We start from the raw sequence: 54,766 nt of genomic DNA on the forward strand, positions 1-54,766 counted from the left end.
ATGGTTCTCTGCGCCTGGACATTCCAGCCGCTGCGACCATCACCGACCTGGCCGGTAATGCCGTCGGCGGGCTGCCGTTCACCGGCGGCGAGAGCTATACGGTGGATCGTAACCTTCTGACCGTTACCATTAACCAGGCTCCTGCGCAAACCGATCCGGCCATCGGCAGCCCAATCCGCTTCATCGTGATCTTCAGTAAACCGATCAACCAAACCACCTTCACCACCAGCGATATTACGCTCAGTGGTAGTGTACCCGGCACACTAACCGTCACTATCACTGAGATTGCGCCAAACAACGGTACCACCTTTGAGGTGGTGGTAAGTGGGATGACCGGCAATGGTACGGTCATCGCCAGTATCCCCGCAAATGCCGTGCAAGACCTGGATGGAAACGGGAATACAGCCAGTACCAGTACTGACAATGAGGTGACCTACCAGCCCGAAATTCGTATCTACGTGCCGGTGATTATGCGGTAGGACTGTTGCATCATTGCTCCCTGACCCCTCCCTTCTCCAGTCTTGCCGGAGAGGCGAGGGGTCAGGCCATTGCGCAGCAGGGTATTCGTTACAATAACCCAGGTTGCCACCTACCCTGTGGGCAGGCCACGTGAGACTGGCTGCAATGATAAACAGCACGAGGCTGCGCACAACACCGCGAAGCGTAACCGTATGAACCATGTGGGTAGCAACCCGTTCACATAGCTGCGCTACTTCGTGCCCTGAGATAGCAACTCAGATTATGCCCATCCTCTATGTCCTCTGTGCCTCTGTGGTGATGAAGGTAGCAACTTGGGTTACAATAAAACCATAACCCGTACTTGGGCACACATTTGTCACCTGCAAGCTACCTGCTTAATAGCCACTTCTTACTAGCGCGATCCTGTGATCCGCACTCCCAGAGCAATTACATGACCCTGATCTGTGAGACTTGAAAACCTGCCAGTTGTGATACCTGTGATACCATGGAATAGTAGAAAATCGTAGAGAACAGACAGGTAGTGATATGCATGACGGGTATCTGTTTACACTGGGGATTTGTGGTAGCGCCGAAGAGGATGATCCGGCGCCGGCAATGTTGAACAGTTTGCTGGCCGCACTACCGCCAGTCAAACGAGCTGCGTTTCTAGGGACAATCCCATCAGATCACCCTGATCAGCTTATTGCAGAGATAATCACCGACATGCGTGACGCCGAGTTGATCGTGATCGTAACTCCGGCTACCACACCACAACTCCCAGACCGCCTCAACAACCTCTTGCGTGCAGCTTATGCTGCCGAGGTTGGTGGTCGCTTTGCCGCGCTGATCGCCGTCGGCCCGTATGCGGCTGCTGTGTTACCTGCATTGCAAGCTGCGGCAGCCACGTGTGGCTTGCGGATAGCCAGCACCTGCGCTGCCAACATTGACGATGAACTACCCCTGGCCGATATACAGGCGGCTTACACCACTGCTCGCGCCGTTCTCGCCCCTCGCGCACTACCACACTGAAAAAGCATATGCAGGCTATGGTAACCCCGCGCATTCCGGCAAACAAAATCTGGATCGCCGATGAGGCTATCTACTACCTGCTCGCACGCCCGGCGCTCAAACGGAGCTTCGATCACGTCTGGTTTGCCCAATACGGCCCGCGACCCGATCCACGTCACGGCCCGTACATCTTCTACCTCAACCATTCGGCCTGGTGGGATGGGTACATGATGATGTTGCTCCATCGCGCCATCATGCACCGTGCGTTTGACAGTTATGTCATGATGGAAGAGCGACAACTACGTGCTTACCGCTTCTTCACCTGGTGCGGTGCATTTTCTATTGAACGACGAGATCCGGATGATGCGCAACGAGCACAGCGCTACGCGGCGAATCTGTTGCGCGAACGACGTGACCGGGCACTCTATATCTTTCCGCAGGGTCGGATTCAGGCAAACGACTATCGGCCACTTACCGTTTATCCCGGTATTGCCCGCATTGCCGCTCTGGTCGGCGATGTAACCCTCTGCCCGATTGCCCTACGCTACGAATTTCTGGGTCAGCAATGGCCACACGCTTTCGTCCAGATTGGCCCTGCCCATCCACCAGCCAGTCGCGATGATATTGAAGCAATCCGGCATGATGTGGCAATGCGCCTGACGGATGCGGTTGACCGATTACGTACTGATGTGATCGAGCAGCGGCTCGGTCGCTTTCAGCCGCTGCTCAGTGGACGCTGGGGCATTGACCGTACATGGGACGCAGTCAGGGGTTGGTTTCGGCGACGCGGCGGAGACGACGGGCCAGCCGCGGCAGCAGCCAATCGCCTGCGAGCACGATCATGATCAAACCACCAATCAGAGCGGGCAAGACCTGACCACGGGCAAGATTGACTACGACAAACATCGTCAGATTAGTCAGGTAGAGTATCGGTGGTAGCCAGATCATAAACGGCTGTGGTGTATGGCCACGACGAGCGGCTGATCGGCGCTGATGGAGCAACACCCACGACAGGATCAGACTCGTCACCCACCACGCGATAAAGTTGGAAGCCGGAATGCCGTAGTAGAATCCACCCTCTGCGCTTGACCAGACCCAGTAACGGTTGATATAAACGGCAAACGGCTCAATAGTTACGTCAAGTAACAACGCAAATGATGCCGCTGTCAGCACGCGAGTCGGATGAAGCTGATGATCATTGACCGGCTTACCATCGCGATGGCCGATGCGCTCGGCGACACCCACTGCTGCAACCACGATCAAGAGCCAGGCAAACGGGATTGCCAGCGGCACAACGCCAAAAATTTGTGGTTGCAGTACATCGGTATACGAATAGCTACCGAAAGGAAAACCTGTGGTTGCCCCCACATGCTCAACCGCCCAGGACACGAACAGAATCAGAGCGGCAGCAATTGCCCCCCACCACCGATAACGAACCGTCAACCAAAACCCCATGAGCGTGCCTTGCAAGATAAGCAGCGCTCCTCCCATCCACGTGCCCCACACCGGCACCTTATCAAGCGCCACCAACACGATTGCGAAAGGATAAATGAAGAGGTAGACAACCAAGAGCGTGACAACAGCACGACGCAAATTCTGTAGTATAGATTGATCGGAAAACATAAAGTAGTATATCCCTGACAAATGGGTCATACCATTCGGTAGCCCCTATAGTTGATTATAGATTCGCTTTCATGGCCTGTCAAAGCCATGGCGTTATATTGAAATCTGACGGTGAAGACAGCGACTAATCAGTAGACCAGAGCATGAGATTGGTAGAGTCGCGGTCATATCGCTGGATCACAGCGCTAACGTTAGCAGGCTATTGAAAATGAGAATTTGCTTAATACCTTTTCCGCGTAATTGACGGGCAGATACCCGGTACAACGCGTAGCCCCAAGCACACTAACGCATGACCCCTCACCTGCTGCACATACTACGTAATATCAAACCCTCATTGATACTACTGATAATCGCTGTTCATCAGTCCAATGATGACGGTTGCCTCTTTTCGATGGATTAACTTCCAGCCCACACTCGTCCATCACCTGTACCACCGTCACGGGATGAGAGCGAAAGGAAGCTGATGGACAGGCTGGACGTTTGCGCTACGAGTGGTACACATTTATATGACACAACGAAGTATTACCATGACACAGGTTTACGAGATACGTTCGACAAACCCACAAACCAGAACCTATTTCAAAAAACATCTGGTAGAAGTTAGCACATTCACTCCTGACCAGCTCTATGAACGTAACGAGTACATCCAGCCTCCCCGTAACCAGTAGGGTCAACGGCGTGCCACGCACCGGATCATGAGCACGGCTGCGGCGGCAGCGTGGCTGCCGTACTCCAAACGCTGCGACACGCGCATGACGAGCGGGCAAGGCAACCCATCCAGCGCGTGATGGCACGACTGGAGCTGCTTTCTGCCAACAGGCCAGGAGCAGGATAAACAGTCTATAGTGATTGGACGACAATCTGGTAGCACGATAACATAACTTTTGTGAAATAAGTTCTACTTGTGAATTTTCTGCTTCATTCCTCATCCTGAACAGCTATTTCTTGACAAAACTGTTATTGTGTTTGGGTACCATTTGTGCTAAACTGAATTTAGGAGAAAAGTACTATTGTCACCGGCGCCACCTCTCAACTCAACTGACAACCTTTGCAACGGCGCAGGGTAGGGGTCAGGGGGTGTCTCATGGTTAACACAAATGGTCATCCGGTGCGGATTCTCCTCGTTGAGGATGATAATAATATCGGGCGGATTATTGAACTGGCAATGCGCAGCATTAATACGCCCTACGAGTTTGAGTCGGTTCTCAGTGCAGAAGAAGCGCTCGAACGCTGGGAAGCGCAGCCATTCGACTTGCTAATCAGCGATTACAATCTGCGGGGTATGAATGGTGTGCGATTGGTCAAGACGTTGCGTGAACGGGGCTATTATCCGGCAACTCTCATGGTTACCGCCTACGATTCAGCAGAAGTTCGCCAGGCGGTGAAAGAAGCAGCTATTGATAGCTATATGACCAAGCCCTTCTTTATCGACGAACTGATCGAAAATATTAAGCAACTTCTGCCGGCCAATCAACAAATGCGAGAACGGATCATTAACGGTTAGTCTCAGTCACCGACTATCTGCAACCCTGCACAAGGCTCAACAGCTCTCATTGGGGCAACCCTGGAGGTTGCCCCGTAGCATCTTAATCCAGCAGAGCAGGTGTCCGATGGAGTGGCAGCAGTCCGGCTGCCTGTTGTTCAGGAGAGGGTAACGCAGACTCAGCCGGTTTATCCGAAGCGGCCATCAAGAGAGTACCCTGCGCCTGTAGCCGTCGTCCCAGCGTAAACAGCTCATTACTCAACGTCAACCGTCCATCTGCCATACGCGCCGCGGTCGAGACCAGTTCAGCCCGTCGAAACTGGGTAAACGGTGTAGGATTACCGGCACCAATCTGCTCGATCAATTGCTGGCGTAATGCCTGCAACTCAACAGGCACCTGCTGGGCTGCGATCAGCAATTCGAGCAGCGTTGGTGACAGACCGGCCGCTAATTGCACTTCAATTGCTGGTAGATCGAACACATCAACTGTTGCGAAGAGGGCCATCGCCACAGTGTAATCTTGATTGTCAAGCGTGATCGCGTGCCAATCGCGGCGACACAAAGTGATGTAGTATTGACGAAATATCGTGCGATCAAACCGATCCCCTAACAGATCCGTTGCTACGATCAGGGCCGCTTCAGCTCGCGCATCATCAATCGCCCCGTCAGAACGTCCGCGCGGCCCCAGTAAGGTCTTATCAATATCGATTAACACCGCTGTCTGCGCCCACGACACGCCACGAGACGTCAACGTAGCTGCCCACTCATGCACAAGCGCCCAACGGGTCGCCGTTGCCACCACGCCCTCCCAATCGAGCGTTGCCGGAGCCACCGGGCGATCAACACCAATGAAGCCATACACATCAACCTCAGCAAGCGCCTGGAGGTGTAGAGTCAAAAGTCGATCATTCTCGGTATCCCCGATCACGACAACGTGGGTAAGCGGCGGCCCATTCCGCAACGCCTGGGCAGCACGTGCCAGGGCCAGAATGACCCGTGCATACGCCGTATCACGCTTCCGCGGCGTTGCACTGGCCGGTAAGCCGAGGATCGTGCGCAGTGCTGGCAAACCAGGTAAGCTGGCATCGCAAGGTTGTAAATCGCGATAAATGACGCGATCATCGGTCAGATCAGCAATCGTTGCCCAGGCACTCATGCCAGCCACCCCTGTGCGTGCATCAACTCGGCATTGAGAATGGAGGCACCGGCAGCGCCACGAATTGTATTGTGACTCAGTGCAATCAGCTTGATATCAAACAATGAGCATGGACGGATGCGACCCACAACCGTTGCCATACCACGTCCGGCATCGCGATCACGACGTGGCTGGGGACGATCTGGCTCGTGACGCACAATAATCGGTTGCTCTGGTGCGGTGGGCAGACGCAATTCCTGGGGTAGACCACGGAAATTACTCAGCACCGTCGCAATCTCTGCCGGATCAGCTTTGCGCTCCAGCTCAATCGAGAGACAGACCAGATGTCCCTCTAACACCGGTACCCGATTGCAATGGGCTGAGGTCGTGAACCCAGCCGGCACAACTGTCTCCCCCTCTAACCGACCGAGCATCTTTTGAGGTTCAATTTCCAGTTTTGGCTCTTCCCCACCGATATAGGGGATGACATTGTCAACCACATCGTAGCTGGGCACACCCGGATAGCCCGCACCAGAGAGAGCCTGCATACTTACCAACAGCATCCGCCGCACTCCAAATGTATCAAGCAGTGGGCGTAAGACCATCGTTGCCGGCGTGGACGTACAGTTAGGATTGGTTACAATCGCCCCTGACCAGCCACGGCGCCGGCGCTGGACCGGGATCAGGGCCAGATGATCGGGATTCACTTCAGGAATAATCAGAGGTACATCAGGCTCCATGCGATGATTCGAAGCATTGGAGCAGACAATATGCCCGGCTGCTGCCAGACGCTGTTCAATCGGGCCGGCGACTGTGCTGGGGAGCGCAGAAAAGACGAGCTGAGCCGGTAGATCGGCATCGGCATCGAGCACGGTGAGATTGGCGACGGCTGGAGGCATGGGGGTGTCGAGGACCCATCGGCACACTTCGTGATATTTCTTCCCTGCACTGCGCTCGCTACCGGTCAATGCAACAACCTGAAACAATGGATGTCCTTCGAGTAATTGAATAAAGCGCTGGCCCACTGCACCGGTGGCACCAAGCACTGCAACCGGAATTGTTGCCATCTGTAACCTCCTGGCGATAGCACTTTGTCAACCCACATTATACCCGCTTCTGAACAGTTGCATACACAACAAAATCTGTTGTAATTTGCTCACCAAAGTTATGAAAAAAAGTCGGCAAAGGTATGGCATTTTACTAAACGATGATGTATAATTTCCGTGATACCTGAAACATTTTTCATTTTTGCCCCGTTTCATGCTCCTCCCACGACGCAGGAGTCGTTCGTCAGGTAGTGTAGTACGTGATCATTGTCGATCACAAAGGAGGGAGCAGCACTATGATCGACCCACTCGTCCAACGCTTGCTCGAACAGGTGCTCGACACACCAGCCAAGTTGCACATGCTCCTGATGTTCCACGAGCATCCACGCTGTGAATTGACCGCAGCCGCAATTGCCGAGCGGCTCTTCCGTGATATTTGGAGCGTAGAGCAGGCTCTTGAAGACCTGACCGCTGCCGGATTCCTCTCAGTAGCACAGGTCACAGGTGGTCCACCCGTGTATCGCTACACACCGCCGCCGGAATGGCATGAAGCGATTCGGCGTCTTGTCCGTAGTTACAATGATCCTATCGAGCGTGATATGATTCAGCGTACCATTCGTGATCTGTCTGTATATGCTTCATTCCGGCGTAGCGAGCTAGAACGGTTTGAGTTTGTCTGAAAGCCTGACAGGGGCGGTTCATGCGTCCCCCGCCCCTCTGCCTGAATGGGAATGCAGGGCCAGGTACATTCCGGTTTGACCAGAGCTTTGCCCAGATACACGTTGGACCGTGACACTATTCACATCCGACAAATGATGAAAATAGAACAACACCTTTTACCAATCAGGTAAAGGTGTTGTTCTTATCTGCATTCCCATACGGCATATTGTGTCTCCATCTGTCAGCATTAAGATGGATGCTCAAGCTTAGTCAGTAACCTACGGCCCGTAGGGAAACTGACCCGTCCCGCTTACCAGTTCACCTGGCGAATTACTGCTGTTTGATAGCGTCGTAAACTGTACCGTCTCGACCAGTACGTTACCGTAGATGTCAGTTATACGCAGGGTAAAGGGGCCGAGTTCACCATTTGCACACTGACACTGCCTGATGAAATAGTTGTATGTAGTTCGGTTCAATTGTACCCATTGCCCCTGGGGTGTACGATATTCCATGCGGGCAATCGGATTACGATGATGACGAACCTGAAATGCCAGCCACCACGGATTACTGCCATCCTTAAGCTGAAATTGCACCGGCCCGCTAAGTGGCGGGCTGATCACTCGCCAGGTAATCGGAACTCTCCCCCAGGCGCGTGGGGCAATGCGATCAAAGGCTTCGGGGCTGAGATCGAGATGGTTTTGCCCACAACCGGGATTGTCCGGGCACATATCAACAATCCGTACCACGACACTGCCTTGCGGCCCGAAGACCTCAACATACGCACCGCAATAATCGGCATTTCCGTAATTGAGATAGCTGATCGCAGCAACCATCTGATCGCCAGGAATGGGGTCAAAGAGACAACTGCCACTACCGTCGGCTTCGAGATAGAAGGTAGCTTCACCGCTCAGTAGTGGATTTTGGGCCGGACGTACCACTAATGGCAGATGAACACGATACGGCGGTTGGGTGAAGACTGGTTTGGCAGTAAACCAGAAGATACCTGACAGGCAGATCACAAGAGCGAGTCGCACAGACGTTCCGGCCAACCAATGCATGCAGAACCTCTTTCAACCCCTCCCATTACAAGCGTGCTGACGAGCATCGGATAGAAGTCACCATCTACCGCAGAGACAAAGCCATGCTTCGCCTCTGCGGGTTGGCTACCTCTTCACGTGTCAGTTTAGTCAGCACTCGCCACCAGTTGCTCTAACCGATCAACATACGAAGCCATTACGGCAAAGGTGCGTTCAACCGGTTCGGGGGAAGCCAGATCAACACCAGCCCGCCGTAAAATATCGAGCGGGAAGCGCGAGCCACCGGCTTTCAAAAACTCGTTGATGTAACGCTCGGCAGCTCCAGCCTCGCCAGCAATAATCGGCTCAGCCAGTGCGTGAGCACCGGCGATGCCGGTTGCATACTGGTAAACGTAGAAATTCGCGTACAAATGGGTTGAGAATTGGGCCCAGGTATTCCCAACCCGCGCCCGGTCAACGACTACCCCGGTACCATAGCCCTCGGCAAAGAGATCGGCCATCAGGTCGTTAAAGATGGTAGCTGTCAAGGGTTGACCACGTTCGGCACGCTGATGGATTGCCAGCTCGAAGCGTGCCAGCGTTGGCATGATGAAGAAGTAGCGATGAAAATTGGACATGGCCTCTTCGATAATGGCAATTTGCGCATTACGGTCAGTTAAAGTCTTGAAGAGATAATCACGCACCAGTGCCTGATTGAAGTTTGAAGCAACTTCAGCCAGAAAGAGGCCATAATTTGTGTAGATCACGGGCTGGGTACGTCGGGTATAGTACGAATGCATCGAATGGCCTAATTCGTGGGCCAGGGTACTGAGACCAAAGATGTCATCGTTGTACGACATCATGATAAACGGGTGAGTGCCGGGCGCACCCGTCGAGAAGGCGCCGGCCCGCTTGCCACGATTTGGGTAGACATCGACCCAACGCTGTTCACGCAGACCACGCCGCATAATCTGGACGTATTCCTGCCCCAGTGGTGCCATACCCTCGCAGATCCAATCGACGGCCTGCTCGTAGGGCACAACCAGCGGTGTTGCCAGGGGAGCTTTGGTATCGTAGACGTGCAACTCATCAACCCCCAGCGCTGCCCGTCGGACTCGCCAGTAGCGGTGCCAGATCGGCAGATGGCGCTCGAAGGTCGCGATCAGGTTATGGAAGACTTCGAGTGGAATAAAATTCGGTTTCAAAGCAGCTTCCAGGGCTGAAGTGTAACGACGAGCGCGGGCGATGAAGACATTCTGCTTCACCCCGGCAGCCAGACACTGCGCCATCGTATTTTCAACCGCAATGTGGGCATCAGCATAGCCCTCCCAGGCATTCTTGCGGAGTGTACGATCTGGATGCGTAATCAATGCGTTGATCGTGCCCTGAGTGATTTCGTGGGCTTCCCCATTGCTATCGTATGCCGGTGGAAAACGCAACTCGGCATTGGCTAATACGCCGTGTACGGCACTGGCGGCAGCGAAGGGATCACGCACCTGTCCCAGCAACTCTTCAACCTCGGCTGAACGAATGTGCGCTGCCCGCGCAATCAGACGCTCGAAATAGTGGTAGTAGGTGGTCAGATGCTCATCACGCTCGGCCCACGCCAGCAATTGATCACCGCCGATGGCCAGTAACTCCGGTTCACCAAAAGCCAGTGCTGCACTGGCACGTGCCTGCAAACCAATTGCCCGATCACGCATCGCACTCGCTTCACGGTCGTTGGTGTCAACGGTATAGAACATGGTAGCGAATACCGTAATCTGACCAACATTACGCAGGATGTCCTCACTCAGCGCCAGGAACTCACCAATCACCTGCGGCCCTTCCTGAAGGCGACCGCGAAACTGAGCAGCACTGGCGATCATGGCATCGGTCTCGGCGATGGCCGCTTCCCACGCCGCCTGTGACGGAAAAATGCTGTACGGATCCCACTTGTACTGATCGGGGATTGCACTACGTTCTTTCACTGTCTGCATAGTCATTGTCCCTTCGATACGATAGCGGTTCGCAGGTATTATACTCTCCCAACGACAAACCGTATCTGTAGTATGGCCGATGGTGCCCGCAGCAACATATCAGCACGGGAAACACACCTTCAGATCACAACTATTTCAAATATCCTCTACGGCGTTCGATGCAAGAGACAGCATGACAAAGCCATCTGCACGTTGTTCATCCAGACAGGAGAACTCGTTTCAAAACCGGGCATCGGCGGACAAACGAGCGCCTGGAAATGAGCAGACTACATCCTTGCCTGAAAGCCAAAAGTTGTTTATCGTTACAGTGTCTCCATCATTATCATTATCATTATCATTATTACCAAGGAGGTGACAATGTCATCGGAACAACGTGCCAACCTCTTGCATCGATTCGAGCAGATCAGCGAACTGCCGATGCTCTTGCTGTCATTCGGCTTCCTGATCATCTTCCTCCTGATTGAGAGCAACGCATTTGAAGCAACGATTACCCTGGTTCTTGATGGGCTGCTCTGGCTGATATGGGGAATATTCCTGGCTGAACTGGTGACAAAACTCTATCTGGCACCTGATCGTCTGCACTATCTACGTTCACATTGGTTTGAAGTCATCATCATCTCCTTACCGTTTCTTCGCCCCCTGCGTCTGCTGTGGCTACCCATCGTGCTCGCTCGTCTCTGGAAACAATCGCAGCGTGCTCTGCGGCGCAAGATGCCAGCATTCATCGGGGTAAGTAGCCTGGTTATGGTGTTGTTTACCGCGACTCTGATGTTCATCGCCGAGCGAGGTTCCAATGGCCCGATCACATCGTTCGCCGATGCCATCTGGTGGGCACTGGCCACCATCACAACAGTCGGCTATGGGGATACCTATCCGGTGACCGCATTGGGACGGGGAATTGCCACATTTCTGATGATCGCGGGGATTGCACTCTTCGGGCTACTAACAGCTAACGTAGCGGCCTTCTTTGTTGAAGAAGATAAGGTTGATCGCAGTCAGGCCGATATAGCAATGATTAACGAGCGTCTTGCCCGGATTGAGCAATTGTTGGCGGAGATAGTTCAGCGAGAGGCACGTGAGCGATAACAGTATGGCGGGGCTGGCGCGACTCGAACGCGCAACCATCGACTTAGAAGGTCGGTGCTCTATCCATTGAGCTACAGCCCCGTATGCCCATACTATACTGCAAACCGGGCAATTCTGGCAAGATCGATCCGGCAGTAGAATGCTTAGTTCGCCGCAATCTGCTCAAAACTCAATTGATAATTTCGGGTTGCCACATCACCTAACCGTGACGGCCAGCGCCCGGTTAGGGCCTGAGTGATCTTGCCGGCGTGCTCGTGGGAGTTCTCAATGAATAGCGTGTAGCGCTGCTGAATCCCGGCGGCAACGGTACCGGCCAGATACAAACCCGGCACGTTCGTCTCCATCGTTGACGGATTGTAGAGCGGAACTCGATTCGGCCCTTGCAAGACCACGCCAGCCTGTTCGAGCAAACGCTGATCACCACGAAAGCCGGTTGCCAGCAACACAAAATCGGTCAGGTGGTAAAAATGATCGGTTGTTGGTTGACCCTCTTCGTCAGTATGTGCCAGCAGCACACCGCCGTTATCGATAGCAACAGGTGTTGTGCGTGCGAAAAACCGTATTGTCCCTGCCTCAACCTGCGCCAGAAAATCGGGCAATAACCAGTGCTTCACGCGCTGCGCATCAAGCTGTGATCGGCGATACGCCAACGTCACCTGAACACCGGCACGCCAGCAACGCAGTGCCGCCTCGACCGCCGAATTCTTGCCTCCAACGATCAGCAACCGACGCCGAAAGTAGTCGTGTGGATCGCGAAAATAGTGACTGACGTGCGGTAAATCCTCACCGGGAATATTGAGCCGGTGTGGGTAATGCATATCCCCGATAGCCAGTACCACACGCCGGGCACGGTAACGACGCTCACCGCTGTGCGGTCGGGTAATCAGCGTAAAACCCGCGTGGTCGGGGATCAGATCGCTTACCGGTTCGTAACTCTGGATATGCAGATCGAACAGCTCGACGACCGACCGCAAATACGCGAGGTACTCTTCGCCGGTAATCCGTTGTTGATGATTGTTCGGAATCGGTACCCCGGCAATTGCCAGTCGTTCGGTCGTACTGAAGAAACTGGTATTGCGCGGCCACCACGTCATCGTATAACCAATCTGATGCGCATCGAACTGAATATAATCAACCCCAGCCTGTTTGAGACAGACCGCTACTTCGAGACCAATCGGGCCGGCACCAATGATTGCCACGTCGTGCTCAGCCGTAAGCGGTAATTCTTCGTATCGCATGAACTCTTTCCTCCGTTGACGATCTGAATTGTTCCATGTGTATCATACCCGGAAACAGGTACAACCATCTCAACTTCAATGAGCGTACAGGACGGACGGTAGAACATCCTGGATGATTGACCGACAGGCAATGACCAGGATGTTCGCCGTAACGAATACCCCTCCTTCGCTACCACTACTGAACGGAGCCACTTACCCCGCCATGACAATCCGCACAGGCTGCCAGGATTCCAGCTCATACGAACATGTGTTAAAAATCCCTATTGACACAAACGTTCGAGTGTGATATGGTAGAAGCGTAGTACGAGTTAGTACGTGCAAGGAAGAGGAGGGACCTCGATGCTGACCACAGCAGATATTCCACAGGCCGATGTACTTTGGGATGTAGCGCGTGTCGCCGAAGCAATCGCTCGCGGGCGGATGACGGCTGAGGAGATTGGAGCCTATCTCGGCGCAAAAGGTCAGCGTCAAGGTCTTTACTACATGCAAGCCGCTCGCATCATCGGGTTGATTGAAATCAGCGAGCAAACCGAAACAGCCCAACTCACCAAGTTCGGACTTGCTTTCACCCGTTATAACCGTGCCGATCAGCGCTCCGCACTACGTCGCCAGCTCCTGCGCTACGAGCCAACCCGTTCCGTCATTGCCGCCCTCCGTAACGCCCCCGAAGGTCTGAGCCGCAACGATGTTGCCCGTATCCTGCAACAACTGGCTCCCCTGGCCGAGTCAACTGCCCAACGACGCGCTTCCACCGTCACCGCATGGCTTACCGAGATCGGGCTTGCCGATTGGCGTGATGACCGGCTGTACTACTGTGGGCCATCGTTACCATTACCCTTACCGGCAACCCCACACAATTCAGCATCATTTGCGCCGGGTGTGGGATGAACCGGCATGGAAGACGGACAATACCTCATCTGCTAGCACAGGAAGCAGAGTACGATCCCAACATTGCACCCTGGCGGTATGACTGAGCATGAAATAAGGGGTATTAGCGCTCTGGTGCCTGCGTGGTATCACTACGGGGCTTGAGCAACAGGGGCCGTCGCGGTACAGATGCGAGAATCAGTGCTCGTGCACCTGCGTGGTATCACTGCGGGGGAAGGTACGTCTCTCAAGCTAATGTAGAACTTATTTCATACAAACTGTACTATCGTGATCCCAGTCTGTTGCTCAGGCGCATGAACGATTGCCAATCGCCAATGCAGCATAGCCTGCTCCCACAGCCGGTATGCAGGAGGCGGGCTAACGCCCATCTCCGGTGCCATCACGCCCTGGATGGGGTGCCTTGCCCGCTCGTCATGCGCGTATTGCGCGGTATGGAGTGTGGCAGCCATGCTGCCGCAGCAGCCGTGCTCCCGATCCGGGGCATGGCACGCCATTGACTCTGCTTACAGGGGTGCTGGATGTGCAATCACGTTCATAGAGACTGTCAGGAGTGAATGAGCTAGCTTCTCGTAAATATTTCAGGAGTTACGCAGTTCTTGACTGATGATGTATACGTGAGCCAATGAACCATATCCTTGGTTGTCGTGCTCGGAGATACATCTGCTGTATTCCTGACTGATGATGGAGACATGAACCGATGAACACACCAACGTGAGACGAACTGGATTACAGCTACGTTCTCGTCACAGCGCAGCATGTGGTCAGCACTACCGCAGCAGTACGCTGCCATCCGGGTGCCACCACGAATGGTTCGGCGCACGATGCCTCCACGAGGCTGCGGCACAGGTGTCGTGCGGATGGCAACGCCGTGGAGGAAGCAGTGCAACCTTGTGTTTCGTTGACCACGTGCGTCCTGATTATCGGCGACACGACGCTGGACACGCCGTATCGCCGGGCCAGCGAGCTGGTCACGCACCAGTAGTCGGGGAACTATCAGCGGGTCGTCGTGGGCATCAATCTGATCAGCCTGCGGTAGGCCGATGGGAATCCTCACCTGCCCTGCGACGTCCGTATCGACGACAAAGCACACAACGGGGTGACCACCAATGACCACGTCCGGGCGATGGTAGAGGCGGCAGCGGCACGGGGCTGAGATCCTCGTGCCGCTGGGCGTCGACGGCTGGTATGCAGCCTGGAGCACCTGACGCTGGCACGCGCACTGCACTGGCAGTGGCTGACCCGCCTGAAAGCCACTCGCTTTGGGGATACCGATGGGTCGGGCAATCAGCCGATCAGAGACGTATCGTTTCCGGCTGCGGACGCGTTCGTGCATCCCAGTGGGTAGAAGCCGCCCGATACCGGTGGCGCAACGAAGCATACCATCGCGGTAGTACGCAGTTCTGCGGCATCGAGCACACCCGGCACCGCGCCGCATGCGTCCAGCGGAATCCTATTGGTCTGGCACTCCGTGACTTCCTCCGTCTGGAATATCACCGGTTGCGGAAAGACACGTCGTGGTTTGAGGCCAACGCCGCCATTGTCCTACGGACCTACCCGATCCAACCACGCTCTACTTAAATCGCAACTGCATAACTTCTGTATTTTTTGAAATAGGTTCTACAGTGCTGCTGTTCATCCATACAGCCCTCACGTATCGGATGGGACACCCGTTCAACCCAGGGCTGCCCATGCTGCATCGTTTGGCATGCGAAAGCTATGCTTCCGCACCGGCAGGCACTGGGCGCAGCGCGTACCCGTGCTGGTACGAGATCATGGCACAGGGGATGCATAAGCACGGGCGGGAAGCCCACCCCACGGGAGATTGCTGGTACAACGCCGACAACGCTGCACACCCCGTCGTACAGGGATTGGGCTGACCGCCAACGATTGAACGCCTCGGCGATGATACACCGTAGTGGTCAAGATGTGGTATCACGGATAGTCAAACAAGACGGACATGCTCTGCGTGCATATCGTCCTGTGATCCGCAGAGAAACCGCTGCAACCCGCACCTGATCGTGAGCAAGGCCGAATGCGGCAGCATGGCTGCCGCACTCTATACCACACGACACGGATACTTCTGGCGGGCGACTGTATCGTCGCCGAAACTGATCTCCCTGCGTGCGAAGCGGTAAAGCTGATTCGGCCTTCTGTGCTCAGGGATGGTGGCAGGATGATCGTCGGATCACGGGCCATAAACGCCAGCACACCAGATGTTCTGTCACGCCACCTGGCAACGTCGAAGAGATGGATCGCCATGCCCAGATCACTCTGGCACAACCTGGTGGGCTGATGCTCCGGGCCGAGCGACGAGCGAACCGTACATTGGGCGCGACAGTAACTACTCACCAGACCGTATCAGAAGAGATGCACCGGTGTGATCCGGAGACGCGTGTTCTCAGGCACGTATCTGAACTAATCACGCCACCTGCTCGGCCCGCACCGGCGCCGCCACCTGCCAGTGCAACATTGCCATGCCGATCAAGCCGACGATTGCCAGTAAGACAAAGATCATCCCGTAGCCGGTAAAGGTTGCCAGCACCCCGACCAGAACCGGCCCTGCCGCCGCTACCGGCGCTAATGCCAGATTCGCCACCCCAATGTAGGTCGTGCGTTCCGCAGGTGGGCTGAATGCAAAAACCAGTGTGAAGCCGGAGAGTTGATAACCGGCCTGAGCTGCACCGACCAGCGCAAAGATGATAAAGAACCACGTACTGACAGGGGCCAGCAATGCCAGCACTAATGCAGCCATACCCATGCCGGCTGACAGCACCAGCACCTGTTTGTGCCCCCAGCGATCTGCCAGCGCTCCCAGCCCGATATTGCCGACAGCCTGAGCGGCCAGCATCACGCCGGTGAACAAACCAATATCAGCCGCCGGCACGTGAAACCGCTCTAACGCAGCCGCCGTGAGAAAGCTATGGCCGGTCAAGCCGAAGGCAATCGCAGCCCGACAAACGAGGTAGCGGCGAAAGGCAACATCGCGGCGCAGTAATGGCCCCAGGCCACGCAAAAAGACGTGAAAGGGACGGGCCGGTATCGGCGCCTGGGCCGGCTCTACCGTTAGCGCCAGGAAGATGTATGAAACCACCATCGCAGCAAAGCAGATCAGGGCCAGTATTCCTGCACTCTGGGGAAAAGGCTGTTGCGCCAGAATTGCTGCGGCTAATGCACCACCACCAATCCCGAACAGACCACCCAGACCGGCCTGCAACCCAAAGAAGACTCCCCAGCGCTGCGCCGGAATGATACGGGCAATCAAATCTTGCCACGCGATTGAGGTTAGACCAGCACTCGTTGCGAAGATCGCGTATAAACTCAGCACAATCACCAACAAGACACTTGCCGGTAGATCGGGCATTGTCAGCAGAATAATGCCCAACGCCAGAAACGGTAGCCGTTCACCAATGGTCGCCATCAACACCCACGGTTTGCGGCGTGGCTGTGCGGCAACGAGCGGTGCGGTAAATAATCCCGGTAGCAACCAGCCGGCAAAAAAGATGGCCGGAATCAGTCCCTGCACCCAACGGGCATCGGTCAGGCGCTCGACAATTAACGGCAATACCGTAAAACGCGAGACCAGGCTAATCCCAAACGTAAAGGCACTCCCATCGAGAACATTTAACCAAAAGTTGCGCCGGGCATAGCGGGCTAATACCGCCTCTGACGACGAGGTCATAGTAGCGTTCCTTACCTTATCTCACCGCTGATCATTCAATTATGACAGCTTCTATCGTAGCGCTGTCGTACCGATCACGGATCGTCCACCCGACGGATCGTGTTGATTGCGTAGCAATCAGGGCAAAACCCTGTGAGGTCATCTATACAAAGTGGCGCTCCCTGACATGCTTTGTTGCTGATGTATCAATACCATCATCTGCCAGTACCCGACCATCATCGTATCAACCACCCCAACATCTACCCCCAATCCTTACCAAACCCTAACAAAACCCTCGTAAGACTCTAACGCTGGCGCGGTATGCTACAACTGAACAAAAAAGTATGTCGGTTCACGAAATTGACGAAAGGGTAAGTAAGCAATGACATTCACACCAGAACAATCGACGGTTACTGAAATTTCTCCCCGCGATCTGTATGCCCGCTTGCTGAGTGCGCAACCACTCTTTATCCTCGATGTGCGCAACGAAGAGGAGTTTAAGCGAATGCCGGTTGAGGGTCACGCAACGCTGCGCACACTCAATTTGCCATATTTTGATTTCATCGAGGATGAAGAGGCTGCGCTGGAGCGCCTGCCAAAAGATGTTGAAGAGTTCATTGTCATTTGTGCCAAGGGCGGCGCTTCCCAGTACGTTGCCGAGGTGCTGAACAATCATGGGTATCGTGCCGTATCGCTCAGCGAAGGCATGATCGGTTGGGGCAACTACTACGATGTCCGCGACGTGGTGAAGGCCGATTGGGGACGCATCGTTCAGATTGCCCGACCTGCCCGTGGCGATCTCAGCTTTGCCGTGATCAGCGATGGTCAGGCGGCACTGGTCGATCCACTGCGCCACATCCAGGTCTACCGTGAACTGATCGAGAACGCGGGCGCCCGTTTAACTGCTATTCTCGACACCCACGTCCACGCCGATCACATCAGCGGTGGCCCTGCGCTCAGCAAAGAGACCAGTGCTCCTTACTATATCCACCCCTACGACGCCATTCACCCCATCGACATGCTGCCGGCTGTGATCGCCTACGAGCCACTCCGCGACGGGCAAATCTTCCAGATCGGTCAGGTACGTATCACCACCATCTGGTATCCCGGCCACACCCTCGGTCAGGTGAACTTCCTCGCCGAGACGCCGGATGGCGGACGCTACCTCTTCACCGGCGACGGTATCTTCCTGCGCTCGTTTGGGCGCCCCGACCTCGGTGGTAAGGGTGAAGCCTGGACGCCCATTCTCTACCGCAGTATGTTCGAGTGGCTGCCACGGTATCTCACCGACGACACCATGATCCTGCCAGCTCACTTCAGCACCCTTGATGAGGACGCCGGTAATGGTATCTTCGCCGCACCGTTTGCTCAGGTTCGTGCGCAAAATGACAGCCTGCAACCGCGGTCGCTCGCAGAGTTTACCAGCTACGTCCTGAGCCACCTGCCGGTCTTCCCACCGGAATACGTGGAAATCAAGCGCGTCAACATTGGCCTGGTCGAAGCCTGCGATGGCAAAGCCAGCGAGCTTGAGCTAGGCAAGAATATCTGTGCATTGGCCGGGTAACGATTTACATATGAGCATTGGCGGCAGAGAACGCTACTGTCGCCGAATATACAGTACAATACAAGGAAGGAGAATCATATGCCACACTTCGATCAAACGCTTGATGTCAAAGGGGCAAAATGCCCGATGCCACTGGTGAAGAGCCGCAAAGCAATTACCGAACTGCCGGTAGGGCAGGTCCTGCAAGTCATCTCAACCGATCGCGGCTCGGTAGCCGACTTTCAGGGCTGGGCCAAGACGGCGAAGAACGTCGAGCTTATCGTCCAGGAGACGGTTCAGGAGAATGGTCAGGAGCTGTACGTCCACTACCTGCGCCGCACCGCCTGACCTTAGATTCGGTTGCGCTGGTAGATCAGCACAGGCAGAGGATGGAAAACAATGACAACACCAATGACAGAAACAGTTGACACGCAGGCGCTGCTGAGCAGGATTGCCGAACTGGAGCAGCGAGTAGCCACGCTCGAACAATCACCGGCCCAGAGCATCGAAGATCGGCTGGCGATGGTCGTCTTCTCTGGCGATCTCGACAAAGCAATTGCTGCATTCATTATCGCTACCGGCGCTGCCTCGATGGGTCTGGAAGTGAGCATGTTCTTCACCTTCTGGGGCATTAGTGCCGTCAAGAAGCAGAAGGTCTTCAGCGGTAAGAACCTGCTCGAACAGGGCTTCACCGCTATGCTCCCCGGCAAACTGGGTGAACTCGGCCTGTCGCAGATGAACTTCTTCGGCGCCGGTGCCCAGATCATTCGCAACCTGATGAAACAGCACGATGTCGCATCGCCAGAAGAACTCTTCGCCATGGCCCGCGAACTGGGTGTACGGATGGTCGTGTGTGATATGTCGCGTGAGCTGCTCGGTATTAAAGATGAAGAGCTGGTTGATGGATTGGAAACCGGTGGCGTAGCAACCTTCCTCGGCGACGCGGCCCGTGCCAAAGTAACGTTGTTCATTTAAAAGAGCAGGTAACATCAGCAAGATCATTGATCGGCGACGGCGCGATCACTTCGCAAGCGGAGCGTGCCGTCGTTTCTTGTGAAAGGATATTGAGACCATGTTTCGACAACTCTTTCGCCGTGATGTAGCCCAGAATCACATTGCCACTATGACGGTTCAGGAGCTGAAAACACAATTGGATGCCCGTGCTCCGATGGTATTGATTGATGTACGCCAGCCTGAAGAATTCGCCTACGACGGCCACGTATCCGGTGCCCGTCTGCTCCCACTGCCGGTACTGGCCTCGCGCCTGAACGAACTACCAAAAGATCAGCCGATTGTCTGCATCTGTCGTTCAGGTAACCGTAGCCAGGTAGCCTGTGAAATGCTTCAGCGCCATGGCTTCACCAACGTCACCAACATCGTTGGTGGTATGGTTGCCTGGCAGCGAGCCGGTTACCCGGTGAGTCGTCAGCATTAAGGTTGAATCGCTTTCGTTTTACAAGATATGGACACCACTATGCAACATCAGGCTACATGCAATACACTCCAGCACCAAACCGAAGTTGCGCCGTTGCGCAGCTACGCGGTTACCGAGAACGTGTTACTGGCTGCCCAACCGCAGCCAGAAGACTGGCAACGGTTTGTTGAGGCTGGCTATCAAACCGTGCTCAACATTCGCAGCGATCCCGAACGGGCGGCGCAACAGGCTACCAATGCCCGCGCTGCCGGGTTGCGCTACATTCACGCCCCGTGGCCAGCCTATGAACTGGAGCCAGAACATCTTGCCGAATTTGCTCGCATCGTAGAAGACCCGGCCACCGGCAAACTGGTCTTCCACTGCCGCAGTGCCACGCGCGTCGGCCTGATCTGGATGCTCTACCGGATGGTGCATCAGGGCTGGAGCCGCGAGCAGGCTGAAGCCGAGCTGCGGGCAGCCGGTTACGACGATGATGCCATCGAGACCTTCGATTTCTGCGCCAGTGATTTCTTTGAACGGGTCGGATCACAGGCATAGGGAGGAGAATTATGACGCCCGTTTCAGCTCACCGGCCCGATGTGCAGGCAGCGTTGCTGGCGATGATCTATCGCTATCTCCCATTCCTCAACTGGCTGCGCCATTATCATCGTGAACACCTGCCGAGCGACGTGGTTGCGGGCATTGTAACGGCGATCATGCTCATTCCCCAAAGCATGGCCTACGCTCAACTGGCCGGTCTTCCCCCACAGATCGGCCTCTATGCCTCTGTAGCACCACTCATCGTCTACGCGCTTCTCGGCACCTCCGGCCAGCTCTCGGTCGGCCCTGTTGCCATCACCTCGCTCCTCGTGTTCAGCGGTGTCAGCAGTCTGGCCGAGCCAGGCAGCGCACGTTATCTCCAGTTAGTGCTGTTACTGGCATTCATGGTTGGTGCGATCAAGCTGACACTCGGCGTTTTACGCCTGGGAGCGATTCTGAACTTTATTTCGCATCCGGTATTGACCGCGTTTACCAGTGCTTCGGCACTGATTATTGCTGTTGGTCAGCTCAAATACATTCTTGGCTACCTCATCGGCGGCGAACACATCCACGAGACCATCGGCCAGGCAATTGCCGGCCTAAGCCAGACGAATCTGGTTACACTGACCATCGGCCTGGTCAGCATTGGCCTCCTCGTCTTTTTCCGTCAGGGTTTACGGCCCTTGCTACGCCGGATAGGTCTTCCGCCATTGGCGATCACGCTGATAGTAAGTGGCGCACCGCTGCTCACCGTCATTCTGGGCATCCTGGTCGCCCAAACCTTCCTCCTGGATCAAACAGCCGGCATTGCTGTGGTAGGAGCAATTCCGGCGGGTCTTTCGCCAATCAGTGTACCGGCATTTTCCATGGCCGATGCGCAGGCGCTCCTGCCAACCGCCCTGACCATCGTGCTGGTCAGTGTCGTCGAGTCTATTGCGGTAGCGAAGGCCCTGGCCAGTAAACGCCGGCAGGCTATCGATCCCGATCAGGAACTGGTGGCACTGGGAGCAGCCAACATCACTGCCAGCTTCTTCAGCGGCTATCCGGTTACCGGTGGCTTTGCCCGCTCGGTGGTGAATGCACAGGCCGGCGCCATCACCGGTCTGGCGTCACTCATCACTGCCTTCGGAATCGCAGTGATTCTGCTCTTCTTCACCCCAGTCTTCTACTACCTGCCGCAGGCAGTCCTGGCCGCCACCGTGATCGTCGCCGTCATCGGATTGGTCGATCTGCGTGAACCCCGCCGCATCTGGCGCACCAACCGTGGCGATGCCTTCACCTGGTTGATCACATTCCTGGCGGTCCTCACGCTGGGGATCGAGACCGGTATCTTCGCCGGGGTTGCCTCAGCGCTCATCCTCTACCTCTGGCGCACGAGCCGCCCTCATATCGCCATTGTGGGTCGGTTGGGTGACAGTGAAGTGTATCGCAACGTTGAACGGTATCAGGTCAAAACGTGGCCACACGTAGTGGCGGTGCGCGTTGATGAGAGCCTCTACTTTGCCAATACCCGCTATCTCGAAAGTGCCCTGTTGCAGATTGTTGCGGAACGGCCATCGGTAAAACACCTTGTGTTGATCGGCTCAGCGATTAACTTTATCGACTCCAGTGCACTCCATACGCTCGAACATCTCATTGACGAACTGCGCGATGCCGGCGTTGAATTCCATCTGGCCGACATTAAAGGGCCGGTGATGGATCGGCTCAAACAATCGGCATTGATTGATAAAATCGGTCACAACCATATTCATCTGACAACCCATACCGCTATGCTGGCATTGGGTTGCCAGGATTAGGAGCGTATCAGAAACACCAACCCGTGACGTGAGTGGGTGAAGACAACACCTTCGCTCACTCACTGAGTAGCGCTATACCGAAAGGTTTTTGACCATGAAATACCGTTTTCTGCTTCTGCTGATGATCGGCCTGGCATTATTAACTGCATGTGGTACCACCACTGCATCAACCTCGACCACCAGCACACCGGCGAACATTACCGTTGCCCGGCTGAAGAGTATGATCGACCAGAACGAAACCTTCTTTCTGCTCGATGTCCGCACACCAACCGAATTTGTCCAGGATGGCCGGATCGCCCAGGCCACGCTCATCCCACTTCAGGAGCTTGAGCAACGGCTGAGTGAACTGCCAACCGACAAACCCATCGTCTGTATCTGTCGTTCGGGGAATCGCAGCTCAGTAGCGTGTGATCTTCTCAAAGCGCACGGCTATCAGGCGATCAACGTGACCGGTGGCATGAATGAATGGAAGGCCGCCGGCTATCCGACGGTGTTCGGGCAGTAGCATGAGCCTGAAAGCACACGCTCACCAACAGGAGCACAGGCTGATGACCGTGCTCCTTGTTTGTGTAACATCCGGCAGAATGCTCTCCCGCTAGCGCTACCGTACTCTGCATCCCATCCCCTCTACCACGATAGCAGAAAGTAAAACAGGGTGTCTGTATGTAGACACCCTGTCAGGAACACACATGTGGCATCGTGGTTATACGAGGCGAGGGCGAAACTTATACCCGTACACCAACACCCCATCTTCACCAGAATCCATCAAGCGGCGCGTAACCATCTCGACCGGCATACCGATTGTCAGATCGGACTCATCACAGTCGGTCAACTGAGCCGTTACCAGCGGGCCTTCTTCCAGGCGCACCAGCGCAACCGGGTAGACCCCAAAACTGGCAAATCCTTCGGGAGCCTGTCGCAGGACACTGAAGCTATAGATTTCACCCCGCCCGCTCAACTGATAAGGCTCCCAATCGTTCGCATCTTCGTCGAGCGCGGGTGGCTGCGGCGGAAAACGAATCTCGCCGGTATAGCGATGACGTTGTCCTTCGAGACGGTATCGCGGAACCCGATCCCGCCAGTGACGGGCTATCTTCATGGTGCAAAACCTCCTGCCAGAATAGCCAGAAAAGCAAACCCAACCGTAACGCACAAGAACAGCAGACCAATAACAAACAGAATGATGGAGATATAAAGAGCCTTTTGCGATGGCAGGTTCATGCCGGCCTGGATTGCCAGATAGTTGAGATACACTCCATACACGAGCAAGATAAACAATATAAAGCCACCAATGAAAGGAATAGCATTTGCTATACCCTGGGCTACTGCCAGTGGTGACGAGAAGAGCGAGATGCCCCAGGCCAGTTCACCAAAGCTGCCGGTACCGCCGAAAGCCCGACCCAACAGATAGATGAAACCCCAAATGATAAGTGAACCGATAATCGTGCCGAAAATCCCTGCAAAGATAGCAATGATCAGATTACCCTGCTGAGCAATGGCCGCTTCAATGGCATCAGGTGGCACACCTTGCGCCTCAAGTTGCGCACGCAACTCCCCAACTCGTAAAGGTGCTGTAATTGCTGCAAGGATACCATTGATCACACTCGCAATTGCCGCATAGATCAACGCCCAGACCAGATTGTCACGCTCATGTTGCTCGAACGACTGAACCGACGGACGGGTGAGTACAGCGATGCTGCCATTGACCATTTCCTGAATCACGGGAGCGCTCCTTGGTTACAACAGGCGGAAGACAGCCTTATTGTACCTGACGCAACCATTTCTGTGAAGAGGTAAACTTACGATTCGCGGATCAGAACATGGCTGACAGCAGTTGCCCCGATCCCGCCAAGTGACTGGCTCAGACCAATTCGGGCATTGCTCACCTGGGTCGGGCCGGCCTGCCCACTAAGCTGACGGGTCAGTTCGATCACCTGATAGACCCCACTGGCGCCACCCACGTCACCGCGTGCTTTGTAACCGCCGAAGGTAGCAATCGGCGTCTTGCCGGTTGGGGTAATTGCACCCTCGGCTGCATAGCGCGGCGCTGTTCCCGGTTCGTAGCAGCCAATTGCCTCTAAAGCGAGGGTGGCGGCAATCCCATGCGGATCGGTCAATTCCCACACCTGCACATCACCCACATCCAGATTCGCCCGGCCAAGTGCCATCTGGACACTCGCCCGTGCTGCACTCAAGTCGAGCGGATTTCGCCGCCGGTGGAGTGCCGGGTGATCGGTAGCAACAGCCGAACCGGCGATGCGAATCCGTGGGCGGTCGAGTTCACGGGCAATCTGCTCACCTACAACCAGCAGTGCAGCAGCACCATCGGCCAGCGTACTGCAATCGAGCATGTTCAACGGTGAAGCGATCTGGGCAGCTTTTCGATACTTATTCGCATCAATCGCAAAGCGGTACAGCGCCAGCGGGTTGTGCACACCGTTGGCGTGAGCATTGATCGGAAACGGCGCAAAAGCATCGGCGGTATAGCCATACTCGTGCATATATCGGCGCATCAGCATGGCCCATTGAGCAGTCAGGGTCACCCCATGCAGCGCCTCTTCAGTGCTGTCGGCAGCCATTGCCTGTGCAGCCTCAATTTCATCTTCGAGATGATCGGTAACCTTATCAACCCCGATCACGAGTGCCACCGCCACGCCGTTTTGCACGGCCTGCACCGCCTGGTACAACGCCAGCGCCCCGCTGGCACCAGCCGCCTCAACTCGATATGCCGGAATCGACGGTGAAAGCCCCAGGATGCCAGTCAGATACGCACCAGCCTGGCTTTGACCGTAGAGTTCCTCACTGAACGCACTGCCAACATAGAGCGCTCCGATCTGATGCGGAGCAATCTCTGGCGCACTCGCCAGTGCCGCCCGCACTGCCTCGCTCACCAGATCAGCCAGGCCACGGCGATAATGTTCACCAACGGCAGTTGCTCCCATCCCTGCAATATAGACATTGGTCATTGTTGCACTCCTGATAGACTATCCCATCACCAGCTTACCGCGCCACTTCGCATAGATGGCGTAATCAATCATCACCGCCCGTTGCAGATAGGCCGCGACAAGCGGTGCCCGCTCACGACGTTCCAAAACGGCTTCGGTAACAGTGAGTGCATAGGCATCGGAACCGGCCCCACTGCCGTAGGTCGTTATAAAAATCGTCTCACCCGGTTGTGCCACATCGAGGATAGCGCAGAGACCAAGCAGCGCTGCCCCGGAATAGGTGTTACCGATCTGAGGGCTGAGCAAGCCGGGGGCAATTTGTTTATCGGTGAAGCCCAGGCGTTTGGCAACCGCTTGCGGAAACTTGGCGTTGGGTTGATGAAAGACGGCATAGGTGAAATCGGCTGCGGTGCGGTTGAGCTGGCGGAGCAATTCAGTAGCCGCCGATTGAATCTGATGGAAGTAAGCCGGTTCGCCGGTGAAGCGATTACCGTGCACCGGGTAGGGCCGGTCGGCGCGACGGTAAAAATCGGGCGTATCGGTCACATACGACAACGTGGCATCAATGGTTGCCAGCGCCTCGCTGGCCGGACCAACGATCAGCGCTGCGGCACCGGCGGAAGCAGTGTATTCCAGCGCATCACCGGGACGGCCCTGCGCTGTATCGGCGCCGACGGCCAGCGCATAGCGTTGCATACCACTACCAACCAGCGCCATCGCTGCGGTCAACGCTTCAGAACCGGCTTTGCAGGCAAACTCCCAGTCAGCGGCACTCACCCAGGGGCCGGCCCCCAGCGCATCGGCAACCACTGTTCCCGAAGGTTTCACGCTGTACGGATGGCTCTCACTACCGATCCAGACTGCGCCCAACGCCGTAGCCGGGATGGCAGCCCGGGCCAGGGCATTACGCGCTGCTTCGATAGCCATCGTAATCGTGTCTTCGTCGGGACCCGGAACACTCTTCGCCTCAATTGGCGTTCCACTCTGCCCATCAGTCCAGACCCGGGCGATCTCGCGTGCAGCAATCCGGTACCGCGGGATATAGGCACCGTAGCCGACAATACCAATAGGATGCTGTGGTTTCATCATGAACTCTACTCCATGCAGATGTCAGGCATACCCGGACCGGCTCGCCTTCCGCAGACGAACCAATACGTACCAATCCTCGTCTGTTATCGGGAAACAGAGAGTCCCTTCACCGGTTAAACTGCCGGTGAATACAAGCGCATCGTCGCGCTGTTGGCAGGCGGCCTGTTCTACAGGCCGCCAGAGGTCTCACATTAATTATGCGTGGGGTTACCTATCGTGCGTCCTTCGAGTTCGGCAATGATCTCTTCGGCTCGTGCCAGTTTAATATTCCGCTCGGCGACCATACGACGGGCAACTTCATCAACCAGGGTACCACTGGCACCGGCAGCCATCGCGATCTGGCGGGCATGCAGGCTCATATGGCCCTGTTGAATACCCTCACAGGCCAAAGCACGCATCGCCGCCAGATTATTCGCCAGACCGGCAGCGACACAGACCTCGGCCAGTTCAGCGGCACTACGCACACCGAGCAGTTTCAACGCGGCCTGGGCTGTTGGATGGACTTTGGTCGCGCCACCCACGATCCCTACCGCCAGTGGCATTTCGAGCATACCAACCAGGTTCCCCTGCGCATCGCGCTCCCAATGGGAGAGTGACGTGTAGTGACCATTGCGACTAGCGTAGGCATGCGCACCCGCCTCTACCGCACGCCAGTCATTACCAGTTGCGACCAGTACCGGATCAATGCCGTTCATAATACCCTTATTGTGGGTGGCAGCCCGATAGGGATCGACCGCAGCAAACGCATAGGCCCACAGGATACCTTCAACAACCTCTTCGCCACTCAAACCATCGCGGGCCAGCGATGCCGCCGGCACCACACAGCGCACACGGGCCAGCCGACGGTCGGTCAGATTCGAGAGAATGCGCAGATAGACCTTACCACCGGTCATCTCGGCCAGCAGCGGTGCGACCGCCTCGGCCATCGTATTCACCGCGTTGGCCCCCATCGCATCGCGACAATCGATAATCAAGTGCACAACCAGCATCGGCCCCATCGGGCTGGTGGGGAAGAACCGCACCTCAACATCGCGTGCTCCACCACCCAGACTGACCAGCGAACGACTCTGCGCATTGGCCAGCGCAAGAATCTCTTCCTTACGCGACAAAATCGTTTGTCGGGCCTGATCAGGGTCGCGAACATTGACCAACTGTACCTGACCGATCATCAGTGGTTCGGTACTGCTCGTCTCAAAACCACCACCGTCACGCACCATCCGCGCCGCGTAGCTCGCCCCGGCCACGATTGACGGTTCTTCAACCACCATCGGAATCAGATAATCACGGCCATTGATGCGGAAGTTGGTTGCGATACCGAGTGGCAAATTATAGGTACCGATCACATTCTCAATCATTTTATCGGCGCGCTCAATCGTGAGCGCACCACCATGACCGCCGTGCAAGGCGCGCAAGTCTTCATCGACTAATCCATCAAAGGATTTCACCATTTGCAGTCGCTCAAACGGATTAAGTTGATAAAACCCTTGTAAGCGAGAACTCTTAGTCCCCATATGAGGACGCCTCCTTCTCTACAATAGTTGTCTTCCGTTGTTACGATACCACGATAGTAGTCACGAAACGGTTAACAACAACTGTCAAAACCTATCATACGCCTGTCCGGCTGCTGTCATGAGAGCTATACCGTGCGTATATTGACGTATGGTACAATAGAGTACGTGATACACAAACGTCTGTTCGCATTCATCCTGAGCCTGTTCTACCTGAGCGCCTGTGCAACAACGCCGTTGCCGCCGCTCTTATCTGACCTGCTCACCCGCTCGCCGTCTGGTATGCAGGAGATGATCGCTTTTCTCTACTATGATGAACAGGGGGCGCGGCTGGTGAGCAGTCTGAGTGTCAGTGCGGATCGGCCGCTGCCACTCGACCCACCCGAGCGCCAGGTCTGGCTCGGTGGTCTCGATCCACCGGCTGACATACCGCTGACCAATGAAGCTGGCGTGCAATATGGGCTGGTCATTGCGCAGGGAAACTGGCAATCTGCTGGCAACTACGGGCCAGGCGGACAATGGCCCTATACCCTCGTCACGTCATCCTTTCAATCCATCACCCCAGATAGAGTCGAACTGGCGCAACTCTTCAATGACAACCGCTACGAAGGACGCCTGGTGCAGGTGAGAGCAGCACTGTTGCTGGCTGATGGTACCAGCTTACTGGTCGACTCCATCGGGGCTGGCGGTATTCCGGCGGCAGGTGCCCGCCAGGTCAAACTCTTACATGGTGAGAGTGATCAGGCCGCTTTGAGCCAATTACAGGCCAGGGGCACCGTGCGCTACGGTTACGTGGACGTGATCGGTGTCTGGCGACAGGGGCGACTGGAGCCACTTCTCATCAGACCGCTGCCGTCAGAATAGCGCGTACCTGTTGCAGGAGACGTTGCAGGGTAAATGGCTTCGTCAGCATTGGCGTTATGTCGCGACCTATGTATTCGCTGTCCGCGTAGGCCGAGATATACAACACCCGTACCTGCGGATGCAATACCCGAAGCTGCTGATACAGTTCATCGCCATTAAGCGTCGGCAGCATCACGTCGGTAATCAGGAGATCAATAGTTCCCTGGTAGCTAGCCGCTAACTCCAGGCCATACTGCGCATCTGTCGCTTCTATCACCTGATAGCCATGTAAGCGTAACACACTGGTAATCAGGCGCAAAACTGCTGGTTCGTCTTCAACCACCAGCACTGTCTCGTGACCAAAGAGTTGCTCTTTGCTGAACGCAACATCTTCGCTCACCACCGCCATGTTCATCAGCGCCGGCAGGTATACGGTAAACGTTGCACCCTGACCGGGCGAACTCTGTACGTCGATAAAGCCATGATGCTGCTTCACAATCGCAGCCACCGTTGCCAGACCAAGCCCGGTACCTTTACCGGACGGCTTTGTGGTAAAGAATGGTTCAAATATCCGTGAACGGATCGCCGGATCAATCCCACAACCGGTATCACTGATCTGCAAAGCGATGTAATCACCGGGGGGCACATCAGCAGGCCAGGGGAAGTCAGCATCTTCAGGCCGCACAAGCGTGGTAGTGATGACAATCGTACCATTGCCTTCAATAGCATCACGGGCATTGATCACCAGATTCAGCAGTATCTGTTCAATCTGACTGACATCCGCCTGTACCGGTGGCAGGTCTGGTGCAAACTGAAGCTGAATATCAATTCGTTCCCCGATAATCCGACGGAGAATCACTACAAAATCACTCACAACCCGACTAATTTGTATCGGCTTCATCTCAACTCGCTGCTGACGGCTAAACGTTAAAATCCGCCGAGTCAATGCGGTAGCCCGAATCCCAGCCGCCCGAATCTGATCAAAATCGTTGTACAACGGATTATCAGGTGTTACTTCAAGCATCCCCATCTCAGCGAACCCGATGATCGGCACCAACAGATTATTCAGGTCATGGGCAATACCACTGGTCAGTGCGCCAATTGCCTCTAACTTCTGCGACTGAAAGAGCTGCTCAGCAAGTTGTTGCTGCTCTTCTTCCATTTGCTTCCGTTCAGTCAAATCAAAATGAGCGCCCAGCATATGCGTCGGTCGACCGTGCTGATCGTAAATTAGCGCTGCCTGCGAACGAATCCAGCGGTAGCTCCCATTCTTATGACGAAGGCGAAACTCAAGGGCAAAATCGGGCCAGGGCTGATGCAGGTAACGGTACAACATGTTCAGACAACGTTCCCGATCATCGGGATGCAGCAGTTCTTCCCAAACGGCAAGGGAGTCAACCAGTTCATCGGCGGCATAGCCAATTTGCGCCTTCCATTCCGGCGAAAAAAAGACCCGGTTGGTCTGCAAATTCCACTCCCACAACCCGATCTGGGCCGATTGCACTGCCAAATGCAACCAGGTTTGGGCACTGGAAAGCATAGCTTGCTGCAAGCGACTCACTTCCAGAGCCAGGCGACGGGCACGTAAAAGAATCTCAATCCGCGCCTGCAATTCGACCTTCTGGATCGGACTGATCACCAGTTCATCAACCGTCCGCCAGAGATGATGCGTATGATGTTGAACATCACGTCGAGTCGTGACCAGCAAAAAGGGGAGAAAGATGGGATGCGCCGCAGCACGTCGAGCCTGAATTGCTGCTTCAAAAGTCACCAGCGCTGGTCCATCAATGATACAAAGCTGAAAAGAGCGACGGAGATCAGCCTCACTATTAGCAATAATAGTATGATAATGGTGCCCCAACCAGTCGCGAAGCAATTCCCGATTTGCAGCATTGGCCAGTAAGAGCAAGATTGTGTCATCGGGCATGGTGCATCCTTTTCGTGCCTGCTATATCGTGCCCTCTGTGGTGGGTTCCGCATGACAGCATGTACTCATTCTTTTGTATCGTCGGGTAGCGGATCATTACCCTTTCGGAACTCCCATCCGAAGACTGGCGAAACCATCCGGCAAATGCCAGGCTAATCTCACGTCTTATCAATCCATGTCGGCATTCCGCTCAGAATACCGCGTAAATTGGTAAGCGGCTTCCCTACTTTAATCCCATAACGAGAAATCGTAAATTCGCGCAATGTCTTCTCAAAATCACCCAACCGTTTTTTCAAAACCCCGATGGCCTTGCGCAGCTCACCCTCAATCTCTAAAAAGCGCAAAAAGATGATATTGTCGCCCAGATAACTGGCGCCAATCTCAGTAACTTTGAAATCACCCACAATGTCGGTTGTATCCATGATTAAAAAGACCGTTACGCCTCGACTCTGCAAATATTTGCTCAGAGCATGCAACTGACTGATCAAATCTTCACCGTGCATACACAGGCGGTAGCCGGTCACACTATCGATCATGACAACTTTAATCTGCTTTTGTTCGATAAAGTGACGTACATGCTGGGCAAACTCTGCCGGGTTGTACTGAAGCGGCTCGATCTTCTCAATCCGCAGCAATTGCTGTTGTTGCATTGCCCGAACCGGAATATTCACCGACTCACAACGCTGTTGCATAATCTCAATCTCTTCTTCAAATGAGAAGACCATCGAACGCTCACCGCGACTGGCTGCCTCCTTCATAAATTGAAAACCAAGGGTCGTTTTACCCACCCCCGACGGGCCGGTGACCAGCGTGATCGTGCCTCGTTCAACACCACCATTCAGCAACTCATCGAGTTCGGGCACTCCAGAAGGGATCAATGTGAAAGCGTGTCCAGCCACCAGCGGTGCTGGAATGATACGTGGGAATACCTGCAAGCCTTGAGCGGTCAAACGCATTGCATGACGACCACTCACAAACGATGAGCCACGCATCTTGCTGACGGTCAGATAGCGACCGGTATTGGTTAATTCGAGCGAAATGATACCATCCGCAATATACTGCAAATCATCATCAGGAAAGGCTGCACTATTCTCAGCCGAAAAGATGACGGTCGTTCGCTGTTCGGCGAGAAACCGCAGAAATGAGATAACCTGTTTGCGGAATTGAAAGATATCAGGAGTGAGATAGCGAAACTGGGTAATCGGGTCAAGAAAGACCCGTGTGGGTTGCAGCCGTTGTACGGTCTCGACAATCTGGCGTGTAATCGGTTCTCGTTCAACTTCAGCTGGTGAGAAAATATCGTAGATTTCGGTATTGGCAAAAAAATCAGATGATGGACTGAGGTCGAGGATATGAACCTGATTGAGATTGATACCCACTTGCGCAGCATTCCGGCGAATTTTACTCTCGGTCTCTTCGAGGCTGATAAATAGCGTCGTTTCACCACTTGCCGCACCAGCAGCCAGGAAATGGAGGCCAAGCGTCGTTTTTCCCGTTCCCGGTCCGCCACGCACCAGGTAGGCGTAACGCGGCACCAATCCACCACCACAGATTTCGTCGAGGCCGGGGATACCAGTTGCGAGACGTTGCGCTACTGCCTGTTCCATGATGATCCCCCTCTACCATCAATCAGCGTAGCATCCATACTAATCTGTTTACAAGTCAGCGTCAAGGAGTTGTCAGGCAATATGAACCTGTTTCAAAAACATCGCCCTGGAAGCTGACTCATTCACTCCTGGCGGACCTATGAACGTGATGAGCACCCAAAGTATTCCCGTGACCAGCAGGGCCAACGACGTACCACGCGCCTGGTCGTGAGCACGGCTGCCGCACTCCAAACTCCGCGACACGCGCATCACGCATAATGAACGGGTAAGGCACTCAATCCAGTGCGTGATGACTATGGAGATGGTCGTCAACACTTCTCGCTGCCATACCAGCGACTGGGCGCAGGATATGCTCGTCGGCGATTGGCAAGCGTGCATGCGTACAACAGCCCTGCTTTTATGAAATAAGTTCTAGAACCTATTTCAAAAACATCTACGAGAAGGTATCTTAATTCACTGCCGACCAGTTCCATGATCGTGACAAGCACACACCATCCCCGTGACCGGCTGGGCCAACGGCGTGACACGCGCCGGGTCGTGTGTACGGCTGGCGCGGCAGCCACGCTGTCGCAGCAGCCGTGCTCATGATCCGGCGCGTGGCACGCCGCTGAACCTACCGGTCACGAGAATGCTGTATGTGATCATCACGTTCGTAGCGTCTGTCAGTTTTGACGTAAGTTCTATTCCAGCCACCGGTCGCTCCCAATACCGATAGCCCCCTCCTCGACACATTCCCCTCCGCTCATAGCCGGCCTGACCGGTTTGTCACACATTCTGCATATATGGTGTAGGATAACAGGGTCACATGATTACGTGGAAAGACGAAAGGACAGATAATGACGAACCGATTGCAACAATTACGGGCAACGCTGGCTGCACGTGAATTACCGGCAATGCTGCTCACTGCGCCAACTAGTCGCCGCTACATCAGCGGCTTCACCGGTAGTGCGGGTGCGTTGCTTATCAGTGCCGAAGCCGCCTTCTTGCTCACCGACGGTCGCTATCTGATTCGAGCTGCGGCTGAAGCACCGCACTTTACCCTGCGCGAGGTACGTCCTCCCGCCAGGCCTATGACCGCCCTGATTGCTGATCTGGCAAGCGAACTAGGCATCAAACGATTGGGCTTTGAAGCGGCGGTCATGACCGTTGCCGAGCATCGTCAGTACACTGCCGCGCTTGGCAATGCTATCGATCTGGTTCCCACCGAAAACATTGTGGAAGAGCTACGGATGGTCAAGGATGCGAGTGAAATTGCGCTGCTGCGCCGGGCTGCTGCCATCACCGATGCTGCCCTGGCCGCGGTACTACCTTCACTCACCCCCACCATGACCGAGCGCGAAGCGGCATGGCGACTCGAAGTAGCACTGCACGACCTGGGTGCCGAAGGGCCGTCTTTCCAGATAATCGTGGCTGCGGGTCGCAATAGTGCCCGCCCACATCATACGCCGGGTGATGATGTTTTGGGTGAAGGCCAACCGATCATCATCGATATGGGCGCCCGTCTTGACGGCTACCACGCCGATTTGACCCGCACGATTGTGCTTGGTCAACCCGACAACACTTTTCGGGCTGTGTATGCGGCAACCCTCAAGGCACAACAGGCTGCCATGCAAGCCCTTCGCCCTGGACTACCGTGGTCTGAAGCTGATGCTATTGCTCGCCGCGTAATCGGCGAGGCCGGCTACGCTGAAGGCATCGCGCACAGCCTCGGCCACGGCGTTGGGCTGGTGATCCATGAAGCACCCTGGCTCCGGATTACCGCCCCTGACGCACCTCCCAGTCCGCCGTTGCAGGCCGGAATGGTGACTTCTATCGAACCGGGCATCTACCTGCCGGAATGGGGTGGGGTGCGGACTGAGGATTTAGTCCTCATCACGACCGATGGGTACGAGCTGCTGTCACAGGCACCGAAGTAGAACTGATTTTATAAAAGCTGTGCTGTCGTGCTCCCAGACTATCGCCCAAGCGCATGAACGCTTGCCAACCACCAACGACAGCCTGGCATGCTCCTGACCCGTTGGCAGAGCACAGCGCTGGCTGTACCAACACGGGCTGGATGGGTTGCCGTGTCTGCTCGTCGTGTGAGTGTCGTGAAGTTTGGCGTGCGGCAGCATAGCTGCCGCAGCAGCCGTACACACGATCCGGCGTGTGTCAAGCAGTTGACCCCACTGGTCACGGGGGTGCTAGATTGGATCGTTACGACGAGTCGGTCAGGAATGAGATAACTTCTAACAGACGTTTTTGAAATAGGTTCTAATCAGGCGCTTGCCACGCAAGATCGCTACCCAACCTGTGCCTGAGACGCCACAGAGAAGCCTGTAGCGTCTTAATCAGCAAGTGGTTCCAATTGCAGATACCTTTGCACTACCGGCGTATCCGCCTCGCCCCATACGCGAGAGGCGTATCATAGCGAGACTCCGACATCATTCCCGAAGACCTGTGCTACAATAATGCACGTATGTTCGTATAAAACATGCTGGAGAAACACGAAACCCCCTGGCAAATGCCAGCGGGTCTCGTGTGGGGGGGGTGTCTGTATGATAACGGTTCTTTTACTTTTTGGCAACCCCCCCAACGGTACTACTTTAGACTATTTTTTGATAGTACCTCCGACGAACTTCTACCGTAACCGTGGAGTTTCCAATGAGCCATACGACTGTCGCTGATCGCATCAACGAGCTACGCAGCCTGATCCGCCGCTACGACTATCACTACTACGTGCTCGACGATCCCATCGTCAGCGATGCTGAATACGATGCACTGATGGCTGAATTGCGCACATTGGAGGCGGCACACCCAGAGTTAATCACCCCTGATTCGCCAACCCAACGGGTAAGCGGAACTCCTGCATCTCAGTTTGCCAAAGTACAACACCCACAGCCGATGTTATCGCTCGGTAATGCCTTTACGAAAGCTGATCTCCTGGCCTGGCGTGATCGGGTACTGCGACTCCTTGGCCCCGATGCGATGGTCACCTATGTGGTCGAACCAAAGATTGACGGTCTGGCCGTTGCTCTAACCTACCGCGATGGCCGTCTGGTTCAGGGTGCCACCCGTGGTGATGGTGAGATTGGCGAAGACGTGACGGCAAACCTACGCACTATCGGCAGTATCCCGCTGACACTTCAAGCGACCGGTACACCCCAAGATAGTGACTTGCCGACGACGTTACCGGCCACGATAGAGGTGCGGGGTGAAGTCTACATGCGCACGGCTGATTTCGAGACCCTGAATGATCGGCTTGCCGCCGCCGGAGAGAAAATCTTCGCGAATCCTCGCAACGCTGCTGCCGGCTCTTTGCGCCAGAAAGACCCCTCAATTACCGCGACCCGTCCGCTCCGCTTCTTTGCCTACGGTGTTGGTGTTGTTGAAGGCATTTCGCTTAGCAGTCAATGGCAAACACTCCGCTATCTGCGTGCACTCGGCTTTCCGGTCAATCAGGACGTTCGCCGCTTTACCGACTTCGCTGAAGTCCTGGCCTATTGCGAAGCCTGGATGGCCAAACGTGACGATCTACCTTACGAAGCCGATGGGGTGGTGATCAAGATCGACGATTTCGCCCAGCAACGCGAACTGGGTGTTGTCGGGCGCGATCCCCGTTGGGCAATTGCCTTCAAGTTCCCGGCCCGCGAAGCGATCACCCGCTTGCTCGATATTACAGTCAATGTTGGTCGTACCGGTGTCGTCACGCCCAATGCCGAACTGGAGCCGGTGCAGATAGGTGGCGTGACGGTACGAAACGCCAGTTTGCACAACGCCGATTACATTGCCCAGCGCGACATTCGGATCGGTGATTATGTCATCGTCAAACGTGCCGGTGACGTCATACCCTACGTGGTCGGTCCGGTAATCGCCCGCCGCGATGGCAGTGAGCGGCCCTGGCAATTCCCAACCCATTGCCCGGCCTGTGGCTCACCGCTTGAACGCGAAGAAGGTGAGGCGGCCTGGCGCTGCAACAATTTCAGCATCTGCCCGGCCCAACTGGTACGCCGGGTCGAACACTTCGTCAGCCGATCAGCCCTCGACATTGTTGGGATGGGTGAGCGACAGGCAGAACTCTTCGTCCAGCGCGGTCTCATTCGTGATGTAGCAGACATTTTCTTCCTGAAAGCCGATCAACTGGCAGAACTAGAGGGATTCGGTCCAAAACGGATCGCCAACCTGCTCGCCGCCATTGATGCCGCCCGTCACCGGCCACTCGACCGGCTCCTGGTCGGGCTGGGTATCCGCTACGTCGGCACCGTCGCCGCCCAAACCCTTGTTGCGGCACTGGGAACACTCGACGCGATCATGGTAGCGCGTCAGGAAGAACTGGAACAGATCCCTGGTATTGGCCCGGTAGTAGCGGCCAGTATTGTTGATTTCTTCTCACGTCCAGCAAACCGGGCGTTGATAGAGAAGCTGCGGGCAGCCGGGGTGCAGATGGGTGGGGTGAGTGGTCCAACACGCCAGAGCGACACGCTCGCCGGAAAGACATTTGTCTTGACCGGAACGCTACCCTCGCTGAGCCGTGAGCAAGCCAGCGCACTCATTGTTGCCCATGGCGGTAAGGTGACCGATAGTGTGAGCAAAAAGACCAGCTATGTGGTGGCCGGAGCCAATGCCGGGAGTAAGCTTACTAAAGCACTCCAGTTAGGGATTCCGGTCATTGACGAAGCCGGTCTGCTGGCATTGATCGGAACAACGGCAGAACCACAACCATCGCCACCATCATCTCCACTAGCAACCGACGCCGATGGAGATCAGTTACTCTTACCGCTTGGCGGAGAATGACACGACGGCTGGGCAGTGCGCCGCTCCAGCCGTGCCAGCACGTGCTGGAGCAATAAGCTGCCACCGGGCCAGTCGCTCAAAACAGCACCTGTGGCGATCATACCCACTGATACACACGTGGTTGACACCAGTTGTGGGTAATGCATAGCCCCAGCAGAGGGAGGTTGGGAGGGGATAAAGAATAATTTGCCCAGATTGCCGCCTGGGTAAGTACATTCCTCCCCACAGTCGGGGAGGTGGGGAGGGGGCGGGAGTACACCCTCACCCCCGGCCCCGCTCCCGCGTAAGCGGGAGCGGGGAGAGCGGCAAGCGGCATCGGGGCGTACTGATACACGAGACGGCGGGTTCGTTCTTTTGTCCTATCCATTCCTCCCCCCAGCGGGGGGAGGTGGGGAGGGGGGCGGAATTTAGGTGATCGGGAGCCATCTGGAGCACGCCCACACCCCAGCGGAGCGAGGCCAGGCTGGGGTGTGATGCTGGGACGTGTAAACACCCCCACCCTCACCCGCCCCAGCTAGGGCGGGAACCAGCGGCACCGAATGGCACCCGCTGTCGCGAACTGGTCCAGGTGGTGAGTGCGCCGGATGTGCGCACTCCCAGGGGATACTGATTCAGGTGATGAGCGCACTAGATGTGCGCACTCCCAGGGGTTGCTGGTTCAGGTGATGAGTGCGCCGAAGACGTGCGCTCCCAGCGGATATTGACTCAGGTGGTGAGCGCACCTCCGACACACTCCTAAGGAACAGACTATCGTCTGTGCACGGCGTGTATCGCTCAGGGTCAGAGCGAGGGTGATGGTTGTCTCTACTTCCAGATGTGGTAGAACGACTTACACCCTCGCCTACTGCCGATCCATCCTCACGATCCATTGCCCCGGATTGCGGATTTCATCCATCGACGGTAGATTCTCCGGTCGCTCCCACACCCGGCTGGCAAACTGAATGCCACGCGCTGCGACAACCGCATTGACAAACGCCTCGCCCTGCTGATATTGCGCCAGCTTCAGATCGAGACCGGTCAGACGGAAGACCATCTGGTCAAGCATGGTACGCTGGCGTTGGCGCTGAGCAATCTGCTGCTCAATCTGGTTGAAGCTGGGCAACAACCGGCGACCAACCGCATTCATCACGTGATTCCCATAACCCTCGATCAGCGACATCAGCGCCTGAATACGATCAAAAACCGCTCGCTGCTCAGGTGTTAACACGGTCTCGATCCAGTGTTGACCACTCCCAATACCTTGCAAGAGGCGCATGAGCATATCGACCAGACTATTACCACTGCTGAGCATCTGGCCACTGACAAGGGCAAAATTTTGCTCAAGTAGCTCACGGAAGTACGTGCGCACCCATGGGTAGGCTTCAAACTCGAAGGCATGGGTCATTTCGTGTAGCGTAATCCAGAGCCGGAAATCCTCGTCGCTCAAGCCCAGTTGCTGTTGTACGCGGGCAATATTGGGTTCCACGAAATAGAGCGAGCCGCCGGTCGCCTCAGCCGACAGTAAACTGAGATCGTACTGACCGAGCACCCGTTGAGCCAGATAGCCGAGCAAACCGCCAATCTGAACGCCCAGGAGCTTGCTGCTAACGTCATTCATCAGCACGCCGAGCGCCCCCCGTCCACCACCATTCTTTTCGTACATCTCTTCAATCGGGCGAAAAAGCTGACTAAATGAAACAATATTCGCTTCCAGCCATTCCCGCCGATCAAAGACAAAAATCCGACTTACCGGTTCAGGTAACCGTACACCGAGATAGTCGGTGATCAGAGGTTCGCTGAGCACCACCATCCGCGCATACTGCTCGCGCCGGAAAGCCCGATTATCCACCGGTGCCTGCTCCCATTGAGACAGTCGCAACGCAGCCTGGCGCGCCTGCTCCCAATCGATCAGACCGCTGGCAGGGCGAGTGCTGTTACGGGCACGTGTTTCAAAGTAATAACGTGCTGCAAATCCGGCAGCGACACCCAACAATAAAGCTGTGCCAAAACGGCGCAAATCATTCTGATTACCGGCCAAAGCAGTCTCCTTTCCAGCGCGAGCGGGGTAGGTTTGGTGTCTGTTAAGAGTCTATCATGATTGATCGCCTCCTGTCCAATCTGGCGATCCTTACCTAACGCCTTAACGCACCAGAATACGTGTATCCCCCACTCGCCGGGTTATCCGCTGTTCGTCGAGATATTCAAGAAACGCAACTGCATACCGTCGCGAGACACCAAAATGATCGCGAAATGCAGCTACTGTTACCCCGCCCTGAGTTTCAATCGTCGTTCGCACCCACATCGTCATAGCTATGCAGGTGGCTGGCAACAGATACAAATCAGATGCGATCTTCACCAACAGACCATTGTCACACGCCCATACCAGTAATTCACTGTCGAGTTCAGTGGGTGGCGAAGCAGGGGGCACGTTGGCCAGCGCACTCATATAGCGATTGAGCGCACGTTGCTGATCTACTGTCGGCTGCGGCGTGAAGTCGGTCAACCGTACCGTCGTTTCATCAGCACTGAGCCAGCCCTCTGCCAGGGCGGTTGTCAAGACACTTTGCCAGAGTCGTGGTGTCAGTTGCAGTCGCTGGCGTACCTCCTCACGCGACATCCCACGCCGCAGCGGAAAGCGTTGGTGGTACGACGCCAGGAGATCACGTAAGGTTGCACGCAGACTGGCCCAACCTGCAAATGAGATCAGGGCGTCGTCGCCCAATACGACCAGATGACCCTCCATAACGAGTGTCGCCAGCACCGCCTCGGCCTCGGTATCAGCGATACCGGCAGCAGCTAAACTCTCTGTGCGCAACCGGGGTCGGCCATCGGCCATGGTTTGGCGTAGCCGCTCTGCCGGACTACCCTGGGCACGCAATGTCAGTGCCGCAATCACCTCGGAACGAAAGCGACGATGGCGTGGCGGATGCGGATCAATCACCACACCACCTGCAACAGTGCGACTGGGTGAAGGCGTGCGCAGAATAAACCGGTCACCAACTGCGGCAACGACCGGAACTGTCAGCCGAATCTGTACCCACCCTTCGGTACCGGAGCTCAACTCATCGGTATCCAGCAGGGTTAGCCGACAAGGCGCTTCACTACTCCCGATAAACAGATCAAGCGCAGCATTATGCGCAATTGACACCACATCACTAATAACGCGCACTCGTGCGTCGAGTAAAGTTGTCGGTGTCAATGCGCCCGGCAGGGTTAGCACATGACCACGCTTGATGTCACGATGATGGACACCAGCCAGGTTCACCGCCACCCGCATTCCCGGCTTACCCTGATCGATTGGTCGTTGATGGCTTTGCAGACCTCGAATGCGCGCACGTAATCCTGGCGGTAAGAGTTCGACCTCTTGACCAACTGAGAGGACGCCATCGCGTAAGGTACCGGTCACGACCGTACCAAAACCGGTAATGGTGAAACTCCGATCAATTGCCAATCGCGGCACACCGCGCCCGTGATCACGCGCCGGCAGCGTATCAAGTAAACAGTCAAGTGTTAGCAGCAGTTCGGCCAAACCGGCACCGGTACGAGCCGAGACGGGCACTATCGGTGCTGATGCCAGTGTACTTCCGGCCAACACTTCACGCACATCTTCACGCACCAGCTCCAGCCAGTCAGCATCGACCAGATCAACTTTGCTCAGCACTACGATCCCATGGTGGATCGCCAGCAAATCGATAATTGCCAGATGCTCACGGGTCTGCGGCATCACTGCTTCATCGGCGGCAATGACGAGGAGCACCGCATCAATGCCACCCACACCGGCGAGCATGTTCTTGATAAAACGCTCGTGTCCGGGGACATCGATCAAACTCACTTCTCGACCACCCGGCAGGGTCAACCAGGCAAATCCCAGATCGATGGTCATCTCGCGTTGCTGCTCTTCGCGCAAACGGTCAGGATCGATACCGGTTAATGCCTTTACCAGGGTTGACTTACCGTGATCGACATGACCGGCAGTTCCAATCACAAACATTGCCAGAAACTCTTGCTTATCGTTTACAATACTGCTAAGAGCATTGTACGATGAAACGATGGAATACGCACTTCAGCATCTACGCAACGTTGATCCAACGCTAGGGCACTGGATCGAACAGATTGGCCCATATACATTGCAACGGCAGCCGCACGGCTTTGCCACGCTGGCCTATGCCATCATCAGCCAGCAACTCTCACTGATAGCAGCCCGAACCATTCGCGACCGTCTCAACGAGCGATTGGGCAGCCTGGCACCGGAGACCATCCTTGCAGCTAATGAGGCAGTACTGCGCGCTGCCGGTCTCTCGGCTCAGAAGAGCAGTTACCTGCGCGACCTGGCCGAGCGCGTGATGAGTGGTCAACTCGACCTGAACCTGCTGCCAACGCTCGACGATGAGACGGCCATCACGCACCTGATGACCGTAAAGGGCATTGGGCGATGGACGGCTGAAATCTATCTGATGTTTGCCCTTGAACGTCTGGATGTTCTCCCGGCTGCCGATCTTGGCCTGCGTGATGCTGTTCGTCTCATCTACGATCAACCACGCCTGCCCAAACCCCAGGAACTGCGTACCTTTGGTGAGCGCTGGCGGCCCTACCGCAGCATTGCCTGCTGGTACCTCTGGCAGGCACGGCGGGTTATCCTCAGTTAAGTAATCTCACGTTGTACGGTGGTCACAAACGTGGTATGATGGTCAACAAGAAGTAGAGGAAACGGTTTCGTATGATGCGAATTGATGGACGGTTACCAGACCAATTACGTCCCATTTCTATCGAGATCGGTGCGGCACCGTATGCAGAGGGATCGGCACTGATCGCTTACGGAAAGACTCGTGTTCTCTGCACCGCTACGGTGGAAGGTGGAGTACCAGCCTGGATGCGCGGCCAGCAGAGTGGCTGGGTCACTGCCGAGTATGCCATGCTGCCACGAGCCACTCTCCAACGTACCCGTCGCGAACGCAATGGGCCGAGTGGCCGCACACAAGAAATTCAGCGGCTGATTGGACGTTCATTGCGGGCTGCGATTGACCTTAATGCGCTTGGTGAGCGCACTATCACCATCGATTGTGATGTGTTGCAGGCCGATGGCGGTACCCGCACGGCGGCTATCAGTGGCGGTTACGTTGCGCTGGCACTGGCAGTAGAATACCTGGTACGCAACGGGGTTTTGGAAACAAGACCCACGCTGACACCAGTAGCTGCGGTAAGCGTGGGCATGCTTCAGGGCGTGTTACTGCTTGATCTCTGCTACGAAGAAGACAGTCAGGCCGACCTCGATTGCAACGTGGTGATGAACAGTGCCGGCGGGTATATCGAAGTCCAGGCCACAGCCGAACGATCAGCAGTCACTCGCGACCAGCTCAACGCATTGCTCGATTTGGCCGGACGAGGCATTCAACAGATTCTGGACGCCCAGGCCGCTGCACTGGCAACTGCCTTGCCCAACAACGCCATGAGCCAGGCACAATCTCCATAACACGGATTGTGCCCGATCAACCCGCAACGTCATGGCTCGCAACGGTCGCCCTCCATGCCGGGCGAGGAGGTTTATCATGACAGACGAGACCAGACGCGTTGCCGGTCGTCGCCATTTACGCTACGGTTTGGCTTTTGAACGCACCCAACACCCCGAAGCAGCGGTCGATCAGTTTCGGCGCGCAATCGCTGCCGATCCGAGCCTGCGCGATGCCCATAATGCGCTGGCTTTTCACTATCAACAGCAGGGGCTGCTGGCGAAAGCTGCCGATGCCTTTGCGGCTGTCGCCAGCCTGGCCGACGACTATTTTGCTCACTTCAACCTCGGTTTTGTCCTGATTGAACTCGAGCGCTACGACGAGGCCGAACGCGAGTTTCGCCGTTGCCTTGAACTTGACCCTGGTGATGCCGCGGCACAACTGGAACTGGCCTACATCTATGCAGCTCGCGGTGACTACGAAACTGCCTTGAATTTGCTGACAATCCCGCGTCAACACTATTACGACGACTGGGGAGTGTTTCACCTGCTTGGTCGCTGTCTCTTTCACCTGCAACGCTTCGACGAAGCACGTCAGGCCTGGCAACAGAGCCTGGCCCTGGCCCCAACTCCAGAAACACAACTGGAATTACTCTCCTGTCTGCAAAGCATTGAACGACGACGTGAATTTCACGCCACCATCAGCCACAAAGACGAACTCTACATCCAAGAAGGGGTTATCTGCCTGGGTTCAGCAATGGACGATGGATTTACAACCCGGCCACTGAGCAATTACCGGTTCAGCGAACTTGATGTCGCCCGTACCATACAGCGTTTTATCGCCCTCGCCCGCAGCAGTGAATGGCGTTTCGGTGGGGTGACGACACCAGAGCTGATGAGCAAGCCATTAGCGCTGACCCTGGCGCAATTACTCAATCTACCATTGTTGAGCCTGCACCACTTGCCGCAGCTCTCCGAGCCAATTTTAATCGTGATGGCAGTTGGTCATTCCGCCGATCTGTTCACCATTGCCCGCGAACGCTTACCTGTTCCCGGGCCTGGATTCTGTCTGGCAGTTAACTGGACACGCCAAAGCAAATTGTTGCCGGAAATCATTGGGCTAATCGTTGAAGGTCAGTGCACCGTACCCTGGGAAGCGGAATTGCAAAGCCTTGACACAGCCGGTCAGACCGATCGTATCAAACACATCACCGGACGACTGATACAGATGGTACAAACACTACCCGGCGAAGACAACCTGCCTCGCCAGATTCGATACTACACACGCCACCATCGGCGATTGGCAATCAATGCCCTGTTGCACACCTCGCCACCCGATCACCCGGCTGAGTAGAACACAACTGTTTTACGTCAAGTTTAGCGTAAGGCATCGGCACGCTATCTACCATCACCCTCACGCTGTGCCTTGTGGACAAGCACCCCCTGGGAGCGCGAGACTCCGGCTCGCTCACTGCCTGCACCACGTCCTATGCCATCTAGGTGATAGTAGAGAACGCAGTCCTTTGGCCTGTTCACCATCTGCAACAGCCCACCGTGCATGCTGTCGGCAGTGTGTTCTACCAACCTGCATCGACGACTCAAACAGATGAACAGGCATCATTGTTATTGACGAAATCGAACATTTGTACTACAATAAACGGGCAGCCATCTGCAACATCACCGGCGAACGCCCTTGCACAACAAACGATCACTCTCCAACATGCTGCGACTACCGTTATGAAGACAATAGACTATCCAATTCCTAGAACCAACCACGACCCTGCACCGCTCTCCCAACGGGCATCCAGGCGATCAAAGCTCGCAGCAATCCGATCGTCCGGTCGGCAATACGACACAACTCACCCTGACATTCGGCTCGGTTTTGCTGTTCGCACTGTGAATCAACCCGGCCTGATCAGCAGCTCGCCACCTCATCTCAGTATCTTATTAACCCATTTAGGTGATGTCCTACGCTACCTTGAGCGGACTGACATCCGGTTTTATCGTTTTGCGTTACCCCGGCACTTCAATCTCAACGATCTGGCGGAATGTCAGGCGCAACTCGCCCTCCTCAATCAGCACATCAGTACCCGCAACATGCGCCTGGGCGTACACCTTGATCCGCATCTGAGCCTCAGCCATTCCGACGAACAGGTTGCCGACGCGACGATCCGCACGATTGAGGCGGCGAGTCAGCTTCTGGCAGCCCTTGATCACCCTCAGACCATCAACCACACACTGGTGATACATCCCGGAGCTGCCGATCCTGCTGCACAACAACGCTTCACCCAGCGTTGGGCAACGTTATCCGTTCAGGCTCGCCGACGCACAACCATCGAGCACACCGGTACCGGTTTCTCTCTGGGGCAACTACTCGCTATAGCCGCACGTACCGGTATCCCTATCGTTTTCGATTATCTCCACTACCGCCTACACAATCCCGAACGGTTGAGTCTGGCGCTGGCACTAGGACTAAGCCTGGCTACCTGGCCCCGCCAGATCCGCCCCGAAGTGCATCTGAGCAGTCAACGCAGCGAAGCCCATCTACTTCCGGGACGCAACGGCACCACCCGGGTCATACCACCACGCGCCGGTCAGCACGCCGATTTTGTGGTTGCCCACGATGCTATTGCATTGCTCGAAGCCAGCCGGGGTTTACCACCGTTCGATCTGATGATCGAAGCCAAAGCCGGTGATCTGGCACTTTTGCGTCTCCGCCAGGAACTGGCTCATCATGCACCCGAATGGGCTGCACGGCTGGCGTGAGGAGCGGCCTTACAGCAAGGGTCTTATGTTCAATGTGTGATGTATATGCAGAACACACTGGCCGGCCAGGGCTATGGCAAAGTCTACCTGAATCGAGACTGCCTGACATACGTATATACCGTCTACAAGAAGCTATCTCCTTCATTACTGACAGACGACATAATCGTGACGATCACATATAGCATCCCCGTGACCACACAGCTTTTATGAGACAACTACCAGAAAAGCGGCGTATACGCACATCCTTGCGTGGTTTGATATAATGCCAGCGGAAAAATATCATACTACCGAGGTGATCTGTGAGTAACGAGCGACCATCTACAACATCAAACCCGCTGGCCGGTCTTGTTGCTATTGCCATTTTGCTTATTGTGCTAGGGTTTGTGGCCGGCCTCCTGATTAGCCGATCTGGAACACCAATAGTCGTACCAACAGCAGCACCTGCTCCCACCAGCCCACCGGCACCAGCAGAGCCTGCATCGGTTCCCACACCGATCACCGGCAGTATGCCGATACTGCCTACCGCCACCACCTACCAGTACAGCAGTCCACCGTCAATGAGTATTGATCCGGCTAAAAAGTATACCGCCACCATCTATACCCCACGCGGTGAGATTGTGATTGAACTACTGCCGGATATTGCGCCACAGACGGTGAACAACTTTGTCTTCCTGGCCCGCCAGAACTTCTACAATGGACTGACCTGGCATCGGGTACTACCCAATTTTATGGCTCAGGGTGGCGATCCACGCGGCGATGGTACCGGTGGCCCCGGCTATACCATCCCGGCAGAGTTCACCGACAAGATTTTGTTCGACCAACCCGGTATTGTGGCCATGGCACGCTCGTCGGATCCAGACAGTGCTGGTTCGCAATTCTTCATCACCACGGCGCCGGCACCCTGGCTGAACGAGCAGTACACGATCTTCGGCAGAGTTATTCAGGGTCAGGAGATTGTTGACGGGATACCGCTGCGCGACCCGAGCAATCCCGCCGATCTGGCGACCCCCGGCGAGATGATTCTGGGTATTGCCATTAACGAAGAGTAATTCAACATTTTATGTCAACTGCAAATGAGGAATGGCAACGTCATGGTATTGCCATTCCTCATCACATTGCGGCACGCTGTGCATAGCCTCTGCCACCTACCAGCGCATTCTGGCAATTGATGTCTCTACACTATTCCATGTCAAATCTTGCGTGATACTAAGCGGTGGGGTAATCTGTGGGTATCGGCTCCATCGGTGAATGTCCGTAGGGATTACCTTGCAGAACACGGATAGACGCGGGTTTGGCGGATGCACGCGGAGAGCGTAGACACTCTGGTGAGCCGTTCCTGATAGCACATGCTGAGCAGTGGGGTAATCTGCGGGTATCGGCTCCATCGGTGAGTGTCCGTAGGGATTACCTGCAGAACACGGATAGACGCGGGTTTGGCGGATGCACGCGGATAGGCTGTAGGTACTGATGATCCGCTCTTGACGGTACATATCGTACGTGGCACGGTTGGATGTATACGTGGCGGAAGCGTGCATATTGTAGTGCTTATTATACTTCGCATTCTACCAGATTTGATTTCATCGATGGGAACAAACGATTCAGGATGGCGACAGAGTATCCCCGGTTGAGATGACCCTTTCGCGCTGATCTCGCGGCAGCGTACTTGCCATCAACCACACATCACTCGTATAATACGAACTACCGCTCAGTGTCGAGCATGTTTTGCGAGGAAGCTATGCAATCCCCCGAACCAGTTGTGAACGAGTTTGCCATCACCGCAGCCACCGTGAACGGCTCTGGCAGCCAGACAGCGAACATGGTGCTGATGCGGGCCATCTTCAAGATGGGTATCCCCGTCTCCGGTAAGAACCTCTTTCCTTCCAACATTCAAGGTGAACCTACCTGGTACACCTTGCGCGTTAGCCAGGCCGGCTACACGGCTCGACCGGCTGAAACACCGATTCTGGTAGCATTCAATCCGCGCACAGCCAACGATGATCTGTCGCAGTTACCGCCCGGCGGAATTTGTCTCTACCCTGCCGATGGCCCCTGGCAGCCATCACGGACGGACATCATTCCATTTGCGATTCCGGTACGGCAACTTCTGGATCAGGTCGGCGTGAATCAGCGCCTCCGGGCATACACTGCCAATATGACTTACGTTGGCGCTTTGGCGGCACTGCTCGGTATCGAAGATGCAGCCCTGGTCGCTGCGCTCAAGCAACAGTTTCGCGGTCGTCTCTCGGCGATTGAGCTAAACCTGGCAGTTATTCGTGCTGCCTATGCCTGGGCTGTCGCCGAACCGTCGCCTGCCCATGGACGCTTTCGGGTTGCCCGGATGCAGGCAACTGACAGCCTGATGCTGATTGACGGCAATACGGCAGCAGCGATTGGCGCCATCACCGGCGGTGTGGGGGTTGTTGCCTGGTACCCAATCACGCCATCAAGTAGCTTGATTGAGTCACTGGAGAGTTATCTCCCCCGCCTGCGTCCGTCCACAGATGGCGCAACCTGCGCGATTGTGCAGGCAGAAGACGAGATTGCCGCACTCGGGATTGTGATCGGTGCAGGTTGGGCCGGAGCGCGTGCAATGACGGCCACCTCTGGGCCGGGTATTTCGCTGATGAGTGAGTTTGCCGGTTTAGGGTTCTTTGCCGAAATTCCGGCGGTCATTTGGGATGTACAACGGGTTGGCCCTTCGACCGGTCTACCGACCCGTACCGCTCAGGGTGATCTGATGGCTGTCTACTACCTCAGTCACGGTGACACGCGCCACGTAATCTTGCTGCCCGGCACGATGGAAGAGTGTTTCAGCGATGCCCAGACCGCCTTCGATCTGGCCGAACAATTACAGACACCGGTCTTTGTCTTGAGTGATCTTGATCTGGGCATGAATATCTGGATGAGTAAGCCATTCACCTACCCGGAACAACCTCTCCAACGCGGGAAAGTGCTCAGCGCCGAGGAACTCTCCCGGCTAACGAACTATGCCCGCTTTGCCGATGTGGATGGTGACGGGATCGGTTATCGAACCCTACCCGGCAACCCTCACCCTCTGGCCGCTACGCTCAGTCGCGGTACCGGGCACAATGAACGAAACGTATACAGCGAACGCCCGGAAGACTGGCAGCGCAATATGGCGCGTCTCTGGCGCAAACACGAGACGGCACGTCGGCTGGTTCCGCGCCCCATTATCGATGAGCACCCAGAGGCAACGATTGGACTGATCGGCTTTGGATCAACCGCACCGGCTATCAGCGAAGCTCGCAACCTCCTGGCTGCTGCCGGAATGCCTACCAGCAGTATGCGCGTGCGCGCACTTCCCTTCGGCCCGGAAGTGACGAACTTCATTGCTCGCCATCAAATCTGTGTCGTTATCGAGCAGAACCACGACGGGCAATTGCGGCAATTGCTCCAGCTTCACTGCCCGGCCTACGCTTCCCGGCTTGGCTCGGTGGCCTGGTGTGATGGTTTACCACTGACCGCACCGTTCGTGCGCGATCAGGTACTGCATTGCCTGGAATCAATGCGAGAGACGATGATGATCGGCATCGGAACCGGTAACTAAGCGTATCAATCTGCCAGGTCGGAGGAATTATGACACAGGTCAACGCGATAGGATTATCGAAATCCGATTACCGGGGCGCACCCTCTACCCTTTGTGCCGGCTGCGGCCACGACTCCGTTGCCAGCCAGATTATTGCCGCCGCCTTCGAGCTATCGCTCCAACCCCACACTGTTATTCGAATGAGTGGGATCGGTTGTTCCAGTAAGTCTGCCGCCTATTTTCTGGGACGATCCCATGGCTTCAATTCGCTGCATGGCCGTATGCCATCGGTCACTACCGGTGCCCATCTTGCCAATCATACCTTGCGCCCTCTGGCCGTCAGTGGTGACGGCGACACTGCCAGCATCGGCCTGGGGCAATTCATTCATCTCCTGCGCCGCAATGTGCCAATCGTGTACATCGTGGAGAACAATGGCGTCTACGGGCTAACCAAAGGTCAGTTTTCGGCAACCGCCGATGAAGGGCAGGAGCTAAAACACGCCGGCGTCAATCATCTACCACCGATTGATGTGTGTGCGGAAGCCATTCTGGCCGGCTGCGGCTTCGTCGCCCGCTCATTCGCCGGCGACGCCAGGCAGGTCCGCGAGTTGATCAAAGCAGCCTTCAATGTTCACGGCTCAGCAGTGATTGATATTATCAGTCCGTGTGTTACCTTCAACAACCACAACCGCTCGACCAAGAGCTATACCTACGGTAAGACCCACGATACACCCATCCACGATATCAGCTTCATCCCGCACTACGAAGAGGTCACAGTCGATTACGAGCCGGGTGAAGTGCGTGATGTGCAGCTTCACGATGGATCGGTGATTCGGTTACGTAAACTCAACCGCGATCACGATCCAACCGATCGCAGTGCGGCACTGGCCCTTCTCGAGCAGGCACGGGCCAACAACGAGTTTGTGACCGGATTGATCTATCTCAATGAACGACGGCCTACGCTGGCGGAAACGCTGGGCATAGGAAGCACACCCATCGCAGCACTGCCCGAAGATCGTCTCCGACCATCACGCGAGGCATTTGCGGCAGTGATGGCCGAACTGGTTGATGGTTGAGATCAGCTCGCTGACAGCATCAAATCGGTTCACCCCGGTTGGGTAACGAGGATCATCGTTATCACTGGCAGAAACCCGGTAGGGGCAGTTATAAGTCCTGCCCCTACTGTTAATCCATAACCCAGTACAATAACCCAAGTTGCTCCCACGCTGTGAGCAGGCTATGTAAGAGTGACTACCATGATGAACAGCACGACTCTGCGTACAACGCCGTGGGCTTACCTGTATGAACTATGTGGGTAGCAGCCAGTTCCCATAGATGCGCTACCCCACGCTCTGAGGTAGCGACTCGAATTATGCCCATCCTCTGTGTCCTCTGTGCCTCTGTGGTGATAAAGATAGCAATTTGAAATACAATACAGGCATAAGGGTCTCTTGCCTGCTCCTATTACCTGCACTACCTCAGCATCAGGGCTTGCGCCGCCCAAACCAGCTCCGGCGGGCAGGTTTGGCCACCTGCTGGCGGAGTTGTGCAATATCATCGTCCGGTGAAGCCGGTACCGTTTCCGTTGTCGGTAGCGTTGCCTCGGCTGTCTCTGACGGCTGGGGTGCCCGTTTGAACCAGCTTCGACGAGGTTTAGGTTCTGGAGAAGGTGCAGCGACGACTGGGGCAGGCATTTCTGGTAGTGAAATTGCCGGTTCGGGGTATGGGCTATCACTATGTTCGGCACCTACCGCCCGTAACCACGACCACAGTAAACGGCGCCGTTCAGCACCATCGGTCGGTAGCGTCAGTGGGCGACCTCGCGCATCGATAATCAGGCCGAGCAGGCTCCCGTGAACCTCGGCAGGATCACTCTCAACAGCCTCACCGGGCGCGGCTTGTCCGACACGCACAGAAGGAGCCGGTTTTACCTTGACCTGGGCATAGCGACCGATAGACAGAGGAAGACGGATCAACTCGCCATGACGAACCTGAACCCGTTCGCTGTCGCCGCCAACCGTAATCAGCTCAACATCGGCGACCGGTTCGCCTACCCGACTACCACCCTGCAATACAATACACGTCGCCAATGGTGTATTGTTCAGCAAGTCGTGATCAAGAATCGAGATCGCAGCATCAGTGCTAAGCGCAGCAATCCCACCACACACCGATAACAGACTCAGCATATCGAGGTGAATGGGCAGCAACAAGCCGGGTAGTTCATTTGCCGGTTGTAAACCATCCAGTAAAGCCAGCAGTGCCATTCCGGGATGCGGGGCATGCGTCAGTACACCACCACCGGCCAGCAACCGTTCGTAAGAAAGGGGTGTTTGTTCGTCGCGGAGGGCAGCAACACCCAGGGCCAATGCTTCACGGGCAAGCGCCAGATCGAGATAGCAATCTTCGCGGGTCGCCGGTAGCGTTTGGGGACGCAGCATGCGATTGAGTAAGCGTTCAATCAACTCTTGTTCTTCAATGGCAAACGGCAACCAGCGGGCAATTGCCGCCGGGCCAACCTCACTGAGCAACGCACCAACGCCAAAGGCTGTGCCACAAACGCCGTGGAGCGTCGCCGCGATCTGATCGGGTGCCGCAGCGATCAACGTCGTAGTAGTCGCCCCGACATCGATGTACAGCACCGCTTGTTGCCGGCGTTCGGCCAGGAATCGCGTCATGACATACTGCGATTCAGCGACAGTGCGCAATGTAGTCTGCTCAGAGGCGATCAATTGATCGATACCAGGCACGTCGGTTAACTGCCGGGCATAACAGGCCAGCAACGCCTGACGCAGCGGCGTTAGTACTTCCTGATCAAGGGAAGGACGCACATTGGCAACCGTTATCAACTCACAGTTGTGCCCACTGAGAGCAGCCTGAATCTGGGGTTGAACAGATGTATTGCCGGCATAGATAATGGTTGGTAGCGGCTGACGTATCGCCGCGGTGAATGAGAGTTTGAGGTTAATCAGATGAGCAAGACGCTTCATGGCCGCGACCGTTCCACCCTCGATACCACCGGTCAAAACAACGACATCCGGCGAGAGAGGCAGCAAGGTCTCAAGCTGGCGCTCAAGCCACGACTGCATAACACCTGTCGTTGATCGAGCCGAGACATCATCCAGGGTGACGACCGTCAACACCACATTGGGCACCCCACGAACGGCGTGCAGTGCACTACGGGCTGACACATCAGACGCAATAGCCGCCACTACGACACGCAATGGTTCAAGTGCCGATGTCACAACTATAACCGCATCAATGCCATCACCAGTACTGATGCGCGGCATCAGCAAACGACCATCGTGCAACAATTGCCGTCCGGTGAGATCGGCCAGTTGCGCTGTCGCTTCCTGCACCGCAAAAAAGATATTCCGGTACGGCAATTCACGACTGGTGAGCGTTTCGGTTTGTCCGATCAGACGGCTTTCACCATCGACCTCATCAATGAGCGAAACCCGGGTAATCAGACTACCAATTTCAACTGCCAGTATCGCCCGTACAAGTTCCATGCACTCTACCCCGAATTATGCGACGCATAGACGCCCAGGTGCTACATACCGGCAATAGCCTGTATCCAATCAATAATGAACAGGAGCCGCTCATTGAGGGCAGCAAGGTATGAAACAATACTACCGGCCAGAAAGAAACCAAACGCCAGCAGCAATATCCAGCGCCCTACACTTGCCACCAGATCAATCCACCGCTGACGGTTTGGATTGGACGAGCGAGTCAACGAAAAGGACAATAAGGTCGCTATCGAGCCAATAAGTAAGACAATACTCCCCAGAATTGCTACTGGCGATGACAGATCAGATCGAGTTGCATCAAGCACCTGTGGGAGAATTGTTCCAACAACGGCACCACCAACCACCAGTGCAGCACCCACACCAAAAACGAGTGCCAACGGCAGATTAGCCAGCCACGAACTGGTCTGTTGACCACTTATCCGCGTCAACAACAATGCCGCCAGAAAGAAAGGGGCCAGGCGTAGCGTCAGCAACACCGGTTGATCGCTGGCAACAAGCAAATCAATCACTGCTGGTCGCAGCACTTGATGATATACCACCACAAATGCGTAGCCGAAAGCGACACCAACAAACAGGTATTGTACCAACCGGAAGGCCGGTGTATCGCCCAGAACACGGCTGAAGACCAGCAGCGTAAGCAAGATCGGAATAAGGTTGATTGCAATGTCCATCAGCCTCTACCTCGTGCCAAGCGTCGTAACTGCCCAATCCCAACAATGAAGGACCCTAATAGCAGGACGCCAACAAATGCTATCGTTGCCCATGTCTGGTAGGAAAGCTCAGGTGTTGCCAGATTATCAGCATTACCGGCAGCTAGCAAATCACTGGCACCGCGTTGACCGGCAACCGCATACACATTGGGTAGGCGCGTATACGGCAGCACTTGTGGATAGACCTCTTGTGGGAGCAAGAACGCAATCGGCACCTGCGGGGCAGCACTATGAATCTGCTCCATCCAGGCCTGTACATCCTGAACCTGATCGGCCATCACCACAATCATCGCCAGATCGCGTAGTGACTGAATGCGCGGCGTCCCATCTGAGCGTGTAGCCAGCAAGCCGGCAGTTGCATCCTGGCCGGTATAGTCACGACGCAACTCTGCCCGCAAATCCATCGCCATACTGCGCAATGCCAGTTCACCGCCCGGACGATACCCAAGCAAGACATAATCACGACCACCAAAGATCACGCCGTTTTCCTTGTTGTATCCGGCAGATCGTAACGGGCCGATCACATCAAGAGCAAGCAACGACCCCTGGAGATCGGTGCTGACGATGATCAGTTTTGTCCGATCCGCAGTTAATCTGGTGAGCAGCACATTTTCGAGCGGACGCAGCTCAGCTACACGCTGAGCGCCCCATTCATATGCTACTAAAACCACATCCTCACTGCTCAGACCGGTAAGTTGTTCGTTCAACGCAACGGCCACCGGCGACGGCTGAGCACGACTCGTAAGCGTGGCAGTGAGACCGGGCATAGCGATACCGATCAGCACAGCGATCAGCAGGATCACTGCCAGCCACTGTTCGAGGGTCGGTAAGCGGCGTCGAACGATTTCTGGACGTTCAACAGGCCGTATTGCCGGTAGCGGTGATTGCAGGAGTCGTTCAAGCAAGGCAGCAGCGGCAACCTGATCATCGGTGCGCCGGGCAGGTGCAGGAGGTGGTGGCTTAACAACGACCACGTCAGGCCCGGCCACAACCTCTTCTTCCTCTTCGGCTTCGTGATGGCGTAGCCGTTCCAGCCAGTCAGACAAGGGACTAATCGCCGGCTCCACAGTTCGTTCGGTTGAGGCCCGCAACCATGGTGGTAACTCAGCACCGCTGAAGAATTCGTCGCTGGTTGAACTTGTGGTCGGCACAGGTTCGATGATTGGTGCATGCTCGACTGGAGCTGACTGTAACCAGGAGACGGCCTCCGCTGAGACATCTGCTGTCAGCCAATCAGGAGTATCAACCGGAGCAGACGATGCTTCCTGCAACCAGTCTGGAACATCGCTCCCAGCTGCAGGCGCCGCCTCTTCTTGTAACCACGCCGGTACGTCGCTGCCAGCCGCAGGCGCTGCCTCTTCTTGTAACCACGCTGGCACGTCGCTGCCAGCCGCAGGCGCTACCTCTTCTTGCAACCACGCTGGCACGTCGCTGCCGGGCGCTGAAGCCGCCTCTTCTTGCAACCACACCGGTACGTCACTGCCGGGCGCTGGTGCCTCGGCCTCGCGCAGCCAGGTTGGAATCTCG

The 54,766-nt window shown here is 55.6% G+C and carries 41 protein-coding genes, 1 tRNA gene and 2 pseudogenes; 24 read left to right on the forward strand and 20 right to left on the reverse strand.

Annotated features, from left to right (window positions below; translation table 11 throughout):
* From VAE57_RS04885 to VAE57_RS04895, 3 genes and pseudogenes are all read left to right on the forward strand, one after another.
* A pseudogene (locus VAE57_RS04885) lies at positions 1-479 on the forward strand (hypothetical protein); the annotation flags it as partial.
* A gap of 526 nt (positions 480-1,005) precedes the next feature.
* The gene (locus tag VAE57_RS04890; protein WP_322820777.1) at positions 1,006-1,488 is read left to right on the forward strand and encodes a hypothetical protein; all 483 of its coding nucleotides are present in this window, start codon (positions 1,006-1,008) and stop codon (positions 1,486-1,488) included.
* A gap of 17 nt (positions 1,489-1,505) precedes the next feature.
* A complete protein-coding gene (locus VAE57_RS04895; protein WP_322820778.1) occupies positions 1,506-2,312 on the forward strand; it encodes a lysophospholipid acyltransferase family protein in 807 nt (268 codons plus the stop codon).
* On the opposite strand, the gene VAE57_RS04900 is transcribed toward VAE57_RS04895, so the two are convergent.
* Complete coding sequence (locus VAE57_RS04900) at positions 2,233-3,090, reverse strand: carotenoid biosynthesis protein (RefSeq protein ID WP_322820779.1); 858 nt, start codon at positions 3,088-3,090, stop codon at positions 2,233-2,235. The two genes, VAE57_RS04895 and VAE57_RS04900, sit on opposite strands and share 80 nt — an antisense overlap.
* 1,084 nt (positions 3,091-4,174) lie before the next feature.
* Between VAE57_RS04900 and VAE57_RS04905 the strand changes: the two genes are divergently transcribed.
* Positions 4,175-4,594 carry a response regulator gene (locus VAE57_RS04905; RefSeq protein WP_322820780.1) on the forward strand — a complete coding sequence of 140 codons (420 nt, stop codon included), beginning with the start codon at positions 4,175-4,177 and terminating at the stop codon, positions 4,592-4,594.
* Between the two features lie 82 nt (positions 4,595-4,676).
* Here the strand turns inward: VAE57_RS04905 and VAE57_RS04910 are convergent, their stop codons facing one another.
* Complete coding sequence (locus VAE57_RS04910) at positions 4,677-5,729, reverse strand: hypothetical protein (RefSeq protein WP_322820781.1); 1,053 nt, start codon at positions 5,727-5,729, stop codon at positions 4,677-4,679.
* Complete coding sequence (asd, locus tag VAE57_RS04915; RefSeq protein ID WP_322820782.1) at positions 5,726-6,775, reverse strand: aspartate-semialdehyde dehydrogenase; 1,050 nt, start codon at positions 6,773-6,775, stop codon at positions 5,726-5,728. The genes VAE57_RS04910 and asd overlap by 4 nt, the downstream gene beginning before the upstream one ends.
* Before the next feature lie 275 nt (positions 6,776-7,050).
* Between asd and VAE57_RS04920 the strand changes: the two genes are divergently transcribed.
* The gene (locus VAE57_RS04920; RefSeq protein ID WP_322820783.1) at positions 7,051-7,434 is read left to right on the forward strand and encodes a hypothetical protein; all 384 of its coding nucleotides are present in this window, start codon (positions 7,051-7,053) and stop codon (positions 7,432-7,434) included.
* A gap of 258 nt (positions 7,435-7,692) precedes the next feature.
* Here VAE57_RS04920 and VAE57_RS04925 read toward each other — a convergent pair whose 3' ends face one another.
* On the reverse strand, positions 7,693-8,448 hold the full coding sequence (locus VAE57_RS04925) for an expansin EXLX1 family cellulose-binding protein (RefSeq protein ID WP_322820784.1): 756 nt from the start codon (positions 8,446-8,448) through the stop codon (positions 7,693-7,695).
* A gap of 149 nt (positions 8,449-8,597) precedes the next feature.
* The gene (gene pepF / locus VAE57_RS04930) at positions 8,598-10,409 is read right to left on the reverse strand and encodes an oligoendopeptidase F (protein ID WP_322820785.1); all 1,812 of its coding nucleotides are present in this window, start codon (positions 10,407-10,409) and stop codon (positions 8,598-8,600) included.
* A gap of 357 nt (positions 10,410-10,766) precedes the next feature.
* On the opposite strand from pepF, the gene VAE57_RS04935 reads away from it, so the two are divergent.
* Entirely contained in the window at positions 10,767-11,495 is a 729-nt protein-coding gene (locus VAE57_RS04935; RefSeq protein ID WP_322820786.1) for a potassium channel family protein, read from the forward strand.
* Between the two features lie 5 nt (positions 11,496-11,500).
* Here the strand turns inward: VAE57_RS04935 and VAE57_RS04940 are convergent.
* Positions 11,501-11,576, reverse strand: a tRNA-Arg gene (locus VAE57_RS04940).
* Between the two features lie 62 nt (positions 11,577-11,638).
* Positions 11,639-12,733, reverse strand: coding sequence for an NAD(P)-binding domain-containing protein (locus tag VAE57_RS04945; protein ID WP_322820787.1), 1,095 nt, complete (start codon positions 12,731-12,733; stop codon positions 11,639-11,641).
* A 339-nt stretch (positions 12,734-13,072) separates the two neighbouring features.
* Here VAE57_RS04945 and VAE57_RS04950 point away from each other — a divergent pair, with 339 nt between their 5' ends.
* Positions 13,073-13,621 (forward strand): AAA-associated domain-containing protein, encoded by a 549-nt coding sequence (locus tag VAE57_RS04950; protein ID WP_322820788.1) that lies wholly within the window; start codon positions 13,073-13,075, stop codon positions 13,619-13,621.
* Positions 13,622-16,040: 2,419 nt separating this feature from the next.
* Here VAE57_RS04950 and VAE57_RS04955 read toward each other — a convergent pair.
* Positions 16,041-17,300 (reverse strand): MFS transporter, encoded by a 1,260-nt coding sequence (locus VAE57_RS04955; RefSeq protein WP_322820789.1) that lies wholly within the window; start codon positions 17,298-17,300, stop codon positions 16,041-16,043.
* Positions 17,301-17,661: 361 nt separating this feature from the next.
* Here VAE57_RS04955 and VAE57_RS04960 point away from each other — a divergent pair, with 361 nt between their 5' ends.
* The 7 genes from VAE57_RS04960 (at position 17,662) to VAE57_RS04990 (ending at position 23,077) form a co-directional block, all read left to right on the forward strand.
* Positions 17,662-18,843: an MBL fold metallo-hydrolase gene (locus VAE57_RS04960; protein ID WP_322820790.1), complete on the forward strand. Its 1,182-nt coding sequence runs from the start codon at positions 17,662-17,664 to the stop codon at positions 18,841-18,843.
* Positions 18,844-18,921: 78 nt separating this feature from the next.
* Complete coding sequence (locus tag VAE57_RS04965) at positions 18,922-19,170, forward strand: sulfurtransferase TusA family protein (RefSeq protein ID WP_322820791.1); 249 nt, start codon at positions 18,922-18,924, stop codon at positions 19,168-19,170.
* 51 nt (positions 19,171-19,221) lie between these two features.
* The gene (locus tag VAE57_RS04970; protein WP_322820792.1) at positions 19,222-19,797 is read left to right on the forward strand and encodes a DsrE/DsrF/DrsH-like family protein; all 576 of its coding nucleotides are present in this window, start codon (positions 19,222-19,224) and stop codon (positions 19,795-19,797) included.
* 97 nt (positions 19,798-19,894) lie between these two features.
* Complete coding sequence (locus VAE57_RS04975) at positions 19,895-20,257, forward strand: rhodanese-like domain-containing protein (protein WP_322820793.1); 363 nt, start codon at positions 19,895-19,897, stop codon at positions 20,255-20,257.
* Between the two features lie 39 nt (positions 20,258-20,296).
* Positions 20,297-20,794: a protein tyrosine phosphatase family protein gene (locus VAE57_RS04980; RefSeq protein ID WP_322820794.1), complete on the forward strand. Its 498-nt coding sequence runs from the start codon at positions 20,297-20,299 to the stop codon at positions 20,792-20,794.
* 11 nt (positions 20,795-20,805) lie between these two features.
* The gene (locus VAE57_RS04985; protein WP_322820795.1) at positions 20,806-22,572 is read left to right on the forward strand and encodes a SulP family inorganic anion transporter; all 1,767 of its coding nucleotides are present in this window, start codon (positions 20,806-20,808) and stop codon (positions 22,570-22,572) included.
* Positions 22,573-22,666: 94 nt separating this feature from the next.
* Entirely contained in the window at positions 22,667-23,077 is a 411-nt protein-coding gene (locus VAE57_RS04990; RefSeq protein ID WP_322820796.1) for a rhodanese-like domain-containing protein, read from the forward strand.
* 198 nt (positions 23,078-23,275) lie between these two features.
* Here VAE57_RS04990 and VAE57_RS04995 read toward each other — a convergent pair whose 3' ends face one another.
* The 5 genes from VAE57_RS04995 to VAE57_RS05015 form a co-directional block, all read right to left on the reverse strand.
* Complete coding sequence (locus VAE57_RS04995) at positions 23,276-23,671, reverse strand: Zn-ribbon domain-containing OB-fold protein (protein ID WP_322820797.1); 396 nt, start codon at positions 23,669-23,671, stop codon at positions 23,276-23,278.
* A complete protein-coding gene (locus VAE57_RS05000) occupies positions 23,668-24,294 on the reverse strand; it encodes a Yip1 family protein (protein ID WP_322820798.1) in 627 nt (208 codons plus the stop codon). Before VAE57_RS05000 ends, VAE57_RS04995 begins: the two co-directional genes overlap by 4 nt.
* A 77-nt stretch (positions 24,295-24,371) precedes the next feature.
* On the reverse strand, positions 24,372-25,538 hold the full coding sequence (locus VAE57_RS05005) for a thiolase C-terminal domain-containing protein (protein WP_322820799.1): 1,167 nt from the start codon (positions 25,536-25,538) through the stop codon (positions 24,372-24,374).
* An 18-nt stretch (positions 25,539-25,556) separates the two neighbouring features.
* Positions 25,557-26,606 (reverse strand): hydroxymethylglutaryl-CoA synthase, encoded by a 1,050-nt coding sequence (locus tag VAE57_RS05010; protein WP_322820800.1) that lies wholly within the window; start codon positions 26,604-26,606, stop codon positions 25,557-25,559.
* A gap of 191 nt (positions 26,607-26,797) precedes the next feature.
* Complete coding sequence (locus VAE57_RS05015; protein WP_322820801.1) at positions 26,798-28,117, reverse strand: hydroxymethylglutaryl-CoA reductase, degradative; 1,320 nt, start codon at positions 28,115-28,117, stop codon at positions 26,798-26,800.
* 165 nt (positions 28,118-28,282) lie between these two features.
* Between VAE57_RS05015 and VAE57_RS05020 the strand changes: the two genes are divergently transcribed.
* Entirely contained in the window at positions 28,283-28,978 is a 696-nt protein-coding gene (locus VAE57_RS05020) for a hypothetical protein (protein WP_322820802.1), read from the forward strand.
* Here VAE57_RS05020 and VAE57_RS05025 read toward each other — a convergent pair.
* Positions 28,956-30,884, reverse strand: a complete 1,929-nt coding sequence (locus VAE57_RS05025) for an ATP-binding protein (RefSeq protein ID WP_322820803.1) — start codon at positions 30,882-30,884, stop codon at positions 28,956-28,958. The genes VAE57_RS05020 and VAE57_RS05025 overlap by 23 nt on opposite strands.
* 158 nt (positions 30,885-31,042) lie before the next feature.
* Positions 31,043-32,491, reverse strand: coding sequence for an ATPase domain-containing protein (locus VAE57_RS05030; RefSeq protein ID WP_322820804.1), 1,449 nt, complete (start codon positions 32,489-32,491; stop codon positions 31,043-31,045).
* A gap of 836 nt (positions 32,492-33,327) precedes the next feature.
* Here VAE57_RS05030 and VAE57_RS05035 point away from each other — a divergent pair.
* Entirely contained in the window at positions 33,328-34,407 is a 1,080-nt protein-coding gene (locus tag VAE57_RS05035; protein ID WP_322820805.1) for an aminopeptidase P family protein, read from the forward strand.
* A gap of 727 nt (positions 34,408-35,134) precedes the next feature.
* Positions 35,135-37,264, forward strand: coding sequence for an NAD-dependent DNA ligase LigA (gene ligA, locus VAE57_RS05040; RefSeq protein ID WP_322820806.1), 2,130 nt, complete (start codon positions 35,135-35,137; stop codon positions 37,262-37,264).
* An 841-nt stretch (positions 37,265-38,105) separates the two neighbouring features.
* On the opposite strand, the gene VAE57_RS05045 is transcribed toward ligA, so the two are convergent.
* Positions 38,106-39,281: a zinc-dependent metalloprotease gene (locus tag VAE57_RS05045; RefSeq protein WP_322820807.1), complete on the reverse strand. Its 1,176-nt coding sequence runs from the start codon at positions 39,279-39,281 to the stop codon at positions 38,106-38,108.
* Positions 39,282-39,383: 102 nt separating this feature from the next.
* Positions 39,384-41,234: a selenocysteine-specific translation elongation factor gene (selB, locus tag VAE57_RS05050; RefSeq protein ID WP_322820808.1), complete on the reverse strand. Its 1,851-nt coding sequence runs from the start codon at positions 41,232-41,234 to the stop codon at positions 39,384-39,386.
* 58 nt (positions 41,235-41,292) lie between these two features.
* Here selB and VAE57_RS05055 point away from each other — a divergent pair, with 58 nt between their 5' ends.
* The 7 genes from VAE57_RS05055 (at position 41,293) to VAE57_RS05085 (ending at position 50,078) form a co-directional block, all read left to right on the forward strand.
* Positions 41,293-41,889: a DNA-3-methyladenine glycosylase gene (locus VAE57_RS05055; protein WP_322820809.1), complete on the forward strand. Its 597-nt coding sequence runs from the start codon at positions 41,293-41,295 to the stop codon at positions 41,887-41,889.
* A 71-nt stretch (positions 41,890-41,960) separates the two neighbouring features.
* A complete protein-coding gene (gene rph / locus VAE57_RS05060; RefSeq protein ID WP_322820810.1) occupies positions 41,961-42,713 on the forward strand; it encodes a ribonuclease PH in 753 nt (250 codons plus the stop codon).
* 76 nt (positions 42,714-42,789) lie between these two features.
* Positions 42,790-44,043: a tetratricopeptide repeat protein gene (locus VAE57_RS05065; protein WP_322820811.1), complete on the forward strand. Its 1,254-nt coding sequence runs from the start codon at positions 42,790-42,792 to the stop codon at positions 44,041-44,043.
* Between the two features lie 542 nt (positions 44,044-44,585).
* Positions 44,586-45,455 carry a UV damage endonuclease UvsE gene (locus VAE57_RS05070; RefSeq protein WP_322820812.1) on the forward strand — a complete coding sequence of 290 codons (870 nt, stop codon included), beginning with the start codon at positions 44,586-44,588 and terminating at the stop codon, positions 45,453-45,455.
* A gap of 299 nt (positions 45,456-45,754) precedes the next feature.
* Positions 45,755-46,504, forward strand: coding sequence for a peptidylprolyl isomerase (locus tag VAE57_RS05075; protein WP_322820813.1), 750 nt, complete (start codon positions 45,755-45,757; stop codon positions 46,502-46,504).
* A gap of 686 nt (positions 46,505-47,190) precedes the next feature.
* The gene (locus tag VAE57_RS05080; protein WP_322820814.1) at positions 47,191-49,023 is read left to right on the forward strand and encodes a 2-oxoacid:acceptor oxidoreductase subunit alpha; all 1,833 of its coding nucleotides are present in this window, start codon (positions 47,191-47,193) and stop codon (positions 49,021-49,023) included.
* Positions 49,024-49,052: 29 nt separating this feature from the next.
* A complete protein-coding gene (locus VAE57_RS05085) occupies positions 49,053-50,078 on the forward strand; it encodes a 2-oxoacid:ferredoxin oxidoreductase subunit beta (protein ID WP_322820815.1) in 1,026 nt (341 codons plus the stop codon).
* A gap of 408 nt (positions 50,079-50,486) precedes the next feature.
* Here VAE57_RS05085 and VAE57_RS05090 read toward each other — a convergent pair whose 3' ends face one another.
* The 3 genes and pseudogenes from VAE57_RS05090 to VAE57_RS05100 form a co-directional block, all read right to left on the reverse strand.
* Complete coding sequence (locus tag VAE57_RS05090; RefSeq protein ID WP_322820816.1) at positions 50,487-52,511, reverse strand: glutamate mutase L; 2,025 nt, start codon at positions 52,509-52,511, stop codon at positions 50,487-50,489.
* Between the two features lie 41 nt (positions 52,512-52,552).
* A complete protein-coding gene (locus tag VAE57_RS05095; RefSeq protein WP_322820817.1) occupies positions 52,553-53,200 on the reverse strand; it encodes a hypothetical protein in 648 nt (215 codons plus the stop codon).
* Positions 53,200-54,766 (reverse strand): annotated as a pseudogene (locus VAE57_RS05100) (hypothetical protein); the annotation flags it as partial. The pseudogene VAE57_RS05100 and the gene VAE57_RS05095, both read right to left, overlap by 1 nt.

This window comes from Chloroflexus sp. (assembly GCF_034434295.1).
Lineage (GTDB): Bacteria > Chloroflexota > Chloroflexia > Chloroflexales > Chloroflexaceae > Chloroflexus.

Coding starts and splice junctions, on each gene's coding strand:
- VAE57_RS05085 (WP_322820815.1), top strand. CDS start 49,053: ATGACACAGGTCAACGCGATAGGATTATCGAAATCCGATTACCGGGGC.
- selB (WP_322820808.1), bottom strand. CDS start 41,234: ATGTTTGTGATTGGAACTGCCGGTCATGTCGATCACGGTAAGTCAACC.
- pepF (WP_322820785.1), bottom strand. CDS start 10,409: ATGCAGACAGTGAAAGAACGTAGTGCAATCCCCGATCAGTACAAGTGG.
- rph (WP_322820810.1), top strand. CDS start 41,961: ATGATGCGAATTGATGGACGGTTACCAGACCAATTACGTCCCATTTCT.
- VAE57_RS05005 (WP_322820799.1), bottom strand. CDS start 25,538: ATGACCAATGTCTATATTGCAGGGATGGGAGCAACTGCCGTTGGTGAA.
- VAE57_RS04890 (WP_322820777.1), top strand. CDS start 1,006: ATGCATGACGGGTATCTGTTTACACTGGGGATTTGTGGTAGCGCCGAA.
- VAE57_RS05065 (WP_322820811.1), top strand. CDS start 42,790: ATGACAGACGAGACCAGACGCGTTGCCGGTCGTCGCCATTTACGCTAC.
- VAE57_RS04965 (WP_322820791.1), top strand. CDS start 18,922: ATGCCACACTTCGATCAAACGCTTGATGTCAAAGGGGCAAAATGCCCG.
- VAE57_RS04910 (WP_322820781.1), bottom strand. CDS start 5,729: ATGAGTGCCTGGGCAACGATTGCTGATCTGACCGATGATCGCGTCATT.
- VAE57_RS05010 (WP_322820800.1), bottom strand. CDS start 26,606: ATGATGAAACCACAGCATCCTATTGGTATTGTCGGCTACGGTGCCTAT.
- VAE57_RS05030 (WP_322820804.1), bottom strand. CDS start 32,491: ATGGAACAGGCAGTAGCGCAACGTCTCGCAACTGGTATCCCCGGCCTC.
- VAE57_RS04905 (WP_322820780.1), top strand. CDS start 4,175: ATGGTTAACACAAATGGTCATCCGGTGCGGATTCTCCTCGTTGAGGAT.
- VAE57_RS04945 (WP_322820787.1), bottom strand. CDS start 12,733: ATGCGATACGAAGAATTACCGCTTACGGCTGAGCACGACGTGGCAATC.
- ligA (WP_322820806.1), top strand. CDS start 35,135: ATGAGCCATACGACTGTCGCTGATCGCATCAACGAGCTACGCAGCCTG.
- VAE57_RS04895 (WP_322820778.1), top strand. CDS start 1,506: ATGGTAACCCCGCGCATTCCGGCAAACAAAATCTGGATCGCCGATGAG.
- VAE57_RS05035 (WP_322820805.1), top strand. CDS start 33,328: ATGACGAACCGATTGCAACAATTACGGGCAACGCTGGCTGCACGTGAA.
- VAE57_RS05095 (WP_322820817.1), bottom strand. CDS start 53,200: ATGGACATTGCAATCAACCTTATTCCGATCTTGCTTACGCTGCTGGTC.
- VAE57_RS04980 (WP_322820794.1), top strand. CDS start 20,297: ATGCAACATCAGGCTACATGCAATACACTCCAGCACCAAACCGAAGTT.
- VAE57_RS05055 (WP_322820809.1), top strand. CDS start 41,293: ATGGAATACGCACTTCAGCATCTACGCAACGTTGATCCAACGCTAGGG.
- VAE57_RS04975 (WP_322820793.1), top strand. CDS start 19,895: ATGTTTCGACAACTCTTTCGCCGTGATGTAGCCCAGAATCACATTGCC.
- VAE57_RS04920 (WP_322820783.1), top strand. CDS start 7,051: ATGATCGACCCACTCGTCCAACGCTTGCTCGAACAGGTGCTCGACACA.
- VAE57_RS04970 (WP_322820792.1), top strand. CDS start 19,222: ATGACAACACCAATGACAGAAACAGTTGACACGCAGGCGCTGCTGAGC.
- VAE57_RS04960 (WP_322820790.1), top strand. CDS start 17,662: ATGACATTCACACCAGAACAATCGACGGTTACTGAAATTTCTCCCCGC.
- VAE57_RS04950 (WP_322820788.1), top strand. CDS start 13,073: ATGCTGACCACAGCAGATATTCCACAGGCCGATGTACTTTGGGATGTA.
- VAE57_RS05025 (WP_322820803.1), bottom strand. CDS start 30,884: ATGCCCGATGACACAATCTTGCTCTTACTGGCCAATGCTGCAAATCGG.
- VAE57_RS04995 (WP_322820797.1), bottom strand. CDS start 23,671: ATGAAGATAGCCCGTCACTGGCGGGATCGGGTTCCGCGATACCGTCTC.
- VAE57_RS05090 (WP_322820816.1), bottom strand. CDS start 52,511: ATGGAACTTGTACGGGCGATACTGGCAGTTGAAATTGGTAGTCTGATT.
- VAE57_RS04990 (WP_322820796.1), top strand. CDS start 22,667: ATGAAATACCGTTTTCTGCTTCTGCTGATGATCGGCCTGGCATTATTA.
- VAE57_RS05080 (WP_322820814.1), top strand. CDS start 47,191: ATGCAATCCCCCGAACCAGTTGTGAACGAGTTTGCCATCACCGCAGCC.
- VAE57_RS04955 (WP_322820789.1), bottom strand. CDS start 17,300: ATGACCTCGTCGTCAGAGGCGGTATTAGCCCGCTATGCCCGGCGCAAC.
- VAE57_RS04985 (WP_322820795.1), top strand. CDS start 20,806: ATGACGCCCGTTTCAGCTCACCGGCCCGATGTGCAGGCAGCGTTGCTG.
- VAE57_RS04900 (WP_322820779.1), bottom strand. CDS start 3,090: ATGTTTTCCGATCAATCTATACTACAGAATTTGCGTCGTGCTGTTGTC.
- VAE57_RS04935 (WP_322820786.1), top strand. CDS start 10,767: ATGTCATCGGAACAACGTGCCAACCTCTTGCATCGATTCGAGCAGATC.
- asd (WP_322820782.1), bottom strand. CDS start 6,775: ATGGCAACAATTCCGGTTGCAGTGCTTGGTGCCACCGGTGCAGTGGGC.
- VAE57_RS05015 (WP_322820801.1), bottom strand. CDS start 28,117: ATGGGGACTAAGAGTTCTCGCTTACAAGGGTTTTATCAACTTAATCCG.